The following is a 57,671-nucleotide window of genomic DNA, read 5'->3' on the forward strand; positions in this document are numbered from 1 at the left end:
CTGAGCTACGCACCCATTGAGTAGTTTTGAGAAAACTACTAAAACAGTCGGGGCGGCAGGATTCGAACCTGCGACCTCCTGGTCCCAAACCAGGCGCGATGACCGGACTACGCTACGCCCCGAATATATAAATGAGCGGAGGGTAAGGGATTCGAACCCTTGCGACACTTTCGCGTCGACAGTTTAGCAAACTGCTCCATTAACCACTCTGGCAACCCTCCTTTTTGTTTATTTTTTAATGATCGTTGTTCCGTTATTGCGAGTGCAAATATAGAATAGATTTCTTTATTTACCAAATAAAATTCAAGAAAATTTTGTGTATTTTTGAAGTAATAAACCATTCAAAAACCAAACTGATGCGTAAAACATTATATATCATCGGATTAAGCACTTTTGTTTTTTCATGTACTTCCCAACAAAATGTGAAAAAAAATTCTTACAAACCGAAAACCCCGGTAACACAGGCCAAACCGACTGTTGAAACACAACAGCCGACAGCTCAAAAACCAAAAGTGGTTTCCGATCATGGAGTCGATTTTTTTACTACTAATATAGCAGACCCTACCAAAAATGATAATACGGCTAGCTATGGTTCTATCGTATCTGCAAAACCAGGTGGATATAAAGTGGTGAAAACGTATTTTCCGGCCGTTGCACAAAATTTCAGACAGCGTTACTTAATATTACATTATACAGCATTACCGGACGATAAATCAATTACAGTTCTTACTCAGCAGGCTGTAAGCTCTCATTATTTAGTTAATAATACCGGAGATAACGAGATTTATCAATTGGTAGATGAAAATAAACGCGCTTACCATGCGGGGGTAAGTTCATGGAGAAACGATAAAAACCTTAATGATACCTCAATTGGAATTGAAATTGTAAATGCCGGTTATTCTACAGACGGTACAGGAAAAAGAATATTTGCCCCATTCAATGATGAGCAGGTGAAAAAAGTAGCGGCTTTGGCAAAGGATATTGTCACAAGATATCAGATTCCTGCAACCAATGTACTGGCACATTCAGATATTGCTCCTACAAGAAAACAGGATCCTGGTCCAATGTTCCCATGGAAAAAACTTTACGATGAGTACCAGATTGGGATGTGGTATGACGAGATGGCTAAACAAAATTTCTTTACCATTGCACAGGCGGATTTTGCCACAAGATACGCCGATCCGTCTTTTATTTTCCTTGTTCAGACTACATTACAGAAGTTCGGATATGGATTGGACCTTAGTGGAAAATGGGATGATGCCACCAAAAAGACAATCGAAGCCTTTCAGTACCATTACCGCCCTCAAAATTATGATGGAATGATGGACGCTGAAACCTGGGCAATACTGCAAGCTTTAAATCAAAAATATCCAGTAAAATAATTCAAATTAAAACGCATCGGTTAGATGCGTTTTTGCTATCTTTAAACGATCAAAAACAGTAAAATATCTGTAATGGAAAATTTCAGAAAAGAAAGCGATCTATTAGGCGAACTGAATGTGCCTTTAGATGCTTATTATGGGGTTCAGACACAAAGAGCTATCAACAATTTTAAGATTTCAGGACAGCTTTTGTCTTCTTATCCGGACTTTATCAGGGGTCTGGCTTTTGTAAAAAAGGCAGCGGCGAAAACCAATTATGAATTGGGACTTCTTGACGAAAACTTGTATTTCAAAATAGCTGAAGCGTGTGATGAAATTGTAGAAGGGAAATATCATGACCAATTTCCGGTAGATATGATTCAGGGAGGGGCAGGAACTTCCATCAACATGAATGCGAATGAGGTTATTGCCAACATTGTACTGGAAAAACTAGGGAAAAACAAAGGAGAATACGAATTCTGTTCACCTAATGACCATATCAACCTTTCCCAGTCAACAAACGATGCTTATCCTACCGCAATCAAAATGGGATTGCTGCAGATGAATATTGGACTTGTAGAAAGACTTGAAAAAATTATTGCGGCTTTCCGTGCAAAAGGGCAGGAGTTTCATGATGTTATCAAAATGGGACGTACGCAGCTTCAGGATGCGGTACCAATGACTTTGGGACAGGAGTTTGAAGCATATGCTGCTACTTTGGAAGAAGATATCTCCAAACTGAACAATAATGCCAACCTTTTTGTAGAAGTAAATATGGGAGCTACTGCTATCGGAACAGGATTAAACGCTCCGGTAGGATATGCAACACTTTGTGCTAAAAATCTGGCACAAATTACAGGATTCCCTATTGTTTCAGCACCGGATTTAGTGGAAGCGACTCCAGATACAGGATCGTATGTTATTTACTCTTCAGCAACAAAGCGTCTGGCTGTTAAACTATCTAAGATCTGTAATGATTTAAGATTACTTTCATCCGGACCAAGAGCAGGCCTTTTTGAGATCAATCTTCCGCCAATGCAGCCGGGATCATCTATTATGCCAGGTAAAGTAAATCCAGTGATTCCGGAAGTTGTGAATCAGGTTTGTTTTAAAGTATTCGGAAATGATCTTACGGTAACTTTTGCTGCAGAGGCAGGTCAGTTACAGCTTAACGTAATGGAGCCGGTACTTTCTCATGCTATCATGGAAAATATCAACTTCCTTTGCAACGCTTTAGATACGCTTCGTGACAAGTGTGTAGTAGGAATTACTGCCAATAAAGAAGTATGTCTGAATATGGTGAAGCACAGTATTGGTATTGTGACGGCTCTTAACCCATATATCGGTTACAAGCAGTCTACACAAATCGCTAAAGAAGCTTTGGAAACAGGAAAAAGTGTTTACAATCTTGTTTTGGAAAAAGGAATTCTTTCTCAAGAGAAACTCGATGAAATCCTTGATCCTAAAAATATGCTGAAACCGCATAATAAATAAAAAAACAATAAGTGATAAATGATCGGACATAAGGTCATTTATCACTTATCATTCATCATTTATACTATAATTCGTGAGGTTTTTAATTATAATTCCTGCTCATAACGAAGAAGACAATCTTTCATTTACTCTTGATTCTTTACAACAGCAATACAGCAAAGATTTTAAAGTCATAATCGTAAATGACGGTTCCACAGACAATACTCCTGAAGTTATCCGAAAATATACGGAAACAGACGTACGTTTTGAAACTATCAATCTTCAGAAATCTCAACATCAGCCGGGTTCTAAAGTTGTTCATGCTTTTAAAAACGGATTTCAGACTCAAAATATAAATGAATTTGATATCATCTGTAAATTTGATGCTGATATTATCTTACCGGAAAATTATCTGGAAAAAATAGAAGATACTTTTAAAAACAATCCCGAATATGGACTTGTTGGCGGACTGTTGTACGTAGAAAAGGATGGAGAATGGGTATATGAAGGGAATTCCAACAAACATCATGTGAGAGGTCCAATGAAAGCATATCGTAAAGAATGTTTTGTTCAGATGGGTGGCTTAAGGGAAACTTTAGGCTGGGATAATATAGATTCAATCCTGCTTGAAAATTTAGGGTGGAAAGAAGTTGTTCTTCCGGAACTTCACGTAAAACTGATTAAAGTAAAAGGAGCCGATTACACCATACGTCCTGCCGATTACTATGGCCGATACTTTTATTTTTTAGGACTGAACAGGTTTCTGGCTTATATTGCCTCTTCAAAAGAATCGATGAAAAGCAAATCTGCTTCATTTTTTTTCGATATTATTAAGGCGTATGAAAGCTGCAGATCACAGAAATTAGAACTTAAAATTACCAAAGAAGAACAGGGAATTGTTAACGATCAACGTTGGAGAATGTTGAAAAAGAAATGGTTGAAAATGTAGAATGTGTTTTTTATCATTGTAAGTATTCATCAATACAAACTGATTTTAACCCGTTTAATAAAAAATAAAATCCATTGGCTTTAGCCAAAACTCATAAGATTAATTCCCGAAAATTAGTGAAAAAAATAGCTTACATAGAAATCGATACCCACGCAGAAATTGCCCAGGCTTTCATGGATATTATGGGAGATTCTCAGGATTTTTCAGTAGACTATTATTTTTCAAAAAGAATAAAAGATCAGGTCAATCATAATGATGAAAATGTATTTTTGTCGGATAGCTCTATGATTCTGGATCAGTTAAAAGAAAAAGAATATGATCTGGTTGTTATAGGAACGGTGCATCGTTATTTTAATACATTTTTAGCGATAACAAAAAAGTACAATACAGGAATTATTACCCATAATCTCAATTTTATAAAAGCTTCAAAGCCGGATTTGATGAAAAGTATTTTCAAAGGAGATACTATTTTCAGATTAAAGCTATGGCTGAAAGAAGGGTTATTCTATAAATCCAGAGCTTATAAGACCTCTAGCTCTCTGTTTGTATTGGATGAGTCATTAATTTCAGAGAGATATCAGTTTTTGCCACTGTTTTATACAAGAGATTTTGACAAAATAAAAAATGAAGATCTTGTAGTGGTGATTCCTGGAGGGGTTTCGCAGAAAAGAAGAGACTATGCCTATATTTTTGAAACCATTCAGAAACTCAATACTGATAAACCCTGCCAATTTGTGTTCCTTGGAAAGGCAAGTGGACATGAGTTGAAACAACTAGAAAATCTGTCTGAAAGGCTCTCTAAGAATATTGAAGTTACTTACTTTTCTGAAAGAGTTTCTTCCGAAGAATTTGAAAAATGGATGCAGAAAGCAGATGTTCTATGGTGCCCGATTCAGCAGGATACAGAATTTTTCAGCATGAAAGAAATCTATGGATTGACTAAAATGACAGGAAACCTTGGTGATGCCATTAAGTATGGAAAACTGGCTGTTTTTCCAAAAAACTATCTGTCAAATCTGGAATTTATTCTTCCGGAAGAAGAAAGTATTCTTGAGCAGTGTGGTAAATTATCAATGGTCAATTTTGATTTTCAAACAAAATATAGTAAAAAACAGGTTTTAAAAAATCTGGAAAGTATTTTGAATAATCTTACTCAATAATTACGCTTTTTTGATTTTGTTTTTCACGAAGGTATCAAATAATTTTTTTGATAATCCACAGACAAGAAATATAAATAAAACAGTCTGAACATTGTTCGTTACAAACGTTACTAAAAATATAACGGAAAAAATAATTGTTGTGAATAGCAGGTCAGAAGTGAATTCTTTTCTTTCTGCTAAAGTCATTTCGAAAGAATATTCTCTATGTTTTACAATTGCAAGCCAGTAAAGGGTGTAAATGGTTCCTCCCGCAAGAATATGATTTAATAAGAAAAATCTAAATGCTAATATAACAACATTCTTATTATCCACACTCTCAGCAAAAAAAGCAGTAGTAAAAGGAAAGAAGATGATAGGTAACAGCATGATCATATTGGCGATCACAATTTGCTTATTGTAATTATGAATATGCTTAAATAGAAAATGATGACGCATCCAATAGGTTACAATGAGAAAAAAGCTCAATAAAAGAGCAAACAGATTGTATTTAAGCTCAACTAACTGTCCCCAGGCATTATCGAAAGTGGTTTCTTTGGTGATATGCGGAATTTTAAATTCTATGATAAGAAGAGTAATAGCAATTGCGAAAACTGCATCACTAAAAAAAGCTAAGCGCTCTACCTGAAAATCTTGTTTAGGATGCTTATCATCATCAGATGGGTGTTGTTGTTTCTGAGTCATACCAATTTCATATTATACAATACTCGGTTAATCTGTTTGTATAATATTTGCGAATGTAGTATTTTTTTTTACTTAAACTTAAAAATACTCTTGATAAATTTCATATTTAGATATTCTTCAACCGGGAAGATCTTGGTGAAGTAATTTCCGATGTAGATCAATATCAAAACAACAGAAGGCTTGTAGATCAGGTTAATGAAATTATTATTGAAATTAGGCAATACAATAGCTACAGTAATAGCTAGCGTACAGATGATAGATACGAAGATCATTTCAATCGTAAGAGGTGAAACTTTGAAAACAATATAGTTGAAAACAATCTTGATAACATTGTATATGGTAAGGGAAATTGCTGTAGACAGAGCAATTCCGATCAATTTCAGATCTGTGTTTTTGATGAAATAATAGTTGAGACCAATCGTTAAACCTGCCAGTAAAAGCATGACCACAATATTGAATCTGTAATACTTTGAAAGTGAGATGATATTTCCGTTAAATCCTGTTGCCAGATCTACCAATACAGCAGATCCCCAGATCCATACTACCGGTTCATATTCTCTGAGCATTGTTCCGTTTTTAGGCATAAACTGGGTCAGATAAGGAAATCCTACCATAATGCATGAGAATAGAACTGCTCCCAAAAAATAGAGCGTTAATGAGGTCTTTTTATGAAATCTGTCCAGCCCTGTCATATCTCCGTCAGCAAGATTTTTACTGATAATAGGGGCTGAAATATTGAATAATCCCAATTGCGGTATTGAAATCAGAGAAATCAAAGCATACAGAACGGAATAGATCCCGTTTTCTTCCATTCCCATAAATTCGCCAATCATGAAACTGTTGATTGCTAGGTAGTTTCCAAACGTTCCAAGAAACCCGAAGAAGCTGTAGTTTAGGAATTCTTTCCAAAAATGATCTTTCTTGAAATAATCTGTACTGATGTCGAACTTTATTTTTTCCAGTTTATTGGTATAATAAATATACCCGAACAGCATGAGCGTAAATATTCCAAAGAAAAAGGCCAGTGCGATATTTTGGGATAGAGAAAAATAGAAAAAAAGACAGAAAGCACCCAGGTTGGCTATTTTAGGGAAAAGATTGTCAAAGATATTGGAGACGACAATTCTTTTATAATTTGAAGTGTACTTATTGAAAATAGCGCAAAGTGATAAAATTAAAATTAAGGGTAATATAATTTTTTTTATTTTCCACGCTTCCGAATGTACAAATTTGGGATAAAAATAGGGGAGAATAAAAAATACAGTAACAAAAATGAGAAAATTGATCAGAACTGTCACAAGAGATAATGAAAGCATATTCTGATTTTTTCCTTCTTTCTGCAAAGCATTAAAAAACTTTACATTCGCATAAGAAATACCAAAAACAACAAAAGGAACGAGCATTTCTGCGGTTTGCATACTGTAGCGCAACTTTCCGTAAAATTCAAAGTCATTCGGGAAAATAAATATTGCAGAAACTGTGCCCAGCAAAAAACCAATATAACCGATAATGGAATATTTGAAGCCTTGTCTCGCTACTACACTCATAAAGTTGTTTTAAATGTTTTTAGGTATAAAAATGATGTTGTTGATGTACTGAGTTTTATTTTTTTCGTCGTTTGTGTTTTGCAATAAAATGTCTTCTGTAAGCGTTTCCAGAGTGAAGCTGTTTCTATTCAGATATTGAGCTTCATATCCCCAGTTTATGACTTCAGAGATTTCATTCCATATTGGTGTTTGGTGGTGTCTTTGTTCCATTTCAACCATTAAAGTAGGTTGAAACATTTTGATGGTTTCCTTAGCTCCCCAAAGGGTTTTCATTTCATTACCTTCAACATCTATTTTGATGAAATCCAGTCTGGTGAAATGTTCCAGTGCTGCCCATTCGTCCAGCTTTATTACTTTTACTTTTTCAGTATAGCTTTTTTCTTCGCCTTTTTCCTTGTAAGAAGTATTTAAAGTACCGCGGGAAGCAATAGTTTTTCCATTGATGATAGGAACTTTAAATTCTGCAATCATATTTTCGTCAGAAAGTGCAAGAGGGAAAATCCTCATGGCAGGGAAAAGTCTTTTTAAACGGCGATAAAGTTTCTTATTGGGCTCAAAACCATAAATATTTTCATGATCCAGTTTGTTCTCCAGTTGATAAAGGAAACTTCCCACGTTTGCCCCAATGTCCAGTATTACAGCATTTTTGGAAAGGTATTCTTTGATCCATACCAGTTCCGGTTCTACATTGCGTTCCGAAAAATTATCTTTATTAAGATTGTTTAAGCTCTTAAAATATCTTTTTTTGTAAAAACTCGGACTTATATATTGTAGCTTTTCTGCGATTTTTTGGTATAAAGACATCCTTAACTTTTTGACGAACAGCAAAGATAAACAAAAAAGTAAAACTTATCTTAAAAAATGTGAATTATAATATCCTGATTTTCAACAGGAAATATTTCATGTTGCTTTCGTAATAAACTGTTTTTTAATAGGTTTTCAATTTGTTCCAGAGACGCTTCCATACCCCGGACAAGTTATTTGAAAAAAATTGTAGACTTACAACCTGAGTATAAACAAGCTCACATGGAGATTGCTGTTTAAAGAAGTAGAATCACCTGCAAGGTCAGCGAAACCCGAAAATATAATTATTTCACTCAAAAAATATGCTCAATCATCTGCGAAAATCCGTGTAATCTGTGGTCAAAAAAAGAAAACAAATAAATATAAAGAAAAGGATATCTAAAAATTTCCCCAATCATCTGTGAAAATCCGTGTCATCTGTGGTTAAAAAAAATCTATAAACAAATAAATCTAAAGAAAAGGAGCATTCAAAAAGTTATTAAAAGGTTTTATCAGTTTGAAAACCTTACTCATATTTTTTACTGCACTTTTATCCAAAACCTCTTCATCTTTTAGTGGATAAACCACAATGAAATTTTTAAGCTTTAAATACTCTGCCATCGGATCTTCCTTTTCAAAACCCTGAGGAACCTTTTTGAGTTTATCATCCTGATTCAGTTCCGGAAAATGCTTTTTAAAATCTTTATGATTGATAATTTTAAGAAAATCTTCGCCATACAAAGAAATTTCTTTTCGAACTTCTTTCAATACAGAGGACTCAGGCATGTAAATTCCACCTGCCAAAAAAGATTTATCTGGTTCCATGTGAAGATAATAACCTCCTTTCTGATTTCCTTTTCCCATTCCCAGAGAAGCTCCGAAATTGGTTTTATAAGGAGATTTGTCTTTTGAAAAACGCGTATCACGATAAATTCTGAATAATGATTTTTTACCGTCGATCTTGGCAAGTTCTTCATCGAAATCTGACATTTCTTTAATGAGATCATCCAGAAAAGAAACTACATTTTGCTGAGCTTCAGTATACTGATCTTTATTTTCATTAAACCACTCGCGGTTATTATTTTTACTTAACTTTTTTAGGAAATCAAACGTTTTGGAAGAAATGCTTGCTGACATATTTTGCATAAGTGTTTTTGGAGTTGCAGATTATTTGCTGATCAAATGTACAAAAACTATTCATATCTCAATGCTTCGATAGGATCTAGTTTGGACGCTTTTAAAGCCGGATAATAACCAAAAAACACGCCTGTAACAGCACAGACAATAAATGAAATAATGATAGACGATTCGGTAATAAAAGTAGGCCACGATAAAAAGAAAGTTACCAGCTCTGAGGAAAGAATGCCTAAAATAACTCCAAGAACTCCACCTGTGATACTGATCATTACCGCTTCAATAAGAAACTGATACAAAATATCTTTTCCTCTGGCTCCAATAGACATTCTCAGTCCAATTTCTTTTGTTCTTTCTGTAACAGAAACGTACATGATGTTCATGATTCCGATTCCTCCGACAATAAGCGATATTCCCGCAATGGCTGACAAAAGTACAGTAAGAAGCTGGCTGGTAGAGCTCATCGTAGAAATAAGCTCAGCCTGGGTTCTTACGCTGAAATCATCATTGCTTCCATCAGTGGGTAATTTATGCTGCTTTCTTAAAATTTCGGAAACCTGATCGGTAGCCTGTTCCGAAGTATTCTCATTCGTTGAAGCTGCATAAATAGTCTGTACATAAGTAATTCCCAGAAATCTTCTCTGAACAGTATTAAACGGGGCAATGATCACATCATCCTGATCCTGACCGAAAGCATTCGACCCTTTTGCTGAAAGAATACCAATCACTTTCATAGGAACTTTATTAAATCTTATAATGGCTCCTATCGGACTTTCACCATTCGGAAACAGATTAGTATAAACCGTTTGGCCTAAAAGACATACTTTATTGGATGAAGAAACATCTTTTTTAGTAAAAAGGTTACCCTCGGCAATATTCCAGTCTCTGATTTTAAAATACTCTTCATTGACCCCCTGAAGCTGGGTAGGCCAGTTATTGGGTCCACTGATGGATTGCCCGTTGGTCTGTACAGCAGGAGAAACATAAGATACATCCGGGGCCCCTTTGGAAATAGCATCAGCATCTACTGGTTTTAAGGTTTGTAATCCTGAAGCGCCAATTCTAGCTCCTCCCGATACATTCACATTACTGGATGGACGTATGGTGATCATATTCGATCCCATGGAAGAAAGCTGGTCGCTGATACTCTTTTTCGAACCTTCTCCAATAGCAGTCATTGCAATAACAGAAGCTACTCCAATAATGATCCCAAGCATTGTTAAAAATGCACGGAGCTTGTTTCGTAAAAGTGCTCTCCATGCAATTCTGAAGAGGTTTGACAGGTTCATTGCAGTGTTTTTTTTGTTTAATTATTTATAATCATCGTTAACCGGAAGATTTTCTAAAGCCTCTTTTGCTGACTTTATATTATCGTTTTTAACGTCTTTAATAACCTTTCCATCCCGTAAAGTGACAGTTCTGCTGCTGAAAGTGGCAATGTCAGGTTCATGAGTTACAAAAACAATGGTTCGGCCCTGATGGTGAAGATCCTGCATTAATGCCATAATTTCATAGGATGTTCTTGTATCCAGATTTCCAGTAGCTTCATCAGCAAGAATCATTACAGGTTCATTCACCAGAGCTCTGGCAATTGCTACTCTTTGCTGTTGGCCTCCTGACATTTGATTTGGGAAGTGGTCAACTCTGCTTTCCAGTTTTACGGCAGCCAGTGCAGCCAAAGTCCTTTCATGGCGCTCTTCAGTAGAAACTTTTGAATTGTAAAGAAGAGGAAGCTCTACATTTTCTCTTGCCGTAGTTCTTGGTAAAAGATTGTATGACTGAAAAACAAAACCTATTTTTTGATTTCTCAAAATCGCAAGTTCATCACGGTCAAGGTTTTTAATATTGACACCATCCAGAATATAATCACCACCTGAAGGCTTATCCAGACATCCGATAATGTTGAGTAAGGTAGATTTTCCTGAGCCGCTGCTTCCCATAATGGTTACAAATTCTCCTTTTTCTACTGAAAATGTAACCCCTTTTAAAGCATGAACAATCTCTTCACCCATCCTGAATTCCCTTTTAAGATCCATGATCTCCAGAATTTTTTCTGCCATACCTTTTTTAGTTTAAAATTGAAAATGAATACTAAAAACTTTCAAACTTAAAAGTTTTTTATCGTGGCCCGCCACCGCCACCGCCGCCATTTCTGTTGTTATTGCCGCCACCTCGTCTTTGAGGCATGAATGGACTTTTTGCCTGTCCATTGCTGGAAGTTTTTTTAGAAAGAACCTTATATCCGGTAATGATGTTATCATTTTTACTCAAGCCGGAAACGACTTGTATTTCAGTATCGTTGTCCATTCCGGTTTTGATCCTTTTGCGGGAAATTGTACTGTCTTTTGCAATAACCCAAACACCTGCTTCATTTTTCTTCTCTGTTCCTTTACCTTTTTCATGCTTCTTCCATTGGCCTTTTTCATGCTTTTTACCATTAGCAAAAGGTGAATTGACTTTATACTTTTTGATGATTATACTGTCTGGCCTGAAACTAGTCGCTGCAACAGGAATTTTCATGATATTTTCCAAAACCTGAGTGTATATCGTAATATTGGCCGTCATTCCCGGTTTAAGCTTCAGTTCGGAATTATTTGCATTGATGATAGTTGTATAGTTAACTACATTAGACGATACGGTAGGGTGGAGACGAACTTCAGAAACCTGGCCGTTAAATGTCTCATCCGGAAAAGCATCCACGGTAAAAGTTACTTTCTGACCCACCTGAACATTTCCGATATCTGCTTCATCCACCGAAGCTCTTACCCGCATTTTAGTCAGATCCTTGGCAATACTGAACAGGGTAGGTGTACTGAAACTTGAAGCCACAGTCTGTCCTTCACTTACATTTCTGTTGAGTACGGTTCCATCTATGGGAGAATAAATGTAGGTAAGCGAGAGATTTTTATTTGCGGTGGAAAGCTGAGCGGTTACAGTACCTACTTGTGCCTTGGCCATATTGTACTGGTTGGTGGCATTGTCAAAATCAGCTTTGCTGATAGCGCCAACCTTGTAGAGCTGAGATTGTCTGTTAATGTTGATTTCATTATACGCAAGGTTGCTTTTCGCGTTTTGTAAATTCGCTTTATACTGTTCCGACTGAAATCGTAAAAGATCAGGATCTAAAGTAGCAAGAAGCTGACCTTTCTTTACCGTTGAATTGAAATCAACATAGATATTTTTGATGATTCCCGATACCTGCGTACCCACGGCAACAGTATCTACGGGCTGAATGGTTCCTGTAGCTGTAATAGAATTGGAAATTTCACCCATTTCAGGTTTCACGGTTTCCAGCTGAATCTTGATTTCTTTTTCTCTGATGAAGAAAAACCAGACTGCACCTATCACAATGATGCCGCCCACAACCCAGTACAACCATTTTTTATTCTTTGTTTTCATAGCTTACTTTAGATTTATAGGATTACCTGCATAAAACTCGTAGATCTGTTTATTGAGGACTGCAGTGTATTTGGCCTGCAGATAATTCTGAATAGACTGTATGTAAAGAAGTCTCTGCTGCTGAAGCTGTACATAATCTATGCTGCCTATTTTCATCTGTGCATTCATGATGTCGTAGCTTTGCTGATAGAGATTCATTTGTTTGGAAGCAGAATCAAACTGTGATAAAGCATTTTGCAGACTGATATAAGATTGCTCCACCTGCTGATTAAGAACAGTTTTGGTATTTAGTAAATCCAGGTTGGCCTGTTCGATGGCAATTTTTGATTTTTCAATCTGGGTTTTATAAATTCTGTTATTATAAATCGGAATTCCAAGGCTTAAACCAATGGGCATATAAAAACTGTTTCCGAGCTGATTAAAATAGTTTCCGTTTCCATAGGAATAATTGGTGGAAACATTTCCTGTAAGATTTAAAGTAGGTTTTATAGAAGCCTTAGCCATTTTTAAACTGGTATTTGAATTTTCAACATTCAGTTCACCATATTTTACTTCAGGGCGTTGGTTTTGGGCTAAATTCTGTACTTCCTGTAAAGATTTCAGTTGGTCATTTACTATAATACTGTCGGGTTTTGCAACTTGAAAATCGTAATTCGAAGGAAGTTGAAGGATTTGCTTTAAATTCACAATACCAGTCCGTAGTGTATTTTGAGCAGATGTTAAATTATATTCATCCTGAGCAACCTGCGCCTGAATCTGAAGATAATTGAGTTTTGAAATATTTCCTGCCTTATAAAACTGATCTCCCTGTTTCAATTGCGTTTGAGTTGTTTTCAGAACACCTTCCAGAGAAACAATGTTTTCCTGAGTCATCAGAATATTGAGGAATGCCTGAGTAATATTCAGCGTAATGTTATTTTGTGCTTCCTGTACCGACAAATCAGCCATCTGAACGAGCAGATTTTTTGAAGCTTCATTATTTTTAATATAACCTGCATGATAGAGTGTCATAGAAGAATTGGCTCCGATACTTTGAGACTGTGCACTATTGAGCTGAAGCCCATTGCCGCCGTTCAAAGCAACAAGACCCTGAGAAATTGTTCCGTTCAGATTAGGATATTTGGCATCTTTTGCCTGAAGAAGGTCTTGTTCCGCAGAATTTTTTGAAAGTCTTAGCGAATTGATCGAAATATTGTTCTCTTTTGCATACTCAATACAATTTTCCAACGTCCAGCTGACCGGATAGTTGGTAGCCTGTGCAAATATTTCGAAACCCATAAAAGTGAATATCAGAAAGAAAAATTTGCGTTTCATGGTTTTATTTTTGAAAATTCATAAATAAGACAGAAAAAATCAATCCAATTTAATAAAAAAAAATAATGTTTAATAATTTTTTAACGTAAAGCTCATTTTTTTGGAGTTAATTTTTAAAAAATTAAAAATATATTAAAGGATTCTGAATTTAAGTTTGGATATTTAAAAATTTATTCAAAAACAAATCAAATATTTATTGTATCTTTGCAAAAATTTTAAAATAGTTAATGAATTTATTTACGGAAACCAATTTAAGTCCTGATATCCTTAAGGCAATTGGCGAACTGGGCTACGAAAGCCCAACAGAAATCCAAAAACAGACTATCCCTTTTATTCTTTCAGATATTCGCGACTTGATCGCACTTGCGCAGACAGGGACAGGCAAAACAGCAGCGTTTTCGCTTCCGATTTTGGATATGATTGACGATACGAGTCGCAAAATCCAATTATTGGTGCTTTGTCCGACACGGGAATTATGTCTTCAGATTTCGAAGGACATAAAGAATTACTCTAAGTATATGAAAGACATCAAAACTACTGCGGTTTATGGTGGAAGTAGTATTGTAGAGCAAATGAGATCATTGAAGGACAAACCACAAATCATTGTGGGAACTCCGGGTAGAGTAATTGATCTTATCAACAGAAAGGCATTAGACTTTTCTGCTATTCATTGGTTAGTATTAGACGAAGCTGATGAAATGCTTTCTATGGGTTTCAAAGACGAATTGGAAACCATCTTAAGCGAAACTCCGGAAACGAAACAAACTTTCTTATTCTCGGCAACGATGAACAAAGAGGTGGAAAGAATTTCCAAAAATTACCTTACAAAGCCTCACCGTATTTCAGTAGGTTCTATCAACGAAGTGAAGAAGAACATTACTCACGAATACTATGTGGTAGGGTACCGTCAGAAAAAAGAAGCGTTGAAGAGATTGATCGATGCAAATCCTAACCAGTATTCTATTATTTTCTGTAGAACAAGAATGGAAACTCAGGAGGTTGCAGACTTCCTGATGCAGAATGGATATGCAGCTGATGCCCTTCACGGAGACCTTTCTCAGGCGCAGAGAGATACGGTAATGAAGAAGTTCAGATTGAAGAACATTGATATTCTTGTGGCAACAGACGTAGCAGCAAGAGGATTGGATGTAAACTCTCTGACGCACGTTATCCACTTCTCTTTACCAGATGATCCGGAAGTATTCGTTCACAGAAGTGGAAGAACCGGTAGAGCAGGTAAAGATGGTATTTCTATGGCTTTGATCAAGCCTGAAGAAAGCAGAAAATTGAAGCAGATCAAATCTGCAACGAAAATTGAAATTAACGAAAAATTTATCCCAACAGGTGATGATATCATCAAAGCTCAGGTGGGAGGTGTATTCGAAAAATTATTGACGGAGCACGAAGATCTTTTCGAATTTGACGATAGCTTAATCCCGGATCTAAGCAACTTTACCAAAGAAGAATTGGTACACCAGTTACTACAGTTCCAATTGAAAGATCTTGCTTTATACTACAAAGATAAACATGATCTTGCTGAGCAGAAATTGAGCAGCAGAGATGATGATTACTCAAGAAGAGATCGCGGACGAGACAGAGATAGAGACAGAGGACGTGATAGAGATAGAGGAGATCGTGGAAGAGACAGAGATCGTGGTGGAAAGCCAAGAAGAAAAGATGAAAACATGGTTAGATTCTTCTTCAACCTTGGTAAAAAAGACCAATTAAAGAAGCTTGATGTTTTAGATATTATCAACAAAGCAACTGCTGGTGGAAAAACCAAGAAAAGAGCTGAAATCGGTGATATCGAGATCTTGGAGAAATTCTCTTTCTTTGAAGTTGAAAAGTCGTTTAAAGACAATGTTTTAAGCAACATTCAATCCATGAAATTCAAAGGGAAAGATATGAGAGCTGAAGTAGCTAACTAATCCCTTTTTAAACCATACAAAACCGGCAGTAATGTCGGTTTTTTTGTTTGATATTCAGATGGTAAGCTAATGTTAACAAAACTTAATGTTATATAGTTTCATGGGCGATCCTTTTTTAGGAAATTTGCACACGAATTATAAATACTAAAAAATGGGAATTGGTAATATTTTCCACGCTTTTCAACCAAAAGATAAAATCTTCTTTGTACTTTTTGAAAAGGTAACTGAAAACCTAGTTGCAATGTCTGAGGAATTCAACGCAGGAATCAAAGATTTCGATCTTAATGACGATTCAATGTTGAAGAAAATGAGTGATTTCGAACATAAAAATGATGAACTTACTCACGAAATCTTCGTAGAACTGGGAAAAAACTTCATTACACCTTTTGATCGTGAAGATATTCACACACTGGCAACAGGATTAGATGATATCGCCGATTATATCTACGCTTCTACAAAATATATTTTCTTATACAAATCTCCGGAGATGAAGGCTTACTCAGACTTCTCTTTACTGATCCACAAAGCTTGTCTTGAAATTCAGAATGCTATGAAGAATCTTAAAGGATTCAAAAACATGGAGCAGGTGAAAGAAGCTTGTATTAAAGTAAACTCTATTGAGAATATTGCAGATGATCTGCTTTCCAACTCAATGGTGGAGCTGTTTGAAACCAACGATGCTATCAACATCATTAAGGTTTCTTCTGTATTGAACTATCTTGAAATCGTAACGGATAAAGCTGAAGATGTTGCCAATACAATTGAGAACATCATGATTAAATACGCCTAAAAGATAACAATACATAGCAAAAAATGGAATTTCCGATTTTACTTGTAGTTATTATTGCGTTGGCGTTGATCTTTGATTATATCAATGGTTTCCATGATGCAGCCAACTCAATTGCAACTATCGTTTCTACAAAAGTTTTAACTCCATTCCAGGCTGTACTTTGGGCAGCACTTTGGAACTTTGCAGCTTTCTTTATTGCTGCTTACATTATTGGAGAATTCAAAATTGGTAATACAATTGCCAAAACCGTTAACGAGAATTTTATCACCCTTGAAGTTATATTTTCCGGTCTTGTAGCGGCTATTGCCTGGAACCTCCTTACATGGTGGTTCGGAATTCCTTCCTCGTCATCACATACGCTGATCGGAGGGTTCTTAGGAGCAGCGCTTATGCATGCTTTCATGTCGGATTATCATGCCGTTGCTATTGCCCAGCCTAATTTAGGATGGTGGGAAACTGTCAAAGCAGCAGCAGATCAGGTGACCCATCAGAGTGTTGTGAAGTTTGATAAGGTGATTCCGATCTTCTTATTTATTTTCATGGCTCCGATTATAGGAATGGTTATTTCAATTATCATTACTTTAATCATCGTTCACCTTTATAAAAGATCAAACCCTTACAAAGCAGATAAGTCTTTCAAAAGATTGCAGTTGGCTTCATCCGCACTGTTTAGCTTAGGACACGGTTTGAATGATGCTCAGAAAGTAATGGGGATCATTGGAGCAGCGGTAATTTATTATCATGTTAATATGCTTCAGGATACACAATACCTGGATATTCCTTCCGCAGAGCGTTTCAATTATTTTGCACAGCATTATATTTGGGTGCCTTTAGTTTCATTTATTGCAATTGCTTTAGGAACTATGAGTGGGGGTTGGAAGATCATCAAGACAATGGGAACTAAAATTACAAAAGTAACTTCATTGGAAGGTGTGAGTGCAGAAACTGCAGGAGCTATTACTTTATTCATTACAGACCACTTTGGGATTCCTGTATCCACAACCCATACCATTACAGGTTCTATCATCGGGGTGGGATTAACAAAAAGAATTTCAGCAGTGAGATGGGGAATTACAGTAAGCCTTCTTTGGGCTTGGGTATTAACTATTCCAATCTCTGCAATTGTAGCAGGAATTACTTACCTTATAGTAACTTTCTTCTCGTAGAATATCATTTATATTATTATATAAAACTTTGTCCATCCGGGCAAAGTTTTTTGTTTTATAAAGCCTCGAAAAATCGTATTTTTGTTCAAATTAAAAGATTTTATGGAATTTTTAGACAGATACCAGCAGATTGTTGCAGACGCCATCAGTAAATATACCTTTAAAGATAAACCTTCGGAGCTGTATGACCCGATGAACTATATCATTTCTCATGGTGGTAAACGTCTTCGCCCTATTATGGTCCTAATGGCTTGCGACCTGTTTGGTGGAGATCTGAAACAGGCCATAAAACCTGCTTTGGCGATAGAGTTTTTCCATAATTTCACGCTGATTCATGATGATATTATGGATGAAGCTCCTTTAAGAAGAAACAAGCCTACCATTCATACTTTACACGGGATCAACGTAGGGATTCTTTCAGGGGACGGACTGATGCTTAAAGCATATAAATTTTTTGAAGACCTTGAACCGGAGATTTTTAAAGCATGTATCAGAATCTTTACCCATACAGGACTTTTACTGTGTGAAGGACAACAGTATGATATCAATTTTGAAACTCAGGAAAATGTAACTTTTGATGATTATATCAGAATGATTACTTATAAAACAGGAGTTTTGAGTGCTTCTTCTTTTGAGATCGGAGCTTTAATTGCAAGAGCTGATTTCAAAGATGCAAAAGCTATTTTCAACTTCGGAAAACATATCGGAATCGCCTTCCAGATCATGGATGATTATCTGGATGTATTCGGAGATCAGGCTCAATTCGGAAAAAAACATGCCGGAGATATCTACGAAAATAAGAAAACCGTTCTTTATCTTTTAGCAAGGGAATATGCAACAGAGGAAGAAAGAAAAGAACTTGACTACTGGTATTCTAAAAAGACGGAAAATGTTGATAAAGTCTATGGAGTAGAAAAGATATTCAGAAGAACAAAAGTTGACGAAAAAGCTTTACGCCTGATCGAAAAACATAATGAAATCGGACAAAGCTATCTTAAGAAAATAGATATTCCGGAAGAAAAGAAAAAGCCGTTTATAGAACTGGCCAATTATCTTTTAAGAAGAGAAAGCTAGTCATGATCATAGGGCATTACGTAATCCGTACCTACAGAAAGTTTAAAAATCAGGGACTGGGGACAAGATTTGTTATAGTAGGAATTCCATTGATTCCGGTGCAGAGTTTTTATATGTTTAAAGATTCAGGAAAAGTAATGGAAGTTGATCTTTACTGGAAACAAGCTGTGAAGGTATATTTTATTATGATTTCTGTGTTTTATCTTTTTATCAGATACCTCACAGGAGAAGGTTATAATGATATGCCCTTTGAAAAGCTGTTTTTGATCGTTTTAGCGGTCAATGCATTGGTTTATTTTCTTTTTGACCCTTATACACTAAAGGACAGAAAGATTAGAGAACTCCTCAGTAGGTCAGTGTATATCAACGCACTTCCAAAATTTTTAGGACAGACCATGGCTTATAATGTTCAGACCGGTTTCATAAGTACTTTTAAGCAAAGATTCGGAGGAGAATCCTGGAAAGAGATTGTGAAAAACAACAGTTATACAGATGAGCATATCCCATTTCTGTTTCCCATACTGCTTTATGATACTTATCTGTATGAAAATGAGATGACAAAAAGACATTTTGATAAAGTCTTTAAAAGATATAAAGAATTAGAAAACATTTAATGGAGTATACCGTAGAAAAAATCAACGAAAAAGAGCTTACTTATCTTATTAATCTCCTTGAGACTAATAAAACGAGATTCTTGAAATTAATTGGTTATGTAACGCTTATTGTATGTTTTCCCTTATTTACACCCATAAGTATTCTTAAGTTTTTAAGAAGAGGAAGTCGCAATATGGCTCATGATTCTGAGTTTCTTTTTATCGAACTGGGACCTCAGAACGTGTTCTTTTTTATTGTAATTCCGGTTTTGATTTTCTTTATTTTGTGCTATTTTTTTATTTTTCATTTTCCGAAAATCAGAAAAGATATCAATACCAGAGAAAAACTGATTGCTATCGTTAAAGTTCGTGAAATAAAGGAACTTGATGAAGATACTAAAAAAACATTGATGGGATTATCCGATTATAAAACAGTATTTGAAAAGAATGATTTCGGTTTAAATGAAATTATGTTTTCATCCAAAAAAAATCCGGAATCCATGGATGTCAAAGCCTATAAGGTGGAAGTTTCAAGATATGCTAAAGTAAATCTTAAAAGAGAAATTGTTACCGAACTATAATGAAATTCAGAACTGAAGTAGATATTCCCGCATCAGTAAAAAAAATAGAAATTGAGGATAAAATATTTTCAATAGGATCATGTTTTGCCTCTGAAATGACCGATTTGCTGAAAGACGGACAGCTTCAGACTCTTAATAACCCCTTTGGAACCATTTTTAATCCTTTCTCTATTGGGAATGCTGTCAACAGACTTCATGACTCAGCATTTTATGAAAAAGAGGAATTGATTACCTATAACGATGAATATATTTCGCTGGACCATCACACCAGTTTTGATACCCGATACATTCATCAGACATTAGATAAGATCAATAAAGAAATTGAAGATGGAAACGCATTCCTTCAGGAGGCCGATTGGATCATCATTACTTACGGATCATCATTTATTTATGAGTTTGTTCCGAAACAGAAACTCGTTGCCAACTGCCACAAAATTCCACAGAAATTTTTTGAAAAAAGACTGCTTTCTCACCAGGAACTCACTACTTCAATTTACCAGACGATTTTAGATCTTAAAGATATTTGTAAAGAAGGAGTTCAGATTCTATTTACCGTTTCCCCGGTAAGACATACCAAAGATGGAATGATTGAGAATCAGTTGAGCAAATCCAAACTTATCACAGCCATTCACGAGTCGATTTCCCTGTTTGAAGACTGTCATTATCTGCCTGTGTACGAGATTTTAATGGATGATCTGAGAGATTACCGTTTTTATAAAGAAGATATGATTCATCCCAGCACTCAGGCGGTTAATTATATTTTTGACAAATTTGGAAACTCTTATTTTTCAGCAGATACTCAGAGTTTTATAAAGGAAAATTTTAAAATCATCCGAGCTCTGGAACATAAAACGAATGATAAAAAAGATCCAAAATTCATCGAGTTCCGTGAAAAACTGGAACAAAGAATCGAGAAGCAGCGTGAAAAAGTAAAGCATAAAATATTTTAAATGATTGATTTTACCAGAATTGATTACTTAAAAAATGGAAATTCAAAGCAGAAGAGAGCTTATCAGGTGCTCACTCAATATCAGATTTTGGAAAAGCTGAAAAAGTATTCACCTGTATTGGCGGGAACGGTTCCAATAGAGATTGATATTGAAAGCAGCGATCTGGATATTATTTGTGAGGTAGATCCGCGTTTCACAGATGTTTTTCTAAACACTTTCAAAATGAATGGCTTAATACCTCCAGGTACTGATTTTACCATTGAAAATATAGTGATGAGAGGAAGAGAATGCATCGTTGTAAATTTTACATTAGAAGAATTTCCCATTGAAATATTCGGACAAAATCAACCTGTCACACAACAGAATGCCTATAGACATATGGTTACCGAATACAAAATATTACAGGAAAAAGGAGAAGAGTTTAAACAAAAAATAATAGAACTTAAAAAACAGGGAATCAAAACAGAACCTGCATTTGGAATGCTGATGAACCTTGAAAACCCTTACGAAGATCTGTTAAAACTATAAAAAAATGATTGATACACATACCCATTTATACGCAGAAGAATTCGATGAAGATAGAAAAGAAGCCATTCAGAGAGCTTTAGATAAAGGAATTTCTGAATTTTATCTTCCGGCCATCGATTCAGAATCTCATGAGAAAATGCTGCTGCTGGAGACAGAATATCCTGGCCAGATTTTCTCCATGATGGGATTGCACCCATGTTATGTAAAACCGGAATCTTGGGAAAAGGAACTTGAAATCGTAAAAAATTATCTTGATGAAAGACACTTTCCTGCCATTGGAGAAATAGGAATTGACCTTTATTGGGATAAAACAACTTTAGATATTCAGGTAAAAGCCTTTGAACAACAAATTGACTGGGCGATAGAAAAAGACCTTCCTATCGTAATTCATACAAGAGAAAGCTTCGATGAGACTTTCGATGTTCTGGAAAGGAAAAAACATCCGAAACTCAGAGGAATCTTCCATTGTTTTTCAGGAAATCTGGAGCAGGCTCACCATGCTATTGATCTAAATTTCATGTTAGGAATTGGTGGAGTAGTGACTTTTAAAAACGGAAAAATAGATCAGTTCCTGAACGAAGTTCCTTTAGATAAAATCTTGCTGGAAACAGATTCTCCTTATCTGGCTCCTGTTCCTCACAGAGGAAAAAGAAATGAAAGTTCTTATCTCGACCTGGTAGCTGGTAAGCTGGTGGATATTTATAAGACTGATTTTACGGAGATAGACAGAATCACCACGGAAAACGCGGAGAAACTGTTTAAAAGAGCATAAGGTATTCAAATAAAAAAGCTTTCCAATCGGAAAGCTTTCTTTTATTTTTTTCTTGTGAAGTTCTTATTCTTAGGTTTTTTAAATCCTACCGAAGCTCCCGCAGCAGGCTTTTTACGGTTGTTATTGGGTCTTGAATTATTACTATTACCAGTTTTAGGTTTCTCACTACCTGCATGCATAGGTTTGTTGTTAGAATCCCTTTTCTGAGCAACAAGATCATCAGTATGGAACGGGTGGTCTTTAATTACCGGAATTTTCTTTCCAATAAGCTTTTCAGTATTCTTCAAATTTAAAAGATCAAGCCCGTCTACAAAGGAGATAGAGGTTCCTTCAGCACCGGCTCTTCCTGTTCTTCCGATTCGGTGTACATAGGTTTCGGACACATCAGATAATTCAAAATTGATAACGAATTTCAGTTCATCAATATCAATTCCTCTTGCTGCAATATCAGTCGCCACAAGAACTCTTGTCTTTCCGGATTTGAAGTTATTTAAAGCATTCTGTCTCGCATTCTGAGACTTGTTACCGTGAATAGCTTCTGCAGAAATGTTATCTTTCTGAAGTTTTCTGGCAATCTTATCCGCACCGTGTTTCGTTCTTGCAAAAACCAATACAGAATCTGAAATATCATTTTGAAGAATATGAGAAAGCAAATTCAGTTTGTTGTCTTTTTCTACGAAATATACAGATTGTTTGATCGTATCTGCTGTAGAAGAAACAGGAGTAACTTCTACTTTTACGGGATTATTAAGGATAGAATTAGCGAGCTTCTGAATTTCTCCCGGCATGGTTGCTGAGAAAAATAAAGTTTGTCTTCTTTGAGGCAAAAGCTTAATGATTCTTTTTACATCATGTACAAAACCCATATCCAGCATTCTGTCTGCTTCATCCAAAACAAAGATTTCAAGATTTTTCAGGCTGATAATTCCCTGAGCAATAAAATCAAGAAGTCTTCCCGGAGTAGCTACCAGAATATCAACGCCTTTTCTCAAAGCAGCCTCCTGGTTTCCTTGCTTTACCCCTCCGAAAATAACAAGTTGCTTTAAAGGAAGATATTTACTGTAAGCATTAATGTTTTCCTCAATTTGGATAGCCAGCTCTCTGGTTGGCGTAAGGATTAATGCTTTTATATGTTTATTGGGAATTTTATTTTTGGATAAATTCTGTAGAATAGGAATGGAAAAAGCTGCCGTCTTTCCTGTTCCTGTCTGCGCACAACCTAAAAAGTCTCTGCCTTCCAGGATATCAGGAATAGATCTTTCCTGAATAGGAGTGGGAGTCGTATATCCCTGCTCCTGGATTGCTTTTGCAATAGGTTCTATTAAGTTTAAGTCTGTAAAATTCAAATGAATTATTTTAAAATTTAAATAAAAATTCCTTCAGTCTGAAAGAATTACATTCTGCAAAGGTAGTTTAAAAAAAATTAAGAATTTAATTCCTCTTTTTAACGCTTATTTATTATAAAAAATGACCGCCCAGATAGAAGCGGTCATTTTATTGATATGAAAATAATTTTATTTGAATCTATATCCTACACCGGCCTGTAAAAATCCTATTTTCACAGGGAATGTGTTGTTTTTGTTAACCTCGATAAAATTGAAATTGTACCTCGCATCTACAAAAAACTGATCATTAAGCTTGTATTCTGCTCCAAGAAATGGAAATAGGTTTAAGGTCTTTATCCCATCATAATTTCTTTTTTCAGTTCCAATGATAGAGTTACTGCTTTCTACTTTCGTTGAGATATTGAACCCAATATTCATCCCTGCAGAAGCAGAGAAATTAGGAATGAAATAATATTTCAAAGAAATAGGTACCTGTACCTGATTGAAGTGGTAATTATAAGTGATATCTCCTATATTTGATACATCATTTCCGATAAGTGCCACTGCCGGATAGGAAACTTTTCCACCAAGCTGAGTGTAAAGTACTTCTGCCTGTAATCCGAATTTAGAAGATAATGGTTGTTCTGCTACTATCCCTACATAAAAATAAGATTTGGAGTCCAGCTTACTATCAAAAATCTTCATTGTAGATAAATTGTATCCCCCCTTCACTCCAAAGCTGATAGAAGATTCAGTTTTTGAAGATGGTTGAGTTTGTGCATTCATGAAACCTGAAAAGGCAAATAGTGAAGCGAAAAGAATGTTTTTCTTCATGGTTTTGAGTAAATAATGATTATTATAATTTTTCACAAAAAAAATATAATTCCTCCCAAAAGAAGGAATTATTGCACAAAAATAATTTAAATATTTTTAAATAGCCTATTCTACTTTAGTCCATCGTTGACTTTTTCTTAGATTTTCAAAAAACTGATACACTTGTGAAAGCTTTTCGCTCCCATGTTTTCCATAATCTTCTACATTCTTTGAAGTCCCGTCTGCAAAATTAATTCTTAAGTAAGAGGTGGGAAGATCGGTGATGTTTTTTGTTCCGTAGTGATCATTCAGACTTTTTACATTCAAACCATCCAATAGCGTGATCAGCTTCTTATAATCTTCTTCTTTAATAGTCCCTTTAAAAGTTCCTTCACGGGGTTTTGAAAATTCATCTTTTGAAGGTTTATCATTGAAATTAAAATGCTCCGCTTCAAAAACAGCCGTTCTATCCTCATTAATGGTCATTTTAAAAACAGGGCAGAATCCAAAGCATGGAGTGGCTTCATATTCTATTTTAGAATACTTTGACTGTACTTTCTGAGAAGTGGTACACGATACTAAAAATACAAATGCACAAAGCGTTAGTAGGTATTTCATAATTTTTTCAATTTGGAAGGGTCTCTCAATAATTGTTCCAAAAGATTACCTCTTTTTTATTGGTGGGAAAAATCAATGGTATAAAAAAACAGCCTCGGGAATCACCGGAGGCTGTTGATGTATTTTGTTCGGATATATCCGTAACGTATTATCCGTGCAATTGTTTCCAGATCGCGTCTTTAAGTTCCATAAGACCTTCTCCTGTAACTCCTGAGAAGAACAACGGTTGTTTGTTTTCCGGAAATTCGGCAGCGATTTCCTTTTTAAGTTCATCATCCAAAAGATCGGATTTTGAAACAGAAACGATAAAATCTTTGTCCAGAAGTTCAGGGTTGTACTCCTTCAGTTCGTTTTCCAGGATTTTAAATTCATTGAAATGATCTTCAGAATCGGAAGGAATTAAAAATAAAAGAATAGAGTTTCTTTCAATATGTCTAAGGAATCTGTGCCCTAAACCTTTTCCTTCTGCTGCTCCTTCAATAATTCCCGGGATATCGGCCATTACAAAAGACTTGTAATTTCTGTAATCTACGATTCCAAGGTTGGGTGTAAGCGTAGTAAAGGCATAATTGGCAATTTTTGGTTTTGCTGCAGAAACAGAAGCCAGAAGGGTAGACTTTCCTGCATTCGGAAACCCAACCAATCCCACATCCGCTAAAATTTTAAGCTCAAAAACAACATAACCTTCTTCTCCATCCATTCCTGGCTGAGCATATCTCGGCGTCTGATTGGTAGAAGACTTGAAGTGTTCGTTTCCTTTTCCACCTTTTCCACCCTGCATTAAAATGATTTCCTGCTTGTCGTCAAGAATTTCTCCGATAATTTCTCCTTCTTCATTTTTAGCGATAGTTCCGATGGGAACATCGATGTAAATATCAGAACCGTCAGCTCCGGTAAGCTGGTTTTTCGCTCCGTTTTCACCACGTTCAGCTTTGATGTGACGGGTATAACGAAGCGGAAGTAAAGTCCATTCCTGTGCATTCCCTCTCATGATAACGTGGCCTCCACGACCTCCGTCACCACCATCAGGACCACCTTTAGGGATATATTTTTCTCGGCGAAGGTGGGCAGAACCAGCACCTCCGTGTCCGCTTTTACAATGGATCTTTACGTAATCTACAAAGTTTGACATATTTTTTAGGGTTTAGGCCTTAGGGATTAGGGAATAGATATTTAACTATGCTAAATCCTAGTCCCTAAATCCTAAATCCTTATTTAATTTTCTCTACCTCAGCGAAAAGTTTTTGGGAAATTTCATCAATTTCTCCAACGCCGTTTACCTCTACATATTTCCCCTGCTGCTTATAAAGCTCGGCTACTTCTGCTGTTTTAGAATAATATTCTTTAATTCTGTTTTCAATGATCTGTACATTGCTGTCATCAGTTCTACCGCTGGTTTCCCCTCTTTTCAGGAGTCTTTCTACCAGAAGTTTATCCTCTACTACCAATGCAAGACAGATATCAATCTTATCATTCAATTCTTCTTTTACGATTGTTTCCAGGGCTTCTGTCTGAGCAGCAGTTCTTGGGTATCCGTCAAAGATAAAACCGTTGGTATCGGTAGGTTTTCTAAGCTCATCAATCAGCATATCTGTTGTTACCTGATCCGGAACCAATTCTCCCTTATCGATGTAAGATTTAGCCAATTTTCCAAGTTCAGTGTCGTTTTTCATGTTGTATCTGAAAAGGTCACCCGTTGAAACCTGTTTTAAATTGAATTTTTCGATTAGATTCTGAGCTTGTGTTCCTTTTCCACTTCCTGGAGGGCCGAACAGAACAATGTTTATCATAATGATGTTGTTTCGCTTTTGGCAAATGGCATATTGCTTCTGGCTCTCAGCTTTTGGCGGTTGCTCTTTTGCTTTCAGCTTTTTTAGTTATTATTAAATTTATTTCTTTATTCTAATTTTTAAGCTAAAAGCTATCAGCTAATAGCCAACAGCGTTTAATGGTTGATTTGTCCGTCTGCCAGTTGATACAGATTCGGTAGGTTTCTTCCTAATTCATCATAATCTAAACCATATCCAAGTACGAATTTATTGGGAATTTCTTTTCCGATATAATCCAGCTTAAAATCTTTTTTGTAAATCTCAGGTTTCAATAAGAAACTTGCCAGTTTTACAGATTTAGGACGCTGTGTTTCTTTGAAATATTTGAAAAGACTTTCAACCGTATTTCCTGTATCCACAATATCTTCCACAAGAATAATGTGACGGTCTCTTACGTCTTTTGTAAGCTCCATTTTCTGGTAAACAATCCCCGTAGATTCAGTTCCTACATAAGAACTCATTTGAATGAAAGCAATCTCGCATTCTCCTGGGTAGTATTTTAAAAGATCTGAGAAGAACATGATTACGCCATTTAAAACGCCGATGAAAACAGGAACTTCATCCTTATAATCCTCATAAATTCTTAATGCGGTCTCTTTTACAATTTCCTGAATTTCGGCATCCTCTAAATAAGGAACGAAAGTTTTGTCGTGAACTTTAATGCTTTCCATAAAATTTTTAGTAGGTGGCAAAGTTACGGATTTTTGATTTTTGATTAAAATCTTTTTGTGTTTAATCCCGGATTTGTACTATCTTTGTTCTTTTAAAACCCAAAAATACAGAGATGTAGGATACAATTTCTTTCAGATTTTATTAAACAATAACCGTTGAGTTATTGGTGTTTAACCATTCTTAAGAAAGAAATCATGATTTTACTACAAAATATATCCTTTGGGTTTCCGGGAGGAAATCTTCTATTCAATCATATCAATTTAACGATACCATCTCACGCCAAATCTGCTTTGGTTGGGAACAATGGCACGGGAAAATCTACCTTGCTGAAAATTATGGCAGGCAAAATACAGCCTTTGGAAGGAAACCTCAACATCAAAGGTGATGTTTTCTTTGTTCCTCAGATGTTTGGAAATTATAATCACTATACCATTGCAGAATGTCTGCAAATAGACGCTAAACTGAGTGCTCTTCAAAAAATTACAAACGGAGAAGTAGACGAAGCTTATTTCGAAACACTGAATGACGATTGGGATATTGAAGACCGCTGTCAAAAGGCTTTGGAGTATTGGGGATTAGATAGTTTTTCTTTGCATCAATCTTTGGAAACTTTAAGCGGAGGACAGAAAACGAAAGTTTTTCTTGCTGGAATTCAGATCAACCAACCTGATGTTATCATTTTGGATGAGCCTACCAATCACCTGGATGTTGAAGGTAGAAAGCTACTATATGAGCTTATTGATAAAACTGAAGCTACCGTTGTTTTAGTAAGCCACGACAGGGCATTGCTCAATCTGGTGGATACTATTTTTGAATTAAGCAATCAGGGAATTTCCACGTATGGAGGGAATTTTGATTTTTATGCTGAACAAAAAGAAATAGAAGACGAGGCATTGCAAAATGATATTCATGCGAAAGAACGGGCATTGAAGAAAGCCAAAGAAAAAGAGCGTGAAACCTTGGAAAGAAAGCAAAAGCTGGATGCAAGAGGAAAGGGAAAGCAGGAAAAATCGGGGGTTGCAAGAATCATGATGAATACCCTACGCAATAACGCTGAAAAAAATACATCCAAATTAAAAGGTGTTCATGCCGAAAAGATCAGCGGAATTTCCGGGGATCTCAGAGAATTGCGTTCTTCGCTGAAAAACTCGGATCAGATGAAAGTGAACTTTAGTGATTCCGGGCTGCATTCCGGAAAAATTCTGATTACAGCAGAGGAACTCAATTTCAGCTATGGAAAAGAAAATCTTTGGAAAGAAAATCTTAATCTTGAAATCGTAAGCGGAGACAGGGTTTGCATTAAAGGGGCCAATGGGTCAGGGAAAACAACTTTAATACAAATTCTATTGGGAAACAATCATCCCTCTACAGGTTTTCTGACGAAAACAGAATTTAACAGTATGTATATCGATCAGGAATATTCTTTGATCAACAATGAATCGACGCTGTATGATTTTGTGCAGACCTTTAATGATAATGGAATGCCGGAGTCTGAAGTGAAGACATTATTGTCCAGATTTTTATTCGGAAAAGATACCTGGGATAAAAAATGTGGCGCTCTTAGCGGAGGAGAACGTTTACGATTGCTTCTCTGCGGACTTTCGATTAGCAATAAAGCTCCGGATATGATCATCCTGGATGAACCGACGAATAATTTAGATCTTCAGAATGTGGAAATTCTCACCAATTCCATCAAAGATTATCATGGAACATTGCTGGTGATCTCCCATGATGAGAAATTTTTGGAAGAAATTGAGGTGAGGAAGGAGATTGTATTAAAGTAATAACAATATTAATTCTATTTGTCATTCCGTAGAATCCAAATAATTCTACGGAATGACAAATATTATTTAGCTTCAGATAAGGTCCAGTCAAGATAGATATTGGTATGGATGAGATCAACAAGAAGATCTTCCAGTTTCTCGCAAAAATGACTTTTTAATAAGAGAGGGCCTGTCTTTAAAGCTTGTTCCAATTCTTCTTTAGTATAATAATGACTTTTATTGTTCTTGCTATCATAGCGGGAAGAATCCCAAATTTTATGTTTTAGAAGAACCTTTACAAAATCTTCAATGATGAAATCCTCAAATCCTAATTCTTGATCATCAGTAATCTCATTGATGATCAGATTGTATTTGCCTTCCCAAATATCATAATCTTTGTGATAAATTCTAATGAGCCTTTCCTTGTTTAATTTGCTGATTAAATGAACATGGGCAGCTATTCCTAAAGAAGCACTTCCGTAAGGAATGACTTTTTTGCTTCTTTTTAAAACGAACAAAGGACCGGGTCCTACATACTGATCTCCAAATCTTCTGGTTTCTAAAAATTTTTTAGATTGGAAGTGAAAACGAAATGCATCTTCGGATTCTACAATATCATCTTCGAATATATCAACATCATCACCTACATTCTCTAAAAGGTAGTCTCTGGCTATTTTGATAAATTCGTCTCTGGAGTTTTCCTGCATTGTATTTTATTTGTTTTTTAAAGGTTATTTTCTTGTTTTTTTAATGGCATCCATATAGATTTTCTTAATGCTGTTCTTTTCTTCTTTCTCACTAATATCTTCAAGAGTTGGCAATAAGGTTGTATTGTGGTGGGTTTTCAGTTTCAGGATTTCCCCTAGGGCGAATGCAGCGCTCCAACGCACCACAGTTCCTTCATGTTCTGTATTATCCAACAGATTGGCAATGGTTTTATCCAGGTTTTTAGGAAATAAATGGGCGGTATTACCAATAACCTTGGCGCTTTCCCATCGTATTCTGGATGCTTTTTCGGTAAGGGTTTGTGTGACAAACAAAAATACGGTTTCATCCGCTAGATTGGGATCTTGCTTCGTAGCATATTCCAGCGCTTCTATGCAGGTTGCTTTTACGGGATCTTTTGATTTTTCGGCAAAAACGATTAATTCATCAGTGGGTAGGTTTTTTTCTGAAATCCATTGGCTGATGATCTCTACTTTTTCTTTTGATTTTACAGTTTTGTCTTTTATAAGTTCTTCTATGGTCATTAGGATTGATTTTGATTTTTTTTCAACGTTCTAAATTAGCAATTCCTTCTGAAAACCTTAGTTGTCGTAAAAGAGGTGTATTATCAGTTATTTGGTGAGCAAGTTATGGTTTTGTAGGGTTCTCATGATAATATCCATTTTTTGCGGTACATCATGATCCCCGGAAATTTCAAGCAAAGGAGTATTGATTGCAGACAGCCATTCGAGGTGCGCTTTTAAAGTTCTGCTGGCAATACCGGTATTGTGATCGTAATCTGCGGCCCAGTTTATAAATTCCTGAAATTTTTTTGCCTTTTCAGGATGATGAATAATTTCATCACCATATCTTTCGTATTCTCTTTTTTTCAACCTTTCCAGTCTTATTTCGGGAGGCAGGTAAAGAAAGATGATCAGGTCGAAAGCAGGAAATATATTTTCACCCCAATTGATCATTGATCCCCCGAAGATCCAATGGTCGGTTGCGTGAAGTTTTTGAGAAACGATCGTATTTCTTATCTCTGGTTTTTGTCTTTCAATGAAGGGAATAGGGGTCTTAAGCCAGAAAAAATCATCACTGTCAAAATATTCAATAGCAAGCTTTTGGGATAATGCTTTTCCTAAAGTGGTGACGCCGGAACCTGAGGCTCCGAAAATATGTATTCTCATGACTTTGTTGTGGTATGAATCTATAAATCCGGGGAAACTTTTAATGAGTTGAAATCCATTCGTAGATTGTATTGAGCACTTTTTCTCTTATTTCCTCATTAAGGATCTCGTGACGCATTTCAGGATAAAGTTTTACTTCTACATTCTGAAAACCATCTGCTTTTAAATGATCAACCGTATGCATAACACCTTTTCCAAAGTCACCGATAGGATCATTCTGCCCACTTATAAATAAGAAAGGAAATGATTTAGCAATAGATGCTGCCCAGTCTCTTACCGTAGCTTTTTTATAGATGGTAAACAACGTATAAAAAGCATTGTTGGTGAAAGGAATACCACAAAGTGGATCCCGTTCAAAATCTCTTCTGTTTTTTGGATTTATACTCAGCCAACTGGTCGCACTGAAGTCTTTATCTTTTTTAAAATGTTTGTTATTGACATTCGTAAAAACAGAATTCAGAAAAGTACGGGAACGGGGAGCGATGGTATTGGCTAAAGATAAATAACCTCTCAATACATCTATTCCAGGTAAAGGACCACCGGTTCCTGTAATAACTGCTCCGGAAAACTTATGACTGGCCTTTTGAAGAAGACAACGGGTGATAAAAGATCCCATAGAATGTCCCAAAATAAAATGAGGAACCTCCGGATATTGCTCTACAAGATAATCCGCCATCATTTCTGCGTCCGCAACAAGTCTTTCATCGGGTTGATTAAGTTGGAAGAAGCCAATTTCTTTTTTCTCTTTTACCGATTTTCCGTGTCCCAAATGATCATACGTCAATACAGCTATCCCATGAGTTGCAAAATATTCAGCAATCTCTGCATATCTTCCGCTATGTTCTTGCATCCCATGAACAATGAGTAAGGTAGCTTTGGCTGTTTCCGGAGAAAACAGAGTGTGAAAAAGCTGCGAATCATTGTTGATTTTTGATGGGAGGTATGCTGATGTTTGGGATACTGGCATAAGGACTTCTTTAGGGGCTATTCAAAGGTAAGGAATAAAAAATCGTTTTTGAATAAACAAAAAATTTTCTATTCTTCTTTTTTTATAGATATAGCCCATAATTTTTTTTCCAGATTATATTTCTTTTGTACACTTAGATTAGTAATAGTCCAGCCAAAATCTGTACCGCTTTTATCCATAACATGTAATGTATACGTCTTGTTCTTTTCAAAAAAGCCGTCTCCATAAAACTCAGGGCACTGTATGATAATTGGAATATTTTTATCGGGGTAGTTTTTTAAGTTTGAATTTATAATTTCAAACTCAATAACGGTAGCTTGTGCAAGATATCCACAGCCTGGAGGAAGGGAAATATCATTAACTATTTTGCCGGTTAATAGATATTTCCTGCTTTCATTTTTTTTTTGTGAAAAACTTAATGTAAGCCCTAGTACAGCCATACAAGTAATTAAATAAATGTTTTTCATTGAATTTGAAATTTTTATTAAAATTTTTTATGAAATATAAGTTCATCAATAATACAAAAATCCATGATGAGTCATTTATAATGATTTGCTGAAGATTTTTAAACTACAGAATGATGATTATTTGATCTCTGATAATGTCCAATCAAGGTAAATATCTTTATTAATAATATCCACAAGAAGATCTTCCAAGTTCTCGCAAAAATTTCTTTTTAATATTAATGGAGATTTTAGTAGAGTTTCCTTTAATTCTTCTTCAGTGTAATAATGTGCGTTTGGATGATCACTGTCGTATTGATTAGCTTTCCAGATTTTATGCTTTAATAAAACATTTACTATGTTTTCAATGATTATGTCTTCCAATCCACATGCTTCATCTTCTACTTTATTAATTATTAAGTCATATTTCCCATCCCAAATATCATAATCTTTGTAGTAAACTCTTATCAGTCTTTCCTTATTCAATTGATTAATTATACGAATAAGACCAGATTTTTCTCCGGTTGCGCTTCCATAGGAAATTATTTTTTTACTTCTTTTTAAAACAAATAAAGGACCTTGTCCAACAAATTGGTGTTCAAATTTTAATGTTTCAAAAAACTTTTTAGATTGATAATGGAAACAAAACGTGTCATCAGTTTCACGTATATCGTCTTCGAATATTTGAACAATATCTCCAAATTCTTTTAAAAGATATTCTTTGGCTATTTTTAGATATTCATCTTTTGAGTTTTCCTGCATTTTATTTTAAGTGTTTTTGAAAACTAAACTTACGGATTCCCGTTCAATAATTGTAAATTTTATGAATATATTTGGTTTAAAACAAATAAAAAATGAAGAAAATTCTAATACTAGGGACACTGTTATTCTTTTATTTAGCTTATTGTCAAGAGAGATTGGATAATTTAAATAAAGTCTTTGATGAGTATGAAAAAAAATATCAACAAGAAAATAATCTTTATACAGAATCTTCAAATGATACTGAAGAAATAAGGCAAATAAAACAAGCTTTAAATGTTCGTAAACAAAAACGAATTGAAATAAACGATTTAGCTGAAAAACAAGAAGAGGAAAGTAATCAATATCAAAATATTGAAAATAATGCTTTAAACAAAGCTGCCAATTCTATATCTCCGATTCCAAAAGCTCCATCTGATTTAATAGAAGCTGCTGAGGGAGCAAGTAGAACTCCAGAGCAAAAGACTTATGATAATGCAGCTCAAACCGTTGGTATTTCTAATGCGGATGACGGAATTATTATAACAAATAATAAATATATTATTAAAACGGAAACTGAGACTAAAGAAATTAATAAAGAAATGATTTTAGCTTTTTGTTTTGTTGCATTACTATTTCTTTTAATTATTATTCGTCGAAAAAAGATTAGAAATTAATAACTAAACTTTTCCACCCAAAAATAAAATCCACCACAAATTTGCTCACCCAATTTTTTAAAAGTAATTTTGCACGAATCTAAAAACAAAAGTAAAATATGTCAACTTATGTAGTTGTAGGTCTTCAGTACGGAGATGAAGGCAAAGGAAAAATCACGGATGTTTTATCAGCAAAATCGGACTATGTAGTACGTTTCCAGGGTGGAGACAACGCTGGTCACACGGTTTATGTGGGTGATGAAAAATTCGTTCTACACCTTCTTCCTTCAGGAGTTCTTCAATGCAAAGGGAAATGTATCATTGCGAACGGAGTAGTGGTAAACCCTAAATCTTTTATTAGAGAAGTTGGTCAGATCGAGAGCAAAGGCTTAAGAACAGATCACATCTTTATCAGCAGAAGAGCGCATGTTATCATGCCTTACCACATCCTTTTGGATACTTACCGTGAAGAGGAACACGGAGGAACTCAGATCGGAACTACCAAGAAAGGGATCGGACCTTGCTATGAAGATAAGATTGCAAGAGTAGGGATCAGAATGGTAGATCTTTTAATTCCTGAGATTTTAAGAGATAAAATTGAGAAAAACCTAAAAGTTAAGAATTCTCTTTTTGAAAAATATTACGGTAAGCCGACATTAGATGTTGAAGAAATTTACAACGAATATCTGGCAATCGGAAAGCAGCTTCAGGACAGAATCGTTGATACTGAATTAGAACTGAACGAAGCGATCAGAGATGGTAAAAATGTATTATTTGAAGGAGCACAGGCATTAATGCTTGATATCGACTTCGGAACTTATCCTTACGTAACTTCATCTTCTCCATCTACAGGAGGGGTTTGTTCAGGAGCAGGAGTGCCACCAACATCACTTCAGAACCTTATTGGGGTAGCTAAAGCTTACTGTACAAGAGTAGGAAATGGGCCTTTCCCATCTGAATTAGATAACGAGCTAGGAGAGAAGATCAGGCAAATTGGAGGTGAGTTCGGAGCGACTACAGGGAGACCAAGAAGAACAGGTTGGTTAGACCTTGTTTCTTTAAAGCACGCTTGTATGATCAACGGAATCAACAACCTTGTGATCACAAAATTAGACGTTCTTACGGGAATCGAAAACCTGAAAGTAGTAACACATTATAAAACTGAAGACGGAAAAATTATCGATTATTTCACTTCTTCAACAGAAAAATTATACAACTACGAACCAATCTATCAGGATTTACCAGGTTGGAGCGAAGATATTACAAAAGCAAGAAGCTATGATGAACTTCCTGACACTGCTCAGAAATACATCGAGTTTATTGAGAAGTATTTAGGCATTAATGTATACCTGGTTTCTGTAGGACCGGAAAGAAGTCAGAATATTATCAGAAAAGAATTATTCTAATAGTTCTTTGAATATATATAAAAGCGCAGGCCATCAAAATGATGGCCTGCGCTTTTTTTATGATAAATGGTGTAGGTTATGATTTTTCTGTATCAATTTTTAAGGTCTATAAATGTTAAAATTGATACTTTATCATAAAATTTTCTAATATTATGTTGTTTTGATAATTTTTTGGCAGATGATTTGATATTGAAACATTGCTTATCGATAAGAACTAACAAACTAATAATCTTTTTTTAACAGTTTAAATAGTAGTAGTGATGAAACACCATAACCAAAACCAGGAATTTCGTTTTAACGAAGTTCTTTTTGAACACCGTAACAAAGATTACGGAGCCTATGTATTAAGAAGCGAATCAGATAAAATATTAACCAAAGCACTTTTTGTAGGAATAAGCTTAATGGCAGCAGTATCCATTACACCATTTGTGATTTCTGCACTTAAGGTAGAGCCTACTGCAAAAGGCCCAGAAGGTGTTATAATTGATTTTATACCGGAAATACCGGAGCAGGTTAAGCCGCCAGTGAAAATTACTCCCGTAGCTCCTACAGTATCTTCCAATAAGAAAACGTTTGACAGTACTGTACCTACGCCATCAAGTACAGCTCAGGATAATGTGAAAAAAGATCCCATTCCTGATGATGCTGTAGCAGGTTTTGTCGATCATTTTAAAGGAGATCCGGTAACACCTAATACACCTAATGTTCCAACAGTATCAGTAGGAACAGGTCCTGTAATCAATACGCCGCCGCCAGTAATTTCTGATCCGGTGGATAAAAATAAAATTTTGGAATCTGGAGAACTAGGTGTAGAAGCCAGTTTTGTGGGAGGAATAGATTCCTTTAGAAATAAAGTAATGAGCAACTTTGATGGTTCAGGATTCGAATCAGAAGATGTTGTAAAAACGACAGTCACCTTTATTGTAGAAATGGACGGTACGATCTCAGGGGTAAAAGCTAATGGAACCAATGCCGACTTTAATAATGAGGCAATAAGAACAATTAAATCAATCTCAAACAAAGGAAAATGGACTCCTGCTAAAAACAAAAAAGGAGAATATGTAAGAAGTTATTTCAAATTTCCGATCTCCATGAAGTTTGATTAATTGATCCTGAAAACAAAAATTGAATAGTTATCCACAAAGATTTTTTTTTGTGGATAATTTTTTTAATCGTTAAAAAGCTTATTAACAGTATTTTAACTCAATTTTAATTTTCACCATTCATCGGGAGCAAAGAAAAAAGTGTATTTTTGAAACTTAAAGTTCGAATAATGGCAAAAATCATAGGTATTGCTAATCAAAAAGGAGGAGTTGGTAAAACAACAACCGCCGTAAACTTGGCAGCAGCATTAGGAGTATTGGAAAAGAAAATTTTGATCATTGACGCTGACCCTCAGGCGAATGCTACATCAGGTCTTGGCGTTGAAGATGTTCAGTACTCTACATATAATCTATTGGAGCATAGCGCAGATACAAGAGTTTGTATCAAGAGAACTGCTACCCCGAATTTGGATATTATTCCGTCTCACATCGACCTTGTCGCTGCCGAAATTGAATTGGTAGACAAAGAAGATCGTGAATATATGCTGAAAAAAGCACTCGCCAGTGTAAGAGACGATTATGACTATATCATTATCGACTGTGCACCAAGCTTAGGTCTTATTACCGTAAATGCCCTTACAGCGGCAGATTCTGTAATTATTCCTATCCAATGCGAATACTTTGCACTAGAAGGACTTGGAAAACTTTTGAACACCGTTAAAAATGTTCAGAAAATCCACAACAAAGATCTTGGGATAGAAGGTCTTCTTCTTACTATGTACGACAGCAGACTAAGACTGTCTAACCAAGTGGTGGAAGAAGTAAATCTTCACTTCCCTGAAATGGTTTTTGAAACCATCATCAGCAGAAACGTAAGATTAAGTGAAGCACCAAGTTTTGGAGAAAGTATCCTGAACTATGATGCAGAAAGTAAAGGAGCTGTTCAGTACATTCAGTTGGCTGAAGAAGTTCTGTTGAAGAATGAAAATTTAGTAAAGAATTAAATTAATAATAAATGGCCAGTGAGTGAATGTTAAACATCACTTCTCAAACATCATTTATCAATTATCTATGAAGGACAAAAAAAGAGCTATGGGCCGCGGTTTGGGCGCCATTTTAAGTGCAGAATCCAAAGCAACAATCAATTCAGCTACCGATGAGGGAGCAGATAAGTTTGTAGGAAATATTGTCGAAGTTGCGCTTGAAGATATTTATCCGAATCCTACGCAGCCGAGAACTTATTTTGATGAAAAAGCATTAAACGAACTTGCACAGTCTATTACCAACTTAGGGGTAATTCAGCCGATTACCTTAAGAAAAGACGGTGAGAAATTCGAAATCATATCTGGGGAAAGACGTTACAGAGCAAGTAAAATTGCAGGGTTTACGACTATTCCTGCCTATATCCGTTTAGTAAACGATCAGGAGCTTCTTGAGATGGCTCTTGTTGAAAATATCCAGAGAGAAGACCTTGATGCCATAGAAATCGCTTTAACTTATCACAGGCTTTTGGAAGAAATTGGTCTTACTCAGGAAAACCTGAGCCAGAGAATAGGAAAAGACAGAAGTACTATTACCAATTCTATCAGATTGTTAAGGTTAAATCCGGATATTCAGAATGCCATTAGAAGTGGCGAGATCTCCGCAGGTCATGGAAGAGCAATTATCAGCCTTGAAAGCGAAGAAGATCAGCAGATTCTGTTCGAACTTATTATTAAAGAAAAATTAAACGTTCGTCAGGCTGAGCAGGCTGCTGCTGCTCTGAAGAATCCAAAATCTCCCGCTGCTAAAAAAGCGAGTGTGGAACTCTCCAATAATTATAAAAAAGTTCAGAAGACAATTGCAGACATCCTTGATGTAAAAGTTGAAATTAAAACTTCTGGAAATGGTAAAAAAGGTAAAATTGTTCTGGACTTTAAAAATGAAGAAGAGCTGGAATATATTTTATCCCATATTAAATAAATGAAGAAAATATTTTTCACATTTTTCTTGTGTATTGCTGCTATAGCTTACTCACAAGTTAGTCCAATTGATACCGTTCGGATGCAGGCTCCTCCGAAAGCTGAACCCCCTGTCTTAAAACCAGGCAAAACGGAAGCCAAGATTATTGAAGATCTGGAAAAAGCCAATGGCCCAACCAAAAAAACAATAAAGCTTAATCCGACAAGAGCTGGTCTGTATTCAGCTGTATTTCCCGGATTAGGACAATTCTATAACAAAAAATACTGGAAAATTCCTATCGTATGGGGAGCTGTAGGAGCCGGAGTAGGAATTGCTGTCTGGAATGATAATCAATACAGAAAATACCGTGAATACTATGTCGCGAAACTTAATGGAACTCCTAATGAGTTTGTAGACAGTCATCCGTTTTTAGATAAGAGAGCTTTAGGGAATGCTCAGGACAGATCCAAAAGACAAAGAGACTATGCTATTGCCATTACAGGATTAATTTATATTCTGAATATTTTGGATGCCGTAGTAGATGCACACCTTTACGAAAGCCGCCACGACCCGGATCTTAGTTTCAAACCAACGGTTATTCAGGATCAATACGGTTATAGTGCACCAAAAACAGGACTTAGCCTAAGTTATAGATTTTAGTTACAACACATAAACAGGTAACCGTTTTTATACGGTACATTATAAAAGAAAAAGCATATGAAAATAGCATTAGTGGGTTATGGTAAAATGGGGAAGATCATTGATGAGATCGCACAGAAAAGAGGTCATGAAATAGTGGCCCGCCTGAAGGAAACTCCCACTGCTGAAAATCTTAACAATCCGGATGTTGTCATAGAGTTCTCTCTGCCGGAAGTTGCATTTGAAAATATTAAAGCCTGTCTTCAAAATAAGATTCCTGTCATTTGTGGAACTACAGGCTGGCTGGATCAAAAAGCTGAAGTAGAAAAACTTGCTTTAGAAAATAATACCGCATTCTTATATGGTTCCAATTTTAGTTTAGGCGTTAACTTGTTCTTTGCTTTAAACGAAAAACTGGCAGCTCTTATGAAAAACGTTGATGAATATTCTTGTCAGTTAGAAGAAATACATCACATTCATAAAAAAGACGCTCCAAGTGGTACTGCTATTTCTATAGCAGAAGGTATTATTCAGAACAACCCTAAATTTGAAGCTTGGAAACTGGAAGAAACACAAGGTAATCAGCTGGGGATTTTTGCGGTAAGAGAAGATGAGGTTCCGGGAACCCACAGCGTATATTACAGAAGCGAGGTAGACGAAATCGAGATCAAACACACTGCTTTCAACAGAAACGGTTTTGCATTAGGAGCTGTAGTAGCTGCCGAATGGATCAAAGATAAAAAAGGAAACTTCGGAATGAAAGACGTTTTGGGCCTTTAATTTGTAACAAAATCTTTATATTGCATACCAATAACAGGAAGTGATGAATAGTGAATTGTAAATAGCATAAAAGCTGTGATCATTTATTACTCATCATTTTTATCATTTATATCATAAGAATAGGCACAAAAAATTATGAATTATTTTTTAACTTATACAGTGTATGTCCTCATTTTATCAGTTTTGATGGGGATTTCAACCTGGAAGATGTTCAAGAAATTGGGGTATAGCCCTTTATTTGCTTTTATACCTTTCTACAACTATTTCATTATTCTCAAAGAAACAAAACATCCGAAATGGTGGGCTATTCTTTCCTATCTTCCGATTGTAGGACCGATCATGATGTCTGTTTTTCACCTTTATCTAGTGAAAAAATTCGGGAAAACACTTTTCAAAGACCAGATTCTTACAGTGATTTTGCCGTTTATTTATATGGCAGTTATCAACTATTCTAAAGATTTAGAATTAGAAGATGAAAACGCCGACAATCTGTTTCTTACAGATGAAGAGAAAAACGATAAAAAGAAAGATACTTTTGTTGGTTCAATTACCTTTGCCGTGGTTTTTGCCACCATCATCCACGTTTTTGTAACGCAGCCGTTCGGGATTCCTACAGGGTCTATGGAAAGAACATTACTGGTAGGAGACTTCCTTTTCGTAAACAAATGGAGCTACGGATATAGATTGCCAATGCGTCCTGTGGCAATACCTTTCCTTCAGGGAACCATTATGGATACCGGGCAGAAAGGAAATCCTAAAGATGATCCAAAATCTTATGTAGATGCAGTAAAATTACCTTACACAAGAATTTTACAGTTCAATAAACCTCAGAAAAATGATGTCGTTGTATTCAACTATCCTCAGGATTCAGTTCATACAGCGATCGACAGAAAGGATCCCTATGTAAAAAGATGTGTGGCGACTGCTGGTGACACTTTTGAAATGAGAGCAGGAAGACTTTTCGTGAACGGAAAACCGGAAACCGTTTTAGGAGATCAGGAAGTACAGCACAGATATATTGTAACTACAGATGCTCAATTGGATATTCCTACTTTATATAAAGCTTATGGTTTTTTACCGGTTCAGGAATTTCAACAGAATAGCGGAGGTTATCTTTATGGTTTCCAGGGGTTAACGGATAAAATTGCTAAAGAAATTAAAGAACTTCCTCATGTAGTTGACATGAAAGAGGAAATCAGTGCGAAAGGCGAAGCTGCAATTGCTTACAGAGATGATGCTAAAACTAAAATTGATACAACCCAATCTATCTTCCCGGTTAACAAACCTTGGAATGCGGACTGGTATGGTCCTGTTAGAATTCCTAAAAAAGGAGATGTTGTAGCCATCAACCAGGAAACACTTCCAATGTATCAATGGATTATTTCCGAGTACGAGCACAACAGCTTAGAGAAAAAGAACGGAAAAATCTTCATCAACGGAAAAGAAGCTAATCAATATACCATTCAGCAGGATTATTATATGATGATAGGGGACAACAGAGATGCTTCATTAGATGCGAGATTCTTTGGTTTCGTACCTGAAGAAAATATTGTTGGAAAGCCTATGTTTACCTGGATGAGTGTACAGGGAGTATTCTCAGATGCCAGTTCAACATATCAGGCTCCTAAAAAAATCCGTTGGGAAAGAATGTTCAAAGCAACCAATACCGGAGAAGCTAACAAAACTTCTTACTGGTGGATTGCAGCGATGATCTTGATCCTGTTCTTTGGATGGGAGTATTTCATGAAATTATTCAAAAAGAAAAACACAGAAGAATAGTGTTTAAAAATAAAATATTTAATAAAGTTCTTTTAACAGGAAGCTTTATTGTAACTCTTTTTATTATTGCAAAACTCTCCGGGGTTTTGCAATATGCTTTTGTACCCACAGCAGGAAACGAACCTAACATCAAAAGAAAGTCGTTTGTTTTCATGAGCAATATCTTGCCTTATGAGAAATTTGCCATACTTGCTTACAATCAGAATAATCCAAATTATCCTGGCGGAGTATACCTGCAGAGACTGATAGGAGAGGAGAATGATATCGTCTTGATTAAAGACGGGAACTTATACGTTAATAATGTTTTAATAGATCAGTTCAACGTTAAGCATTCCTATAAAATAGATCGGGCATATGCCAATGATCTTAGCTTAAAAGGTCTTGATGATCATGAAATCTTTCAAATGAATGAAAACGACTTCATTACTCAGCTAAGTGATAAGGAACTTAATAACAATTTTACCTACGAAAGATTTATTAATCAAAATCCCGAGCAGGACATTATTAAAATGTATCACAAGAACTGGAGTGTAGATAACTTTGGACCTCTTAGAATTCCACAAGGAAAACTGTTTTTCTTAGGGGATAACCGTAATGCAAGTCTGGATTCCCGGTTTTTGGGATTGGTTGACAAGAAAGAGGTTGTAGGAAGAATATTTTATCCTAAAAATTAGAATTTATTATTATGCAGAATATAGTATTACCGGTATTTTATATGCCACCGGTTTCATGGTTTTCAGTGTTTTTAGATGCTGAAAATGAAGTTGTATTGGAACAGTTTGAGAACTTACCCAAACAAACCTACAGAAGCAGAGCCAATATCTATGGCGCCAACGGAAAATTGTCGCTTATCATTCCTATGGTTCACAACGGAAGGAGAGTAATAAAAGATATCGAAATTTCTTATAGAGAAGATTGGAGAACCCTTCACTGGAAATCTATTAAAACGGCTTACCAAAGCTCTCCCTATTTCGAATATTATGAAGATAAATTCAGGAAAATATATGATCTTAAAGAAAAATTCCTTCTTGATTTTAACTTAAAGGGGCTGGAGATCATCCAACAGATACTTAAAACAGAAAAGGCACACTCTTTGAATGAAGAATATATCAGAAATCCTGAAGCTGTTGATTTCAGAGAGAAATTTTCAGCCAAGCAGCCTTCAGAATTTGAGATGGAAGAATATTATCAGACTTTCTCAGATAAATTCGGGTTTCTGGAAGATTTATCGGTTCTGGATCTTGTCTGTAACAAAGGTCCCGAATCTTTAGCTTATATAAAAAAAGTAAAACAGTCGTATTAATCGCTGCAAATAGCAACTTCAGTAATAAAGCGGGTTGATGTAGCGGTTGAATATGATTTAATTTAAATATCAACATATGAAAAAGGTATTATTAGCTGCCGTTTTTTTAACAGGTTTTAGTTTTTCCTTTGCACAGGAAACTAAAGCTAAAAGTATTGATCCTAAAGAAAATAAAGATCTTATGACCTGGTATCATAAAGATTTTTCCACTTCAAAAGTATATGGAGTAAATACCGCGAATGCTTATAAGTATTTAGAATCTAAAGGTTTAAAGCCCAAGACTGTTATTGTTGGCGTTTTGGATAGTGGTGTACAGGTTGATCATCCGGGATTGGTAAACAATATATGGACAAACCCCAACGAAATTCCGGGAAACGGAAAAGATGATGATGGAAACGGATATATTGATGATGTACACGGATGGAATTTCTTAGGAGGAAAAAATGGTGATGTTGATATCGACAATATGGAGGTGACAAGAGTCGTTGCCAAATACAAACCCGTTTTTGAAGGAAGCGATTATACCAGTAATAAAGCAAATCAGGCGAAAATGCCGGACGAATTTGCAATGTATATGAAGGCTAAAGAACTTTTCAATAAGAAAAGTGTGGAAGCACAACAAGGTCTTCAAACCTATACAATGATTAACGAGCTGATCCCAAATATGGTGAAGCTTTTAGGAGGTAAGGAGGTAAATGCACAGACAATAGCTGCTATAAAGGCTCCTACCGAGCAAAGAGACGCTATTGCTCTTGATATTTTAGGTCGTTTATCCCAAAGCCCGGAATTCAAAGGTAAATCTTCCGAAGAATTCGAAAAGGCTGTAAAAGATCAAATGAAAGAAGCCATCGATTATTACTCACCTCAATCTAAGCAATACGATTTAAGCTACGATACGAGAAAAGAAATAGTAGGAGACAACTATGATGATTATTCTGAAAAGATCTATGGAAACAACCATTACGAAGGACCAGATGCCGAGCACGGAACTCACGTAGCCGGAATCATTGCAGGACTTCCTCAAGGAAAGAAAATTCAGTATGGTGTAGCGTCCAAAGTAGCAAAAATAATGTCTGTAAGAACCGTTCCTAACGGAGATGAAAGGGATAAAGACGTAGCCAATGCTATCAGATACGCTGTAGATAATGGTGCCAGAATTTTAAATATGAGTTTTGGTAAGCCGCTTTCTCCAGGTAAAAATGTAGTTTGGGATGCTTTCAAATATGCGGAAGATAAAGGAGTTCTTCTGGTAAAAGCAGCTGGAAACGAAAATGAAGATGTAGCAGAACATTTAGCATATCCTACCAATTTTAAAAATGTGAAAGATGAAAAGCCATTCGTTAACAATGTAATGGTTGTAGGAGCAAGCACCAACAAAAATAATGAGCTGAGAGCCGATTTTTCCAATTATAACAAAAAGATGGTGAATGTATTTGCTCCGGGAGAAGAAATTTATTCTACAGTTCCGAAGAATGAATACAAATACCTTCAAGGAACATCTATGGCCTCGCCGGTTGCTGCCGGAGCTGCTGCTGTTTTATTAGCATATATGCCGGATCTTAAACCTTATCAGATTATAGAATCTCTGGTGAAAAGCAGTAATCCAAGCACTGCCAACGGATTTGCTAACTATTCTCAGGCTGGAGGTGTGATTGATGTGAAAAGAGCCGCAGAATATGCCTACACTCACTTTTACAGTGATAAAGCACCTGCAAAAGCAACCAAGCCTTCGAAATCCGTAAAAAAGGCTGTTAAAAAATAATTTATCTTCCTGTGTTTAAGGAGAAACCATAAAGAGTCCGAATTTTTTCGGACTTTTTATTTTTTATTTTAAATTTTGGCACGGTTTTTTGTAACTTTATAGTAACAAAATAATAAACAACAAAATGAAAAAGTTACTACTTGCAGGGATGCTAGCAACATCACTTTTTGCAGTGTCTTGTTCCTCAGTGAATAAAGCAGCTACATCTCAAAATCAGAGAGGCGATTTCCTTAAAATGAAAGGAGACTGGCAGATCGTGAGCGTAGATTACGATAAAGGGTACAAAATTAAACCTTTTGACGAAGGTGCAGATGCACAGTGTTTTGTAGGAAGCCACTGGAGATTAATTCCTAATAACTGGACAGGGGCGTATACTTTAAACGGAGGTGGAAATTGCCCGGCATTCACACAGCCTATCAAATTTGAAGTAAAAGACGGTAACACGTTTATGTTTAAAAAAATTGCTGACGGTACAAAGGCAAAACAAAATACAGCAGGATATACCCTGACTTTGATTAACCAAACTACAGATCAGTTTTCACTTCAGCAAGATGTTCCATTTGAAGGAGGTAACGTAAGAGTTGTTTATAACTTCCAGAGAGCAGGAATGAAATAATTTATCAACATAAAAGATCAAAAAAAATGAAATTTAATAAAACATACGTAGGAGCCCTACTCTTGTCATCAGCATTATTATTGACAAGCTGTGAAGCGGTTCAGAATTCAAATCATCAACAAAGAGGTACCGCTGTAGGTGTAGCTTCAGGAGCTGTACTTGGAGGTATCCTTGGAAATAATGTTGGTAAAGGTGGAAATGGTGCTATTGGTGCTGTATTAGGAGGTATTATTGGTGGTGTTGCAGGAAACGTGATTGGTAACAAAATGGATAAGCAAGCCAAAGATATTAAAGAAACTTTACCAGGAGCTCAGGTAGAAAGAGTAGGAGACGGTATTAAAGTAACAATGAACGAAAGTATTGTGAACTTTGCTTTCGATTCTTCTAACCTTACTTCTACTGCTCAAACCAACCTTAATAAACTTGCTCAGGTATTGGCAGACAACCCAGATACAAATATCAACATTTACGGTTATACAGACAGCGTTGGTAAAGACGCTTATAACCTTGCCCTTTCTCAAAGAAGAGCAGATGCTGTGAAAGCTTATCTATCAGGAAAAGGAGTAGCATCAGGTAGAATGTTCACAAAAGGTGAAGGTAAAAATATGCCGGTGGCAAGCAATGATACAGACGAAGGAAGAGCTAAAAACAGAAGAGTTGAATTCGCTATTACTGCAAATGAGAAAATGATTAATGATGCCAAGCAAGGACAGTAATTAATTTAACATATAAATATTTTCGTAAAAGACCGCCACGGCGGTTTTTTTTGTATTTTTATGGTTGAAAAATTTTGAATTTACTATTTTTGCATTTGAAATAACATAAATGAAGAAATATTTAAAGCTGCTCCGTGTAGAGCAATGGGTGAAAAACCTGTTTGTATTTGTCCCTTTGTTCTTTTCTGGTAATATCACCAACTTTGACCTTCTCACTGAAAGTGTTTTCGCATTTGTTATTTTTTCACTTGCGGCAAGCGTTGTTTATATCCTGAATGATTATAATGATATTGAAGCCGATAGAAAACACCCTGAAAAAAGAAGGAGACCTCTTGCTAGCGGAGCTATTTCGAAATCAAAAGCTATAGGAATCCTTATTGGCTTAGTGATTATCAATACCATTCTTATATTTTTAGCACAGTTTTATTTCCATCAGCCGTTATGGAAATTTGCTACCATCATAGGATTTTATGTAGTGATGAACCTGGCTTATACTTTCAAACTGAAGCACGTTCCTATTATCGATATTTTTATTATTGCCATTGGATTTGTGCTCAGAGTTCTTGCAGGAGGTTATATTACAGGAATAAGTATCTCACAGTGGGCTATTCTGTTGACTTTTGTACTGGCACTCGTATTGGCTATAGGGAAAAGAAGGGGAGAACTTATCAATGCACAGGTTTCAGGAAAAACAAGAAAAGCATTGGACGGATATAATGTTCAGTTTGCAGATATAGCGCTATCCATTTCCATTACGCTGGCCATTGTATGTTACCTTATGTTTACCCTGTCGCCGGAAGTGCAGGCAAGATTTCATGAAAGGGTTTTTTACACCGTGGTTTTCGTAGTTTTTGCACTCCTGAGATATCTGCAGCAGACCCTTGTTTACAACAGAACAGAATCTCCTACAAAAATTGTTTACAGAGACCGTTATATACAGGTTACACTATTACTTTGGGTGGCCACATTTTTAATTCAAATTTACTTTAAAAAATGAAGCCGAACTTCACACAGAAAGTTACTAACTGGGGCAACTTCCCGGTAGTAGAAAAAGAAATGAGATCTGAGGACAGCTTCAAAAGAATAAAAGATTTTGTACTCAATCACAATGAGGTTATTGCAAGAGGGAATGGGAGATGCTACGGAGATGCTTCATTGGGAGAATCAATATTTTCAACTAAAAAATTAAATAAATTCATCAGTTTTGACCGCTTAAACGGAATTATAGAATGTGAAGCAGGTGTACTGCTATCAGATGTACTGGAAATATCAGTTCCACAGGGTTATTTCCTGTATGTTACTCCCGGAACAAAATTCGTTTCTGTAGGAGGAGCTATTGCTTCTGATGTTCATGGAAAAAATCACCATGCCGAAGGATGCTTTTCAGAATATGTCATCGATTTTAAATTGATGAATGAGAACGGAGAGATTATTACCTGTTCAAGAGAAGAAAACTCCGGGAAGTTCTGGGCTACAATTGGAGGAATGGGCCTTACGGGAATCATTCTTACAGCAAGATTTAAACTTAAAAATATAGAATCAGCGTACATTCGTCAGGAGAGTATCAAAGCTGAAAACCTGGATGAAATTTTCAGACTTTTCGAAGAAAGTGAAAGCTGGACTTATACCGTAGCATGGATCGACTGTCTACAGAAAGGTAAAGATATCGGAAGAAGTATCCTTATGAGAGGAGAACACGCTTTTCAGCATGAACTTCCGCAAAATCTACGAAAAACGCCTTTAAGACTGAAGAAAAAGCTACAGCCTACCGTTCCTTTTTATTTTCCGGGATTTGTGTTGAATGCTCTGACTGTGAAAATATTCAATTGGCTTTACTATAAAAAACAATCTAAAAAAGAAGTCAAAAACTTTATTGATTACGAAACCTTTTTTTATCCTTTGGATGCCATTAACGAATGGAATAAGATCTATGGGAAATCAGGGTTTATACAATATCAGATGGTGATTCCCAAAGAAGGAGGAAAAGAAGGAATGAAGAGAATTCTTGAAACCATTGCCAAAAGTGGAAACGGATCATTCTTAGCTGTTTTGAAACTGTTCGGAAAAAACAACCCGGATGCCTACAACTCGTTCCCTGTAGAAGGGTATACGCTGGCGCTGGATTTCAAGGTCAATTCAAAACTTAAAAAACTCGTAGATCAGCTGGATGCTATTGTACAGGAATTCGGTGGAAGAATTTATCTTACCAAAGACAGTATGAGCAGATCTTCGCTCACCAATTACCTTAAAAATGTTCAAAATCCTAAATTTGTGTCTTTACAGCACAAAAGAATCATAAATAACAACTCATAATGATAGTTCTGGGAAGTACGTCCGAAGTGGCACAGGCCTTTGTAGAAAAAGCACTTCAGGAAGGAGAAAAGTTTGAAAAAATCTATCTTTTTACCTCAAATAAAGAAACTACAGAAAGATTTGCAAGACATATTGATGTGAAATTTCTGCAACAGTCTGAAGTGATCGAACTGGACCTTACAAAAGATATAGATTACTATAAATTTGATAATATTGATTCAAATGTATTATTTTGTGCCGTAGGATACTTAGGGGAGGGAACGGAAGAAGGTTTGTATGATAACAAAAATACAGAACGTATCATCAGTATCAATTATGCTAAGCTGATTCCTGTGATAAACTATTTTGCCCATAAATTTGAAAACAGACGATCTGGAACCATTATTGGGCTTTCATCAGTAGCAGGAGACAGAGGAAGGCAGAGCAACTTTATCTATGGAAGTTCCAAAGCTGCTTTTACAGCCTATTTAAGTGGATTGAGAAATTATCTTTTTGATAAAAAAGTACACGTTCTTACCATAAAACCTGGATTCATGGCAACCAAAATGACCGAGGGACTGCCGTTGAATCCAAAATTAACAGCCACTCCCAAACAGGCAGCAGCCTGTATTTATAAAGCCTTCAAAAAACAAAATAACGTGGCATATGTTTTGCCTGTTTGGAATATTATAATGATGATTATCAGGAATATACCTGAATTTATATTCAAAAAATTAAAGCTTTAAGAAAATGAAAAAATTGTATTGTTTTGATTTTGACGGAACCCTTACCTATAAAGATACAATGTTTATGTATCTTAAATTCTACGATTCTACAAAATACCGAATACAATTTTTAAGACACGTTCCCCTCTTTATTCTGCTGAAACTCAAACTGGCGGAAACAGAAAAAGTGAAGAAAAGTTTTATCGGTTCTATTTTGAAAGGACAGAGCCAGGAAAAAATCGAACAGAAATCTAAACAGTTCTTTGAACATCATTACCCTAAAATTGTAAGGGAAAATGCGCTTGACTTTATAAAAAATATCGATAGGAATAATATACAGAGTTTATTGGTAACTGCCTCATTAGACATCTGGGTGAAGCCATTTGCCGATGAACTGAAAATGCATCTTGTTTCTACGCGAGCCGAGTTCAAGAACGGTGTTTTCACAGGAAACTTTATTGGTAAAAACTGTAACGGAAAAGAAAAACTGGTAAGAATTAAAGAAGAAATCCACGATTCTAAGTACGATAAAATTATTGCTTTTGGTGATACTTCAGGAGATCGCCCAATGTTGAAATGGGCAAATGAGGGACATTACCAATTTTTTCATTAATTTTGGGAGGTAAAAGTGTTAAAAATGAAAAGCCTGTTAATTGCATTAATAGTAACTGTGGTGTCTTGTGCAAATGTACCAGCCCAGAAGCGTATTTCTATGCAGAATAAGGCCGAACTTCTTGTTTCAGAAGCCCAGGGAGGTACAGATCAGCCCGGCTTTACAGTCATTAAAAACAAAAAGGATTTTCGAAACATTATAAAAGGAGCTTTAGGAATGATAGAGCTGGAGAAAGAACCTGCCATCAATTATCCTAAATTTCCGGGAAATAAAAAGGTTGTCGTGTACAACCTAGGACGTTTTACGTCGGGAAGTCATAGAATAACACAGATTAAAAATGTATCTGTGAAAAACAATGTACTGTACGTAGAAGTCCCTGCAGGAGAGCCTTCCGGTGGAATGGAGATTCAGGTCATGTCCAATCCATGGATTATTTTTGCTGTTCCTGCCAATTATCAGTTTACCTCAGTAGAATTAAAATATTCAAAATAAGAATGGATAAAGTATATTTAGATAATGCCGCAACCACTCCGCTTGCAGAAGAAGTTATAGACGCAATGGTGGGCACTATGAAGATGAATTTCGGAAACCCGTCTTCAACGCACAGCTTTGGCCAGGAAGCAAAAATCCTTATTGAAAATGTAAGAAGACAGGTTGCAGACTATCTTCATGTAACTCCGGCTGAAATTATTTTCACTTCCTGCGGGACCGAATCCAACAATATGATCATCAAGTCCTCTGTAGAACATTTAGGTGTACAAAGGATTATCAGTTCTCCTATGGAGCATAAATGTGTTTCTGAAAGTGTTCTGGATATGAAAGCCAGAAAAGGAGTAGAAGTAAGCTACATCCGCCCCAACGCATATGGAGATATTGATCTGAATAAATTAGAAGAATTATTAAAAGCTTCAGATAAAAAAACACTTGTAAGCTTAATGCATGCCAATAATGAAATAGGCAATATCATTGATATTAAAAAAGTTGCTGAACTTTGTAAAAAATATAACGCTCTTTTCCATTCAGATACGGTACAGACCATGGCTCACATGAACCTTGACCTTTCTGATATTCCTGTAGATTTTGCTTCCTGTAGTGCCCACAAATTTCACGGCCCGAAAGGAGCTGGATTTGCTTTTATCAGAAAAGCAAGTGGCCTTAAAGGTATTATTACCGGAGGACCTCAGGAAAGAAGTCTTAGAGCTGGAACGGAAAATGTAGCAGGTATTGTAGGTCTTGGAAAAGCACTGGAACTTTCTTTGGCTCATATGGATGAATATACAAACCATATGCAGGATATCAAAGACTATGCTATCGAAAGACTTTCTGCCGAAATAGAGGGTATTAAATTCAACGGAAGAAGTGCCGAGAAAGAAAGTAGCCTTTACACGGTTTTGAGTGCTTTATTACCGTATAAAAATCCTTTAATAGGTCTTCAGCTGGATATGAAAGGAATTGCCATTTCTCAGGGGAGCGCCTGCTCTTCCGGAGCATCCAAACCTTCTATGGTAATGATGATGGTACTTTCTGAGGATGAAATGGACCATTGTACGCCGTTACGCATCTCTTTCAGCCATATGACTACCAAAGCGGATATTGATGCTTTAGTGGATGCGTTAAAGGAAATTTCAAAAGACTATACTATAGAAAAAACTAATGTTGAGCATAGATAGTCTTATGATCTAAAAATCGTAATTTTGAAGACTCAATCAAGAGAAAAAGAATATAATATTAATTAAAATAAAAGAGACAAAAAATGGCTTTAGAAATTACAGACAGCTCATTCCAGGATGCGGTTTTAAAATCAGACAAACCGGTATTAGTAGACTTCTGGGCAGTATGGTGTGGACCTTGTAGAACACTTGGACCAATCATCGAAGAAGTAGCATCAGATTTTGAAGGTAAAGCAGTAGTAGGAAAAGTAGATGTTGATAACAACCAGGAAATCTCAATGCAGTATGGCATTAGAAATATTCCTACAGTTCTTATTTTTAAGAACGGAGTAGTAGTAGATAAATTAGTAGGTGTAGCTCCAAAAGAAGTAATCGCTGAAAAATTAAGCGCTCACTTATAAAAAATAAAGTTTGATAATGAATGCCTTCCGTGATTGGGAGGCATTTTTTTTAAAAATAATTTGCAGGTATTAAAAAAAGGTGTAATTTTGCAACCACGAAAAAGAAACGAAGTTCTTTCACAAAAATGATCCGGTAGTTCAGCTGGTTAGAATGCCGCCCTGTCACGGCGGAGGTCGCGGGTTCGAGTCCCGTCCGGATCGCAGAAGTTTTCTCAATTTACTTTAAAAAAATTGATCCGGTAGTTCAGCTGGTTAGAATGCCGCCCTGTCACGGCGGAGGTCGCGGGTTCGAGTCCCGTCCGGATCGCAGAAAGTTTTCTCAATTTACTTTAAAAAAATTGATCCGGTAGTTCAGCTGGTTAGAATGCCGCCCTGTCACGGCGGAGGTCGCGGGTTCGAGTCCCGTCCGGATCGCAAAAAGTCTTCTAGAAATAGGAGACTTTTTTTATTTACTGTCATAACCTTCTAAGAGCTGTCATACAGCATGGACTAAAGATTAATCACGAAAGGCAGCCCTAAATAAAATATCAATATACATTATAAATACAACATAAAAATGACCGGATAAATTCCGGTCATTTTTGTTTTTACAGTTTTTCCCCCATTAATAAAGTACCGATGTGTTAAGATCAGAAAACTGCTCTACTTTATCCCATAGGAATCACCTCTCATAAAATGATGGTTTTAGTATTATTTACAGGAAGAATTCAGAGGATTGTTAAGATAACCTTTTCCTTGAGGAGGCTGTACGAAATAGGGCGTTCCATACGTATTTCCAGATCGAAAAAAGTCGGTGGAAACAACCTGTGCACCACTGCTGAATGCTGCTTTTGAACGGGTGAAATCATTGGTTTTGGCTTCATACGTTTCAATATCTGATCTTGTTCTTACGATATATCCCTTTTTTACCAGATCCTGTATTTCCTTTTGTCTTACAATCGCATTATCCCGAAGTATAAATCCCGCAAAAGAATCGTCAGGTTCACTGTTCAGAAACATAATCCTGTCCTTTAAAGAATTATTGATGAGATACGGATTGTTTTTGGAAGATAAAGTTCCTGCGCTTCCGGGTAGCAGCATAAAGATAAATTTACCTTTGCTTTCATCCAGTTTAGGCCAGTTATTGTGAGTTACTGCTTCCTTTAATGTTTTATAATTACCCTGAACATCTTTTGGGGTAATCAGCTTGTCTTTTCCAAGGTATTTCAAGATTTCCCCATCCAAATCATCATAAGCTTTTTTGTCGAATGGAAGAACCTTTGTGCTGTTTTCAAAAATAGGAAATCCTGAATCTTTTGCCTCTATCATCATAAAGACAGGAGTGTGTTCGGGATGCTTGTCAGACCAGTCCCGAAGCGTGGTAAGAGCATCTTTTAAAGTAGGGTAATGCGCCCTGAAATCAATATCTGCCATATGCAGTACTTTAAAACCGGGTTGATCCAGTCCTGATGTATTGAACGGTGCCAGATCTTTTACCCCTTTCTCTTGTAAAATCTTATAAGTAGCAGGATGGCTGAATCTACTTCCTTCAGGATCATAATAAACATCTATTTCCAGACCGCGAAGATTGGCATTGAGCTGTTCTACAAAATCCGGATGATTATAATTCAGTGCTTCTTTTAAGTTCAACCCGTAAGGATGATATTCTTTGAATTTGGCTTTTTGTTCCTCAGACATGGTACTGCTGTATTTCTGCATCATACCATTGATGATGGGCGTTACAAAGTCCAATACTTTAGGATCTACCGGTTGGGCATATGAATTGTGGGTCCCTACAATCTGAAGCTGGTTGATCTTAAGATCTTTGCATTTTTCCTGTGCGTTTATAAGGGCTGCCATGCATAATGCAGCCCCACCTATATACTTTTTCATATGAATAAAACTTTTGATTAAAAATTGTAAGTGAATCCCAGTTGTCCTCGTATTCCTGAATAAGAGATATTCTCTACACGGTCTTTTACTTCCATATAGTAGCGGTTGGGTTCATTAAGAACATTGTTGAGTTCTATAAACAGCCGGACATTTTTTGTAAGGCTGTAGGAGGTGGAAACATCCACGGTAAAGTTTTTGTCGAAATACTGATAATGATCTGCTCCTGCTGCAGCTCTGATTTCGCTTACATAATTTCCCTTGTAATTTCCTGCAAGACGGAGCATGAACTTGCTGGTTTCATAAAACAATATCGTATTGAAGATATGTTTTGCCTGATTAGGAATGGTAGTAGACATGGTTCCCACCTGCTTGCCGTTTTCATATACCGGCATATTCATCTTAGAGGAAATGTAGGTATAGTTTCCTTCAAAACCGATATTCTTCAGAAAACCTGGTAGGTTTTCAAAACGTTTAGATATTCCGAATTCAAACCCGAAGAGTTTTGCTCCTTCCAGATTTTTAGGGGCTGTGAAAGTGTAAGATCGTCCTGCAAGATCTACCACAGACTGATCTTTATAGATAAGATTGGTGATGTCTTTATAAAATGCTCCGGCTGTTATCAGATCCAGTTTTCCGAAATAATTTTCAAACATAATATCAAAATTGTTTGAAAATGTAGGGTCCAGTTTGGTGTTTCCCTGAGTAATAGTATTCGTGATATCATTGATGATGGTTCCGGGATTCAGATCATTGAAATCAGGTCTTGCAAAGGAACGGGTATAAGCAAGTCTTAGAATACGGTTATCACTGATGTTCCATTTCACATTGGCCATAGGAAGTACCACATTATAGGTTTTATTGTCCTTAATGTCTTCCGTGGTATTGCCTTTGTCTGAAACTACTTTTTTACCCCAGAAAGTAATATCATTGTATTCATTTCTGAAACCTCCCAATACCTGAAGCTGATCTGTGATTTTCCAGGTTCCCATAAGATAAGTTGCCCAGACATTTTCGGTTCCTCTGTAGGAGCTTGTAATATTGGAATTACTGTCTTTGCCGCTTACCTGCATCAATCCTAACCTGTTCTGTGTACCTGTATTATACAGCTGATCAATCTGTCCGTTAGTAATCTGATCAATAATAACCGCATTATAAGGATTGCCAAGAGGATTCATGAAGCCGCCTTTATAAGGGAAAGCTTCACGCTCAAGCTGATTAAGAAAAGTGACAGGTGTACCTGGGATTCCTAAACCGGATTTAGGCATCCATACCAGTACAGAGCTGTCCACTACTTTATTCTTATTGTTATATTTTGTTCCGGCTTTAAGTTCAAAATTATCTGCTACTTTATATTTGATGTCAAGCTGACCTCTGATATCTGTTTCGCTGTTATGATTCTGACTGAGAATAACCTGATTCAGTTTTAATTTATCAGCTGCAATGGGCTGTTGATTATAAGGAAGCGTATATGCTCCGGAATCTCCAATACCATCAGGCGCATCCATAGACATATATTTTCTTCCGTCTGCCGAAAGATTTCCATAACTCATAGGCTGTATAAAGTTGATGATAGGATAACCTCTCTGATCTTTTTCAAGATTATCAGGAGAATTGAATTTAAACTCAGAGCGGGCTTTGGATGCTGACCAGTTGAGTTCCATACGCTGTCCTACCTGATGATTACCACCTACCTGCATAGAATAAAGATCAGTAAGGTAATCTGCATGGCGAGCCTGCAGCATTACATTTTTACTGTCAAAATTAAAGTAAGTCTCTCTTACAGACTGGCCGTCTTTGTACTGGCTGTAAAGAGCTTTCGCATATAATTTATTCCTGCTGTCTATCTCATAATCCAATCCCAAATTGAATCCCAGTGTTCTACGGTTAGCAAGATAATCCCGAAGCTGAAGCTGGTTAATAGAATAGGAGGCTGCCTTATCTTTTAGTCCGTAATTATAAATATTCCTCATCTGATCTATTGCCGTAGAACGTTCCCAGATCACAGCTGAGGTAATAAATTTCAGTTTGTTGGTGATTTTATTCCCATACACTATAGAAGTGTTGTACGTAGGAGCCTTTGACATATTGACGTATCCGGAAGCCATGCTGATGGCCAAAGTCTCTTTGTTGGGTGACGTTTTTGTTATAAAATCCACATTTCCTCCAATAGCATCCCCATCAAGATCAGGAGTCAGTGCTTTTGATAACCTTACATTTTGAATAAGTTCCGAAGGAAAGATATCCATCTGCACCCCACGGTTGGCATTATCTCCACTGGCACTTGGCATTCTGTTCCCATTCAGGGTAGAGGAAGTCCATTGTATAGGGGTTCCTCTTACTGCTACAAAGCGGCCTTCTCCCATATCTCGTTCAATGGAGACACCCTGCATACGCTGTACTGCGTCGGCTGCGTTACGATCCGGTAGTTTACCGATAGCATCAGCAGAAAGAACTTCTGTGATGGTATTGGAGTTTTTTTTCATGGTAATAGCCCTTGCCTGTGATGCTTTATAAACACTCGTGACAATTACTTCCTGAATATTATTTTCTTTAAGTTTGGCTCCGAATTTAATAAGCCCTAGATCTACTTCCTTTTTATCCAGGACGGTAAAAGGAATATGGACACTATCATATCCCTTGTATTCCACAACAAGTTTATAGCTGCCATCATAAACATTGTTGAGAACAAAAGAACCATCTGTATCAGAAGTTATTTTCTGGCCGCTGTTTTCAATGTAAACCATAGCATTGGGAAGATTTCCCTGGCTGTCTACTACGGTTCCGTGAACGGAGGTTTGTGCAAAGGCCAGAGGCCCAAGAAGAAAAAATGCTGCTTTTGTTAAAAAAAGTCTTTCTCGTAACATCTTAGTGAAATTTGATGCAAAGATGCCAGACCGTTCAAAAGTTTTGGTTCATTTAAATTTCAGACAACTGTTTTTCCGGAGTACGCGGAAAACTGTTTTGAAAATCAGATTGTTACTAATGTTAAATAATTGTAACTAATGAACCAGCTGAGAAGGAAGGCAGTCAAATTCCTTTTTAAAATATTTGTAAAAAGTAGATTTCGATTTAAAACCACATTGAAAAGCAAGATCGGTAACACTGGCAGAAGGATCTTCGGATAAAATCTGCTTAAAATGCTGTATACGGATTCTATTGGTGTATTCGTGGAAGTTGGAATGAAGATGTTTGCTGAAAGTAATGCTTAAGTCTGCTTTGCTTATTTTAAGATGCCCTGAAAGTTGGTCCAGGGTAAATTCTTCATCCAGGTAACTATGACTTTCCCTGTAAAATGAAACAATGGCATTCTGAACAGAATCAAAATCAATCTTTGAAAGATCTTTATACTGATAGGTTTCTTTGGGCGCAGAAAAGTGAGATGCATTTTTTTGCTGTTCCTGAAGTTGATGCTGATACGTTAAAATATAAACGTACAAAATCCATCCGAACTGGAGCAGAAATAACAGACTATAAATTTTCTGATAGACCAAAGTATTCCAGCCGAGCTGATAAACAATCCAGAATAGTAAGACACCTGCGAGAACATAGCCCACCAGATAGCGGAATTTTCCGGCTATAGGATGTGTATGGTTTTTCCGATATTTTGTCAGCAGGTAAATACATAAAACAAGGCAGGCGATCCAGTAATAACTGTAGTAAACAAAGTATGATTTATAAGATCTGATGAGTATATCTGCCCAGGAAAGTTCAAAAATCTTTGCAAAAAGGGCAGTGGCATGATGAAGAACAACGAGAGTTAAAGGAACAATAAGGTACTTAAGCTTATCTCTCCATTTTGCATGAATGAAATATGTTGTTATATAAATAAAAATAAGTCCCTTAAAAATCCGGAGGCTGCCCGGAATTTCATAAAGTACAGATTCATAACCAAATTTTTGAATGATGAAATATTCATATCCCATATCCAGGGTAACCACTCCAATGTACAATAACAGCATATTGAGTACAGATTCCCTGTTTTTGATGAGGTACATGAGCAGCGTAAGGGTTATAAGTGCCTGTAGTACAACTACCATAATGATGTATAACATGATAACTGATATTTTGTCAAAATTATAGATAATATGTAGATACCTTCTTTAACAAATTATTAAATATCAGCATGAAAGGACTGCAGTACGATATGATTTAACTATACCGTTTTCTGTAGATCCTTCTTGGAATTTCCATTTTTGTATAATTGAGTATAT

Annotated in this window: 57 protein-coding genes and 5 tRNA genes; 37 read left to right on the forward strand and 25 right to left on the reverse strand. The window is 36.2% G+C overall.

Features of this window, described 5'->3' with window-relative positions; translation table 11 throughout:
- Positions 1-47 precede the first annotated feature (47 nt).
- Both ACQ76T_RS00005 and ACQ76T_RS00010 read right to left on the reverse strand, forming a co-directional pair.
- Positions 48-122, reverse strand: a tRNA-Pro gene (locus tag ACQ76T_RS00005).
- Positions 123-136: 14 nt separating this feature from the next.
- Positions 137-221: transfer RNA gene (locus ACQ76T_RS00010), tRNA-Ser, on the reverse strand.
- Positions 222-356: 135 nt separating this feature from the next.
- On the opposite strand from ACQ76T_RS00010, the gene ACQ76T_RS00015 reads away from it, so the two are divergent.
- The 4 genes from ACQ76T_RS00015 (at position 357) to ACQ76T_RS00030 (ending at position 4,943) form a co-directional block, all read left to right on the forward strand.
- On the forward strand, positions 357-1,382 hold the full coding sequence (locus ACQ76T_RS00015) for an N-acetylmuramoyl-L-alanine amidase (protein WP_431341312.1): 1,026 nt from the start codon (positions 357-359) through the stop codon (positions 1,380-1,382).
- A gap of 72 nt (positions 1,383-1,454) precedes the next feature.
- Complete coding sequence (gene aspA / locus ACQ76T_RS00020; RefSeq protein WP_431341313.1) at positions 1,455-2,855, forward strand: aspartate ammonia-lyase; 1,401 nt, start codon at positions 1,455-1,457, stop codon at positions 2,853-2,855.
- Positions 2,856-2,928: 73 nt separating this feature from the next.
- On the forward strand, positions 2,929-3,783 hold the full coding sequence (locus ACQ76T_RS00025) for a glycosyltransferase (protein ID WP_431341314.1): 855 nt from the start codon (positions 2,929-2,931) through the stop codon (positions 3,781-3,783).
- A 116-nt stretch (positions 3,784-3,899) separates the two neighbouring features.
- Positions 3,900-4,943, forward strand: a complete 1,044-nt coding sequence (locus ACQ76T_RS00030; protein ID WP_431341315.1) for a hypothetical protein — start codon at positions 3,900-3,902, stop codon at positions 4,941-4,943.
- Here ACQ76T_RS00030 and ACQ76T_RS00035 read toward each other — a convergent pair whose 3' ends face one another.
- The 8 genes from ACQ76T_RS00035 to ACQ76T_RS00070 all read right to left on the reverse strand — a co-directional run bounded on the left by ACQ76T_RS00035 (position 4,944) and on the right by ACQ76T_RS00070 (position 13,801).
- A complete protein-coding gene (locus ACQ76T_RS00035) occupies positions 4,944-5,624 on the reverse strand; it encodes a TMEM175 family protein (protein ID WP_431341316.1) in 681 nt (226 codons plus the stop codon).
- A gap of 68 nt (positions 5,625-5,692) precedes the next feature.
- The gene (locus ACQ76T_RS00040) at positions 5,693-7,171 is read right to left on the reverse strand and encodes a lipopolysaccharide biosynthesis protein (protein WP_431341317.1); all 1,479 of its coding nucleotides are present in this window, start codon (positions 7,169-7,171) and stop codon (positions 5,693-5,695) included.
- Positions 7,172-7,180: 9 nt separating this feature from the next.
- Positions 7,181-7,975 carry an FkbM family methyltransferase gene (locus tag ACQ76T_RS00045; protein WP_431341318.1) on the reverse strand — a complete coding sequence of 265 codons (795 nt, stop codon included), beginning with the start codon at positions 7,973-7,975 and terminating at the stop codon, positions 7,181-7,183.
- A gap of 450 nt (positions 7,976-8,425) precedes the next feature.
- Positions 8,426-9,091 (reverse strand): DUF2461 domain-containing protein, encoded by a 666-nt coding sequence (locus tag ACQ76T_RS00050; RefSeq protein ID WP_431341319.1) that lies wholly within the window; start codon positions 9,089-9,091, stop codon positions 8,426-8,428.
- 56 nt (positions 9,092-9,147) lie between these two features.
- Positions 9,148-10,377: an ABC transporter permease gene (locus ACQ76T_RS00055; RefSeq protein WP_431341320.1), complete on the reverse strand. Its 1,230-nt coding sequence runs from the start codon at positions 10,375-10,377 to the stop codon at positions 9,148-9,150.
- 21 nt (positions 10,378-10,398) lie between these two features.
- A complete protein-coding gene (locus ACQ76T_RS00060; protein WP_431341321.1) occupies positions 10,399-11,148 on the reverse strand; it encodes an ABC transporter ATP-binding protein in 750 nt (249 codons plus the stop codon).
- Between the two features lie 58 nt (positions 11,149-11,206).
- Entirely contained in the window at positions 11,207-12,487 is a 1,281-nt protein-coding gene (locus tag ACQ76T_RS00065) for an efflux RND transporter periplasmic adaptor subunit (RefSeq protein WP_431341322.1), read from the reverse strand.
- A gap of 3 nt (positions 12,488-12,490) precedes the next feature.
- The gene (locus ACQ76T_RS00070; RefSeq protein ID WP_431341323.1) at positions 12,491-13,801 is read right to left on the reverse strand and encodes a TolC family protein; all 1,311 of its coding nucleotides are present in this window, start codon (positions 13,799-13,801) and stop codon (positions 12,491-12,493) included.
- Positions 13,802-14,028: 227 nt separating this feature from the next.
- On the opposite strand from ACQ76T_RS00070, the gene ACQ76T_RS00075 reads away from it, so the two are divergent.
- The 9 genes from ACQ76T_RS00075 to ACQ76T_RS00115 all read left to right on the forward strand — a co-directional run bounded on the left by ACQ76T_RS00075 (position 14,029) and on the right by ACQ76T_RS00115 (position 22,183).
- Positions 14,029-15,729 (forward strand): DEAD/DEAH box helicase, encoded by a 1,701-nt coding sequence (locus ACQ76T_RS00075; RefSeq protein ID WP_431341324.1) that lies wholly within the window; start codon positions 14,029-14,031, stop codon positions 15,727-15,729.
- Between the two features lie 151 nt (positions 15,730-15,880).
- Positions 15,881-16,519: a DUF47 domain-containing protein gene (locus tag ACQ76T_RS00080; RefSeq protein WP_065393534.1), complete on the forward strand. Its 639-nt coding sequence runs from the start codon at positions 15,881-15,883 to the stop codon at positions 16,517-16,519.
- 23 nt (positions 16,520-16,542) lie between these two features.
- Positions 16,543-17,685: an inorganic phosphate transporter gene (locus tag ACQ76T_RS00085; RefSeq protein ID WP_431341325.1), complete on the forward strand. Its 1,143-nt coding sequence runs from the start codon at positions 16,543-16,545 to the stop codon at positions 17,683-17,685.
- A 102-nt stretch (positions 17,686-17,787) separates the two neighbouring features.
- Complete coding sequence (locus ACQ76T_RS00090) at positions 17,788-18,759, forward strand: polyprenyl synthetase family protein (RefSeq protein WP_431341326.1); 972 nt, start codon at positions 17,788-17,790, stop codon at positions 18,757-18,759.
- Positions 18,760-18,761: 2 nt separating this feature from the next.
- The gene (locus tag ACQ76T_RS00095; protein WP_431341327.1) at positions 18,762-19,373 is read left to right on the forward strand and encodes a hypothetical protein; all 612 of its coding nucleotides are present in this window, start codon (positions 18,762-18,764) and stop codon (positions 19,371-19,373) included.
- On the forward strand, positions 19,373-19,933 hold the full coding sequence (locus ACQ76T_RS00100; RefSeq protein ID WP_431341328.1) for a hypothetical protein: 561 nt from the start codon (positions 19,373-19,375) through the stop codon (positions 19,931-19,933). The genes ACQ76T_RS00095 and ACQ76T_RS00100 overlap by 1 nt, the downstream gene beginning before the upstream one ends.
- Positions 19,933-20,883 carry a GSCFA domain-containing protein gene (locus tag ACQ76T_RS00105; protein ID WP_431341329.1) on the forward strand — a complete coding sequence of 317 codons (951 nt, stop codon included), beginning with the start codon at positions 19,933-19,935 and terminating at the stop codon, positions 20,881-20,883. The genes ACQ76T_RS00100 and ACQ76T_RS00105 overlap by 1 nt, the downstream gene beginning before the upstream one ends.
- Positions 20,884-21,411: a DUF4269 domain-containing protein gene (locus ACQ76T_RS00110; protein ID WP_431341330.1), complete on the forward strand. Its 528-nt coding sequence runs from the start codon at positions 20,884-20,886 to the stop codon at positions 21,409-21,411. It begins immediately after the preceding gene.
- A gap of 4 nt (positions 21,412-21,415) precedes the next feature.
- On the forward strand, positions 21,416-22,183 hold the full coding sequence (locus ACQ76T_RS00115) for a TatD family hydrolase (protein WP_431341331.1): 768 nt from the start codon (positions 21,416-21,418) through the stop codon (positions 22,181-22,183).
- A 41-nt stretch (positions 22,184-22,224) separates the two neighbouring features.
- On the opposite strand, the gene ACQ76T_RS00120 is transcribed toward ACQ76T_RS00115, so the two are convergent.
- The 6 genes from ACQ76T_RS00120 to ACQ76T_RS00145 all read right to left on the reverse strand — a co-directional run bounded on the left by ACQ76T_RS00120 (position 22,225) and on the right by ACQ76T_RS00145 (position 27,439).
- Positions 22,225-23,529, reverse strand: a complete 1,305-nt coding sequence (locus ACQ76T_RS00120) for a DEAD/DEAH box helicase (protein ID WP_431341332.1) — start codon at positions 23,527-23,529, stop codon at positions 22,225-22,227.
- A gap of 168 nt (positions 23,530-23,697) precedes the next feature.
- On the reverse strand, positions 23,698-24,342 hold the full coding sequence (locus ACQ76T_RS00125) for an outer membrane beta-barrel protein (RefSeq protein WP_431341333.1): 645 nt from the start codon (positions 24,340-24,342) through the stop codon (positions 23,698-23,700).
- Positions 24,343-24,447: 105 nt separating this feature from the next.
- On the reverse strand, positions 24,448-24,939 hold the full coding sequence (locus ACQ76T_RS00130; RefSeq protein WP_431341334.1) for a DUF6438 domain-containing protein: 492 nt from the start codon (positions 24,937-24,939) through the stop codon (positions 24,448-24,450).
- Positions 24,940-25,087: 148 nt separating this feature from the next.
- A complete protein-coding gene (obgE, locus tag ACQ76T_RS00135; protein WP_431341335.1) occupies positions 25,088-26,071 on the reverse strand; it encodes a GTPase ObgE in 984 nt (327 codons plus the stop codon).
- A gap of 79 nt (positions 26,072-26,150) precedes the next feature.
- Entirely contained in the window at positions 26,151-26,729 is a 579-nt protein-coding gene (locus ACQ76T_RS00140) for an adenylate kinase (RefSeq protein ID WP_422695772.1), read from the reverse strand.
- Positions 26,730-26,884: 155 nt separating this feature from the next.
- Positions 26,885-27,439 (reverse strand): phosphoribosyltransferase, encoded by a 555-nt coding sequence (locus ACQ76T_RS00145; RefSeq protein ID WP_422695773.1) that lies wholly within the window; start codon positions 27,437-27,439, stop codon positions 26,885-26,887.
- Between the two features lie 195 nt (positions 27,440-27,634).
- Between ACQ76T_RS00145 and ACQ76T_RS00150 the strand changes: the two genes are divergently transcribed.
- A complete protein-coding gene (locus ACQ76T_RS00150) occupies positions 27,635-29,224 on the forward strand; it encodes an ABC-F family ATP-binding cassette domain-containing protein (protein WP_431341336.1) in 1,590 nt (529 codons plus the stop codon).
- Between the two features lie 62 nt (positions 29,225-29,286).
- Here ACQ76T_RS00150 and ACQ76T_RS00155 read toward each other — a convergent pair whose 3' ends face one another.
- The 6 genes from ACQ76T_RS00155 to ACQ76T_RS00180 all read right to left on the reverse strand — a co-directional run bounded on the left by ACQ76T_RS00155 (position 29,287) and on the right by ACQ76T_RS00180 (position 33,270).
- Positions 29,287-29,910 carry a hypothetical protein gene (locus tag ACQ76T_RS00155; RefSeq protein WP_431341337.1) on the reverse strand — a complete coding sequence of 208 codons (624 nt, stop codon included), beginning with the start codon at positions 29,908-29,910 and terminating at the stop codon, positions 29,287-29,289.
- Positions 29,911-29,934: 24 nt separating this feature from the next.
- The gene (locus ACQ76T_RS00160; protein ID WP_431341338.1) at positions 29,935-30,453 is read right to left on the reverse strand and encodes a hypothetical protein; all 519 of its coding nucleotides are present in this window, start codon (positions 30,451-30,453) and stop codon (positions 29,935-29,937) included.
- 87 nt (positions 30,454-30,540) lie between these two features.
- Positions 30,541-31,098, reverse strand: coding sequence for an AAA family ATPase (locus ACQ76T_RS00165; protein WP_431341339.1), 558 nt, complete (start codon positions 31,096-31,098; stop codon positions 30,541-30,543).
- Positions 31,099-31,138: 40 nt separating this feature from the next.
- Positions 31,139-32,065 (reverse strand): alpha/beta fold hydrolase, encoded by a 927-nt coding sequence (locus ACQ76T_RS00170; RefSeq protein WP_431341340.1) that lies wholly within the window; start codon positions 32,063-32,065, stop codon positions 31,139-31,141.
- Between the two features lie 68 nt (positions 32,066-32,133).
- Positions 32,134-32,532, reverse strand: coding sequence for a hypothetical protein (locus tag ACQ76T_RS00175; protein WP_431341341.1), 399 nt, complete (start codon positions 32,530-32,532; stop codon positions 32,134-32,136).
- A 117-nt stretch (positions 32,533-32,649) separates the two neighbouring features.
- Entirely contained in the window at positions 32,650-33,270 is a 621-nt protein-coding gene (locus ACQ76T_RS00180; RefSeq protein WP_431341342.1) for a hypothetical protein, read from the reverse strand.
- A gap of 92 nt (positions 33,271-33,362) precedes the next feature.
- Between ACQ76T_RS00180 and ACQ76T_RS00185 the strand changes: the two genes are divergently transcribed.
- The 23 genes from ACQ76T_RS00185 (at position 33,363) to ACQ76T_RS00295 (ending at position 52,002) form a co-directional block, all read left to right on the forward strand.
- Positions 33,363-33,923, forward strand: a complete 561-nt coding sequence (locus ACQ76T_RS00185; RefSeq protein ID WP_431341343.1) for a hypothetical protein — start codon at positions 33,363-33,365, stop codon at positions 33,921-33,923.
- A 98-nt stretch (positions 33,924-34,021) separates the two neighbouring features.
- Positions 34,022-35,308: an adenylosuccinate synthase gene (locus tag ACQ76T_RS00190; protein WP_431341344.1), complete on the forward strand. Its 1,287-nt coding sequence runs from the start codon at positions 34,022-34,024 to the stop codon at positions 35,306-35,308.
- Between the two features lie 260 nt (positions 35,309-35,568).
- The gene (locus ACQ76T_RS00195) at positions 35,569-36,414 is read left to right on the forward strand and encodes an energy transducer TonB (protein WP_431341345.1); all 846 of its coding nucleotides are present in this window, start codon (positions 35,569-35,571) and stop codon (positions 36,412-36,414) included.
- A gap of 167 nt (positions 36,415-36,581) precedes the next feature.
- On the forward strand, positions 36,582-37,355 hold the full coding sequence (locus ACQ76T_RS00200) for a ParA family protein (RefSeq protein ID WP_422695782.1): 774 nt from the start codon (positions 36,582-36,584) through the stop codon (positions 37,353-37,355).
- A 67-nt stretch (positions 37,356-37,422) separates the two neighbouring features.
- Positions 37,423-38,313 (forward strand): ParB/RepB/Spo0J family partition protein, encoded by an 891-nt coding sequence (locus ACQ76T_RS00205; RefSeq protein WP_431341346.1) that lies wholly within the window; start codon positions 37,423-37,425, stop codon positions 38,311-38,313.
- On the forward strand, positions 38,314-38,952 hold the full coding sequence (locus ACQ76T_RS00210) for a DUF5683 domain-containing protein (protein WP_431341347.1): 639 nt from the start codon (positions 38,314-38,316) through the stop codon (positions 38,950-38,952).
- 57 nt (positions 38,953-39,009) lie between these two features.
- Positions 39,010-39,711: a 4-hydroxy-tetrahydrodipicolinate reductase gene (gene dapB, locus ACQ76T_RS00215; protein WP_431341348.1), complete on the forward strand. Its 702-nt coding sequence runs from the start codon at positions 39,010-39,012 to the stop codon at positions 39,709-39,711.
- A gap of 135 nt (positions 39,712-39,846) precedes the next feature.
- Positions 39,847-41,490, forward strand: a complete 1,644-nt coding sequence (gene lepB / locus ACQ76T_RS00220) for a signal peptidase I (RefSeq protein WP_431341349.1) — start codon at positions 39,847-39,849, stop codon at positions 41,488-41,490.
- On the forward strand, positions 41,406-42,164 hold the full coding sequence (gene lepB / locus ACQ76T_RS00225) for a signal peptidase I (RefSeq protein WP_431341350.1): 759 nt from the start codon (positions 41,406-41,408) through the stop codon (positions 42,162-42,164). The genes lepB (ACQ76T_RS00220) and lepB (ACQ76T_RS00225) overlap by 85 nt, the downstream gene beginning before the upstream one ends.
- Positions 42,165-42,175: 11 nt before the next feature.
- Positions 42,176-42,793, forward strand: coding sequence for a WbqC family protein (locus tag ACQ76T_RS00230; protein WP_431341351.1), 618 nt, complete (start codon positions 42,176-42,178; stop codon positions 42,791-42,793).
- A 76-nt stretch (positions 42,794-42,869) separates the two neighbouring features.
- Positions 42,870-44,555, forward strand: coding sequence for a S8 family serine peptidase (locus ACQ76T_RS00235; protein WP_431341352.1), 1,686 nt, complete (start codon positions 42,870-42,872; stop codon positions 44,553-44,555).
- A gap of 124 nt (positions 44,556-44,679) precedes the next feature.
- Positions 44,680-45,171 (forward strand): hypothetical protein, encoded by a 492-nt coding sequence (locus ACQ76T_RS00240; protein ID WP_431341353.1) that lies wholly within the window; start codon positions 44,680-44,682, stop codon positions 45,169-45,171.
- A gap of 26 nt (positions 45,172-45,197) precedes the next feature.
- Positions 45,198-45,887 carry an OmpA family protein gene (locus tag ACQ76T_RS00245; protein WP_431341354.1) on the forward strand — a complete coding sequence of 230 codons (690 nt, stop codon included), beginning with the start codon at positions 45,198-45,200 and terminating at the stop codon, positions 45,885-45,887.
- A 109-nt stretch (positions 45,888-45,996) separates the two neighbouring features.
- Entirely contained in the window at positions 45,997-46,884 is an 888-nt protein-coding gene (locus tag ACQ76T_RS00250; protein WP_431341355.1) for a decaprenyl-phosphate phosphoribosyltransferase, read from the forward strand.
- A complete protein-coding gene (locus ACQ76T_RS00255) occupies positions 46,881-48,200 on the forward strand; it encodes an FAD-binding protein (protein ID WP_431341356.1) in 1,320 nt (439 codons plus the stop codon). Before ACQ76T_RS00250 ends, ACQ76T_RS00255 begins: the two co-directional genes overlap by 4 nt.
- Complete coding sequence (locus ACQ76T_RS00260; RefSeq protein ID WP_431341357.1) at positions 48,200-48,925, forward strand: SDR family NAD(P)-dependent oxidoreductase; 726 nt, start codon at positions 48,200-48,202, stop codon at positions 48,923-48,925. The genes ACQ76T_RS00255 and ACQ76T_RS00260 overlap by 1 nt, the downstream gene beginning before the upstream one ends.
- Positions 48,926-48,929: 4 nt before the next feature.
- Entirely contained in the window at positions 48,930-49,517 is a 588-nt protein-coding gene (locus tag ACQ76T_RS00265) for an HAD family hydrolase (protein ID WP_431341358.1), read from the forward strand.
- A 24-nt stretch (positions 49,518-49,541) separates the two neighbouring features.
- The gene (locus ACQ76T_RS00270; RefSeq protein WP_431341359.1) at positions 49,542-50,009 is read left to right on the forward strand and encodes a hypothetical protein; all 468 of its coding nucleotides are present in this window, start codon (positions 49,542-49,544) and stop codon (positions 50,007-50,009) included.
- Positions 50,010-50,011: 2 nt separating this feature from the next.
- Positions 50,012-51,187, forward strand: coding sequence for a cysteine desulfurase family protein (locus tag ACQ76T_RS00275; protein WP_431341360.1), 1,176 nt, complete (start codon positions 50,012-50,014; stop codon positions 51,185-51,187).
- An 83-nt stretch (positions 51,188-51,270) separates the two neighbouring features.
- Positions 51,271-51,588 carry a thioredoxin gene (trxA, locus tag ACQ76T_RS00280; RefSeq protein ID WP_431341361.1) on the forward strand — a complete coding sequence of 106 codons (318 nt, stop codon included), beginning with the start codon at positions 51,271-51,273 and terminating at the stop codon, positions 51,586-51,588.
- Positions 51,589-51,715: 127 nt separating this feature from the next.
- A tRNA-Asp gene (locus tag ACQ76T_RS00285) sits at positions 51,716-51,789 on the forward strand.
- Between the two features lie 32 nt (positions 51,790-51,821).
- Positions 51,822-51,895, forward strand: a tRNA-Asp gene (locus ACQ76T_RS00290).
- A 33-nt stretch (positions 51,896-51,928) separates the two neighbouring features.
- Positions 51,929-52,002 (forward strand) — tRNA-Asp (locus ACQ76T_RS00295).
- A gap of 276 nt (positions 52,003-52,278) precedes the next feature.
- On the opposite strand, the gene ACQ76T_RS00300 is transcribed toward ACQ76T_RS00295, so the two are convergent.
- From ACQ76T_RS00300 to ACQ76T_RS00310, 3 genes are all read right to left on the reverse strand, one after another.
- Positions 52,279-53,460 carry a phosphatidylinositol-specific phospholipase C domain-containing protein gene (locus tag ACQ76T_RS00300; protein WP_431341362.1) on the reverse strand — a complete coding sequence of 394 codons (1,182 nt, stop codon included), beginning with the start codon at positions 53,458-53,460 and terminating at the stop codon, positions 52,279-52,281.
- Between the two features lie 17 nt (positions 53,461-53,477).
- Entirely contained in the window at positions 53,478-56,324 is a 2,847-nt protein-coding gene (locus ACQ76T_RS00305) for a TonB-dependent receptor (protein ID WP_431341363.1), read from the reverse strand.
- A 135-nt stretch (positions 56,325-56,459) separates the two neighbouring features.
- The gene (locus ACQ76T_RS00310) at positions 56,460-57,512 is read right to left on the reverse strand and encodes a helix-turn-helix transcriptional regulator (protein WP_431341364.1); all 1,053 of its coding nucleotides are present in this window, start codon (positions 57,510-57,512) and stop codon (positions 56,460-56,462) included.
- Between the last annotated feature and the right edge of the window lie 159 nt (positions 57,513-57,671).

The sequence above is a fragment of the Chryseobacterium sp. JK1 genome (genome assembly GCF_050632815.1).
In the GTDB taxonomy this organism is placed as follows: Bacteria; Bacteroidota; Bacteroidia; order Flavobacteriales; family Weeksellaceae; genus Chryseobacterium.

Excerpts from the sequence above, each read along its gene's own strand:
- ACQ76T_RS00175 (WP_431341341.1), bottom strand. The coding sequence starts at position 32,532 with ATGAAAAACATTTATTTAATTACTTGTATGGCTGTACTAGGGCTTACA.
- ACQ76T_RS00305 (WP_431341363.1), bottom strand. The coding sequence starts at position 56,324 with ATGTTACGAGAAAGACTTTTTTTAACAAAAGCAGCATTTTTTCTTCTT.
- ACQ76T_RS00065 (WP_431341322.1), bottom strand. The coding sequence starts at position 12,487 with ATGAAAACAAAGAATAAAAAATGGTTGTACTGGGTTGTGGGCGGCATC.
- ACQ76T_RS00110 (WP_431341330.1), top strand. The coding sequence starts at position 20,884 with ATGATTGATTTTACCAGAATTGATTACTTAAAAAATGGAAATTCAAAG.
- ACQ76T_RS00150 (WP_431341336.1), top strand. The coding sequence starts at position 27,635 with ATGATTTTACTACAAAATATATCCTTTGGGTTTCCGGGAGGAAATCTT.
- ACQ76T_RS00090 (WP_431341326.1), top strand. The coding sequence starts at position 17,788 with ATGGAATTTTTAGACAGATACCAGCAGATTGTTGCAGACGCCATCAGT.
- ACQ76T_RS00145 (WP_422695773.1), bottom strand. The coding sequence starts at position 27,439 with ATGGAAAGCATTAAAGTTCACGACAAAACTTTCGTTCCTTATTTAGAG.
- ACQ76T_RS00140 (WP_422695772.1), bottom strand. The coding sequence starts at position 26,729 with ATGATAAACATTGTTCTGTTCGGCCCTCCAGGAAGTGGAAAAGGAACA.
- ACQ76T_RS00200 (WP_422695782.1), top strand. The coding sequence starts at position 36,582 with ATGGCAAAAATCATAGGTATTGCTAATCAAAAAGGAGGAGTTGGTAAA.
- ACQ76T_RS00040 (WP_431341317.1), bottom strand. The coding sequence starts at position 7,171 with ATGAGTGTAGTAGCGAGACAAGGCTTCAAATATTCCATTATCGGTTAT.
- ACQ76T_RS00105 (WP_431341329.1), top strand. The coding sequence starts at position 19,933 with ATGAAATTCAGAACTGAAGTAGATATTCCCGCATCAGTAAAAAAAATA.
- aspA (WP_431341313.1), top strand. The coding sequence starts at position 1,455 with ATGGAAAATTTCAGAAAAGAAAGCGATCTATTAGGCGAACTGAATGTG.
- ACQ76T_RS00240 (WP_431341353.1), top strand. The coding sequence starts at position 44,680 with ATGAAAAAGTTACTACTTGCAGGGATGCTAGCAACATCACTTTTTGCA.
- ACQ76T_RS00235 (WP_431341352.1), top strand. The coding sequence starts at position 42,870 with ATGAAAAAGGTATTATTAGCTGCCGTTTTTTTAACAGGTTTTAGTTTT.
- ACQ76T_RS00085 (WP_431341325.1), top strand. The coding sequence starts at position 16,543 with ATGGAATTTCCGATTTTACTTGTAGTTATTATTGCGTTGGCGTTGATC.
- lepB (WP_431341349.1), top strand. The coding sequence starts at position 39,847 with ATGAATTATTTTTTAACTTATACAGTGTATGTCCTCATTTTATCAGTT.
- ACQ76T_RS00245 (WP_431341354.1), top strand. The coding sequence starts at position 45,198 with ATGAAATTTAATAAAACATACGTAGGAGCCCTACTCTTGTCATCAGCA.
- ACQ76T_RS00310 (WP_431341364.1), bottom strand. The coding sequence starts at position 57,512 with ATGTTATACATCATTATGGTAGTTGTACTACAGGCACTTATAACCCTT.
- dapB (WP_431341348.1), top strand. The coding sequence starts at position 39,010 with ATGAAAATAGCATTAGTGGGTTATGGTAAAATGGGGAAGATCATTGAT.
- ACQ76T_RS00165 (WP_431341339.1), bottom strand. The coding sequence starts at position 31,098 with ATGAGAATACATATTTTCGGAGCCTCAGGTTCCGGCGTCACCACTTTA.
- ACQ76T_RS00185 (WP_431341343.1), top strand. The coding sequence starts at position 33,363 with ATGAAGAAAATTCTAATACTAGGGACACTGTTATTCTTTTATTTAGCT.
- ACQ76T_RS00300 (WP_431341362.1), bottom strand. The coding sequence starts at position 53,460 with ATGAAAAAGTATATAGGTGGGGCTGCATTATGCATGGCAGCCCTTATA.
- obgE (WP_431341335.1), bottom strand. The coding sequence starts at position 26,071 with ATGTCAAACTTTGTAGATTACGTAAAGATCCATTGTAAAAGCGGACAC.
- ACQ76T_RS00160 (WP_431341338.1), bottom strand. The coding sequence starts at position 30,453 with ATGACCATAGAAGAACTTATAAAAGACAAAACTGTAAAATCAAAAGAA.
- ACQ76T_RS00210 (WP_431341347.1), top strand. The coding sequence starts at position 38,314 with ATGAAGAAAATATTTTTCACATTTTTCTTGTGTATTGCTGCTATAGCT.
- ACQ76T_RS00155 (WP_431341337.1), bottom strand. The coding sequence starts at position 29,910 with ATGCAGGAAAACTCCAGAGACGAATTTATCAAAATAGCCAGAGACTAC.
- ACQ76T_RS00195 (WP_431341345.1), top strand. The coding sequence starts at position 35,569 with ATGAAACACCATAACCAAAACCAGGAATTTCGTTTTAACGAAGTTCTT.
- ACQ76T_RS00270 (WP_431341359.1), top strand. The coding sequence starts at position 49,542 with ATGAAAAGCCTGTTAATTGCATTAATAGTAACTGTGGTGTCTTGTGCA.
- ACQ76T_RS00015 (WP_431341312.1), top strand. The coding sequence starts at position 357 with ATGCGTAAAACATTATATATCATCGGATTAAGCACTTTTGTTTTTTCA.
- ACQ76T_RS00255 (WP_431341356.1), top strand. The coding sequence starts at position 46,881 with ATGAAGCCGAACTTCACACAGAAAGTTACTAACTGGGGCAACTTCCCG.
- ACQ76T_RS00265 (WP_431341358.1), top strand. The coding sequence starts at position 48,930 with ATGAAAAAATTGTATTGTTTTGATTTTGACGGAACCCTTACCTATAAA.
- ACQ76T_RS00035 (WP_431341316.1), bottom strand. The coding sequence starts at position 5,624 with ATGACTCAGAAACAACAACACCCATCTGATGATGATAAGCATCCTAAA.
- ACQ76T_RS00070 (WP_431341323.1), bottom strand. The coding sequence starts at position 13,801 with ATGAAACGCAAATTTTTCTTTCTGATATTCACTTTTATGGGTTTCGAA.
- ACQ76T_RS00115 (WP_431341331.1), top strand. The coding sequence starts at position 21,416 with ATGATTGATACACATACCCATTTATACGCAGAAGAATTCGATGAAGAT.
- ACQ76T_RS00275 (WP_431341360.1), top strand. The coding sequence starts at position 50,012 with ATGGATAAAGTATATTTAGATAATGCCGCAACCACTCCGCTTGCAGAA.
- ACQ76T_RS00080 (WP_065393534.1), top strand. The coding sequence starts at position 15,881 with ATGGGAATTGGTAATATTTTCCACGCTTTTCAACCAAAAGATAAAATC.
- ACQ76T_RS00180 (WP_431341342.1), bottom strand. The coding sequence starts at position 33,270 with ATGCAGGAAAACTCAAAAGATGAATATCTAAAAATAGCCAAAGAATAT.
- trxA (WP_431341361.1), top strand. The coding sequence starts at position 51,271 with ATGGCTTTAGAAATTACAGACAGCTCATTCCAGGATGCGGTTTTAAAA.
- ACQ76T_RS00130 (WP_431341334.1), bottom strand. The coding sequence starts at position 24,939 with ATGAAATACCTACTAACGCTTTGTGCATTTGTATTTTTAGTATCGTGT.
- ACQ76T_RS00075 (WP_431341324.1), top strand. The coding sequence starts at position 14,029 with ATGAATTTATTTACGGAAACCAATTTAAGTCCTGATATCCTTAAGGCA.
- ACQ76T_RS00045 (WP_431341318.1), bottom strand. The coding sequence starts at position 7,975 with ATGTCTTTATACCAAAAAATCGCAGAAAAGCTACAATATATAAGTCCG.
- ACQ76T_RS00170 (WP_431341340.1), bottom strand. The coding sequence starts at position 32,065 with ATGCCAGTATCCCAAACATCAGCATACCTCCCATCAAAAATCAACAAT.
- ACQ76T_RS00100 (WP_431341328.1), top strand. The coding sequence starts at position 19,373 with ATGGAGTATACCGTAGAAAAAATCAACGAAAAAGAGCTTACTTATCTT.
- ACQ76T_RS00060 (WP_431341321.1), bottom strand. The coding sequence starts at position 11,148 with ATGGCAGAAAAAATTCTGGAGATCATGGATCTTAAAAGGGAATTCAGG.
- ACQ76T_RS00055 (WP_431341320.1), bottom strand. The coding sequence starts at position 10,377 with ATGAACCTGTCAAACCTCTTCAGAATTGCATGGAGAGCACTTTTACGA.
- ACQ76T_RS00050 (WP_431341319.1), bottom strand. The coding sequence starts at position 9,091 with ATGTCAGCAAGCATTTCTTCCAAAACGTTTGATTTCCTAAAAAAGTTA.
- ACQ76T_RS00190 (WP_431341344.1), top strand. The coding sequence starts at position 34,022 with ATGTCAACTTATGTAGTTGTAGGTCTTCAGTACGGAGATGAAGGCAAA.
- ACQ76T_RS00125 (WP_431341333.1), bottom strand. The coding sequence starts at position 24,342 with ATGAAGAAAAACATTCTTTTCGCTTCACTATTTGCCTTTTCAGGTTTC.
- ACQ76T_RS00205 (WP_431341346.1), top strand. The coding sequence starts at position 37,423 with ATGAAGGACAAAAAAAGAGCTATGGGCCGCGGTTTGGGCGCCATTTTA.
- ACQ76T_RS00230 (WP_431341351.1), top strand. The coding sequence starts at position 42,176 with ATGCAGAATATAGTATTACCGGTATTTTATATGCCACCGGTTTCATGG.
- ACQ76T_RS00095 (WP_431341327.1), top strand. The coding sequence starts at position 18,762 with ATGATCATAGGGCATTACGTAATCCGTACCTACAGAAAGTTTAAAAAT.
- ACQ76T_RS00260 (WP_431341357.1), top strand. The coding sequence starts at position 48,200 with ATGATAGTTCTGGGAAGTACGTCCGAAGTGGCACAGGCCTTTGTAGAA.
- ACQ76T_RS00250 (WP_431341355.1), top strand. The coding sequence starts at position 45,997 with ATGAAGAAATATTTAAAGCTGCTCCGTGTAGAGCAATGGGTGAAAAAC.